62 protein-coding genes and 1 riboswitch (2 of these 63 only partly in view) are annotated in these 57,201 nt (G+C 46.7%); of the genes, 53 read left to right on the top strand and 9 right to left on the bottom strand.

The window, feature by feature from the left end; all coding sequences use genetic code 11:
• From pgsA to AY633_RS01460, 12 genes are all read left to right on the top strand, one after another.
• Positions 1-522, top strand: the 3' portion of a protein-coding gene (gene pgsA, locus AY633_RS01515) for a CDP-diacylglycerol--glycerol-3-phosphate 3-phosphatidyltransferase (RefSeq protein ID WP_068485910.1). 57 nt of this gene lie to the left of the window's left edge; the window shows 522 of its 579 coding nt (coding positions 58-579); the start codon falls outside the window, past its left edge; its stop codon occupies positions 520-522.
• A gap of 24 nt (positions 523-546) precedes the next feature.
• On the top strand, positions 547-1,800 hold the full coding sequence (locus tag AY633_RS01510; protein WP_068485908.1) for a competence/damage-inducible protein A: 1,254 nt from the start codon (positions 547-549) through the stop codon (positions 1,798-1,800).
• A gap of 175 nt (positions 1,801-1,975) precedes the next feature.
• Entirely contained in the window at positions 1,976-3,043 is a 1,068-nt protein-coding gene (gene recA / locus AY633_RS01505) for a recombinase RecA (protein ID WP_068485906.1), read from the top strand.
• Positions 3,044-3,272: 229 nt separating this feature from the next.
• Entirely contained in the window at positions 3,273-4,832 is a 1,560-nt protein-coding gene (gene rny / locus AY633_RS01500) for a ribonuclease Y (protein WP_068485904.1), read from the top strand.
• Positions 4,833-4,899: 67 nt separating this feature from the next.
• On the top strand, positions 4,900-5,697 hold the full coding sequence (locus tag AY633_RS01495) for a TIGR00282 family metallophosphoesterase (RefSeq protein WP_068465719.1): 798 nt from the start codon (positions 4,900-4,902) through the stop codon (positions 5,695-5,697).
• Between the two features lie 233 nt (positions 5,698-5,930).
• Entirely contained in the window at positions 5,931-6,359 is a 429-nt protein-coding gene (locus tag AY633_RS01490) for a RicAFT regulatory complex protein RicA family protein (RefSeq protein ID WP_068485902.1), read from the top strand.
• A gap of 135 nt (positions 6,360-6,494) precedes the next feature.
• Positions 6,495-9,020: a DNA mismatch repair protein MutS gene (gene mutS / locus AY633_RS01485; RefSeq protein WP_068485900.1), complete on the top strand. Its 2,526-nt coding sequence runs from the start codon at positions 6,495-6,497 to the stop codon at positions 9,018-9,020.
• A gap of 4 nt (positions 9,021-9,024) precedes the next feature.
• Positions 9,025-10,863, top strand: coding sequence for a DNA mismatch repair endonuclease MutL (gene mutL, locus AY633_RS01480; protein ID WP_068485898.1), 1,839 nt, complete (start codon positions 9,025-9,027; stop codon positions 10,861-10,863).
• 145 nt (positions 10,864-11,008) lie between these two features.
• Positions 11,009-11,863 (top strand): lysophospholipase, encoded by an 855-nt coding sequence (locus AY633_RS01475; RefSeq protein WP_260804424.1) that lies wholly within the window; start codon positions 11,009-11,011, stop codon positions 11,861-11,863.
• Entirely contained in the window at positions 11,811-12,800 is a 990-nt protein-coding gene (miaA, locus tag AY633_RS01470; protein ID WP_390176109.1) for a tRNA (adenosine(37)-N6)-dimethylallyltransferase MiaA, read from the top strand. Before AY633_RS01475 ends, miaA begins: the two co-directional genes overlap by 53 nt.
• Before the next feature lie 18 nt (positions 12,801-12,818).
• A complete protein-coding gene (gene hfq / locus AY633_RS01465; protein WP_058380502.1) occupies positions 12,819-13,043 on the top strand; it encodes an RNA chaperone Hfq in 225 nt (74 codons plus the stop codon).
• Between the two features lie 29 nt (positions 13,044-13,072).
• Positions 13,073-13,369, top strand: a complete 297-nt coding sequence (locus AY633_RS01460) for a rhodanese-like domain-containing protein (protein WP_068485890.1) — start codon at positions 13,073-13,075, stop codon at positions 13,367-13,369.
• A gap of 37 nt (positions 13,370-13,406) precedes the next feature.
• On the opposite strand, the gene AY633_RS01455 is transcribed toward AY633_RS01460, so the two are convergent.
• Positions 13,407-14,015 (bottom strand): trimeric intracellular cation channel family protein, encoded by a 609-nt coding sequence (locus tag AY633_RS01455; protein WP_058380504.1) that lies wholly within the window; start codon positions 14,013-14,015, stop codon positions 13,407-13,409.
• A gap of 122 nt (positions 14,016-14,137) precedes the next feature.
• Here AY633_RS01455 and AY633_RS01450 point away from each other — a divergent pair, with 122 nt between their 5' ends.
• The 5 genes from AY633_RS01450 to AY633_RS01430 all read left to right on the top strand — a co-directional run bounded on the left by AY633_RS01450 (position 14,138) and on the right by AY633_RS01430 (position 18,216).
• Positions 14,138-15,358: a methionine gamma-lyase family protein gene (locus AY633_RS01450; protein WP_260804421.1), complete on the top strand. Its 1,221-nt coding sequence runs from the start codon at positions 14,138-14,140 to the stop codon at positions 15,356-15,358.
• Between the two features lie 114 nt (positions 15,359-15,472).
• Positions 15,473-15,859, top strand: a complete 387-nt coding sequence (locus AY633_RS01445) for a MerR family transcriptional regulator (RefSeq protein WP_068462762.1) — start codon at positions 15,473-15,475, stop codon at positions 15,857-15,859.
• Between the two features lie 37 nt (positions 15,860-15,896).
• Positions 15,897-17,231: a type I glutamate--ammonia ligase gene (glnA, locus tag AY633_RS01440; protein WP_068485886.1), complete on the top strand. Its 1,335-nt coding sequence runs from the start codon at positions 15,897-15,899 to the stop codon at positions 17,229-17,231.
• A gap of 187 nt (positions 17,232-17,418) precedes the next feature.
• On the top strand, positions 17,419-17,952 hold the full coding sequence (locus AY633_RS01435; RefSeq protein WP_068485884.1) for a hypothetical protein: 534 nt from the start codon (positions 17,419-17,421) through the stop codon (positions 17,950-17,952).
• Positions 17,953-18,012: 60 nt separating this feature from the next.
• Complete coding sequence (locus tag AY633_RS01430) at positions 18,013-18,216, top strand: hypothetical protein (protein ID WP_068485882.1); 204 nt, start codon at positions 18,013-18,015, stop codon at positions 18,214-18,216.
• Between the two features lie 150 nt (positions 18,217-18,366).
• Here AY633_RS01430 and lexA read toward each other — a convergent pair whose 3' ends face one another.
• Positions 18,367-18,987 carry a transcriptional repressor LexA gene (gene lexA, locus AY633_RS01425; RefSeq protein WP_068485880.1) on the bottom strand — a complete coding sequence of 207 codons (621 nt, stop codon included), beginning with the start codon at positions 18,985-18,987 and terminating at the stop codon, positions 18,367-18,369.
• 167 nt (positions 18,988-19,154) lie between these two features.
• Here lexA and yneA point away from each other — a divergent pair, with 167 nt between their 5' ends.
• The 5 genes from yneA to AY633_RS01400 all read left to right on the top strand — a co-directional run bounded on the left by yneA (position 19,155) and on the right by AY633_RS01400 (position 23,041).
• The gene (gene yneA / locus AY633_RS01420; protein WP_068485878.1) at positions 19,155-19,472 is read left to right on the top strand and encodes a cell division suppressor protein YneA; all 318 of its coding nucleotides are present in this window, start codon (positions 19,155-19,157) and stop codon (positions 19,470-19,472) included.
• Positions 19,469-20,122, top strand: a complete 654-nt coding sequence (locus AY633_RS01415; RefSeq protein WP_068485876.1) for a YneB family resolvase-like protein — start codon at positions 19,469-19,471, stop codon at positions 20,120-20,122. The genes yneA and AY633_RS01415 overlap by 4 nt, the downstream gene beginning before the upstream one ends.
• Before the next feature lie 58 nt (positions 20,123-20,180).
• Entirely contained in the window at positions 20,181-20,414 is a 234-nt protein-coding gene (locus AY633_RS01410) for a DUF896 domain-containing protein (protein WP_068462747.1), read from the top strand.
• Positions 20,415-20,499: 85 nt separating this feature from the next.
• Entirely contained in the window at positions 20,500-22,500 is a 2,001-nt protein-coding gene (tkt, locus tag AY633_RS01405; protein WP_068485874.1) for a transketolase, read from the top strand.
• Between the two features lie 307 nt (positions 22,501-22,807).
• A complete protein-coding gene (locus tag AY633_RS01400; protein ID WP_058380516.1) occupies positions 22,808-23,041 on the top strand; it encodes a YneF family protein in 234 nt (77 codons plus the stop codon).
• A 92-nt stretch (positions 23,042-23,133) separates the two neighbouring features.
• Here the strand turns inward: AY633_RS01400 and AY633_RS01395 are convergent, their stop codons facing one another.
• Complete coding sequence (locus tag AY633_RS01395; RefSeq protein ID WP_068485872.1) at positions 23,134-24,093, bottom strand: alpha/beta hydrolase; 960 nt, start codon at positions 24,091-24,093, stop codon at positions 23,134-23,136.
• 12 nt (positions 24,094-24,105) lie between these two features.
• Complete coding sequence (locus AY633_RS01390) at positions 24,106-25,005, bottom strand: hydroxymethylglutaryl-CoA lyase (RefSeq protein ID WP_068485870.1); 900 nt, start codon at positions 25,003-25,005, stop codon at positions 24,106-24,108.
• Positions 25,006-25,079: 74 nt separating this feature from the next.
• On the opposite strand from AY633_RS01390, the gene AY633_RS01385 reads away from it, so the two are divergent.
• Both AY633_RS01385 and AY633_RS01380 read left to right on the top strand, forming a co-directional pair.
• The gene (locus tag AY633_RS01385) at positions 25,080-26,264 is read left to right on the top strand and encodes an acetyl-CoA C-acetyltransferase (protein ID WP_068485868.1); all 1,185 of its coding nucleotides are present in this window, start codon (positions 25,080-25,082) and stop codon (positions 26,262-26,264) included.
• A gap of 12 nt (positions 26,265-26,276) precedes the next feature.
• A complete protein-coding gene (locus tag AY633_RS01380) occupies positions 26,277-26,483 on the top strand; it encodes a DUF3886 domain-containing protein (protein WP_068485866.1) in 207 nt (68 codons plus the stop codon).
• Positions 26,484-26,526: 43 nt separating this feature from the next.
• Here the strand turns inward: AY633_RS01380 and AY633_RS16525 are convergent, their stop codons facing one another.
• Positions 26,527-26,670, bottom strand: a complete 144-nt coding sequence (locus AY633_RS16525) for a hypothetical protein (protein ID WP_171900896.1) — start codon at positions 26,668-26,670, stop codon at positions 26,527-26,529.
• A 228-nt stretch (positions 26,671-26,898) separates the two neighbouring features.
• Between AY633_RS16525 and AY633_RS16445 the strand changes: the two genes are divergently transcribed.
• Positions 26,899-27,078: a hypothetical protein gene (locus tag AY633_RS16445; protein ID WP_141705865.1), complete on the top strand. Its 180-nt coding sequence runs from the start codon at positions 26,899-26,901 to the stop codon at positions 27,076-27,078.
• 107 nt (positions 27,079-27,185) lie between these two features.
• Positions 27,186-28,661, top strand: a complete 1,476-nt coding sequence (locus AY633_RS01375; RefSeq protein ID WP_068485864.1) for a flotillin family protein — start codon at positions 27,186-27,188, stop codon at positions 28,659-28,661.
• A 57-nt stretch (positions 28,662-28,718) separates the two neighbouring features.
• Here the strand turns inward: AY633_RS01375 and AY633_RS01370 are convergent, their stop codons facing one another.
• Both AY633_RS01370 and AY633_RS01365 read right to left on the bottom strand, forming a co-directional pair.
• Positions 28,719-29,135 carry a hypothetical protein gene (locus AY633_RS01370; RefSeq protein ID WP_068485862.1) on the bottom strand — a complete coding sequence of 139 codons (417 nt, stop codon included), beginning with the start codon at positions 29,133-29,135 and terminating at the stop codon, positions 28,719-28,721.
• A 342-nt stretch (positions 29,136-29,477) separates the two neighbouring features.
• On the bottom strand, positions 29,478-30,380 hold the full coding sequence (locus tag AY633_RS01365) for an aldo/keto reductase (RefSeq protein ID WP_068485860.1): 903 nt from the start codon (positions 30,378-30,380) through the stop codon (positions 29,478-29,480).
• Between the two features lie 80 nt (positions 30,381-30,460).
• Here AY633_RS01365 and AY633_RS01360 point away from each other — a divergent pair, with 80 nt between their 5' ends.
• From AY633_RS01360 to AY633_RS01330, 7 genes are all read left to right on the top strand, one after another.
• Positions 30,461-31,012: an NUDIX hydrolase gene (locus tag AY633_RS01360; RefSeq protein ID WP_068485858.1), complete on the top strand. Its 552-nt coding sequence runs from the start codon at positions 30,461-30,463 to the stop codon at positions 31,010-31,012.
• A 103-nt stretch (positions 31,013-31,115) separates the two neighbouring features.
• On the top strand, positions 31,116-31,583 hold the full coding sequence (fur, locus tag AY633_RS01355) for a ferric iron uptake transcriptional regulator (protein WP_068462727.1): 468 nt from the start codon (positions 31,116-31,118) through the stop codon (positions 31,581-31,583).
• Between the two features lie 66 nt (positions 31,584-31,649).
• On the top strand, positions 31,650-32,552 hold the full coding sequence (gene xerD / locus AY633_RS01350; RefSeq protein ID WP_068485856.1) for a site-specific tyrosine recombinase XerD: 903 nt from the start codon (positions 31,650-31,652) through the stop codon (positions 32,550-32,552).
• 68 nt (positions 32,553-32,620) lie between these two features.
• Entirely contained in the window at positions 32,621-33,805 is a 1,185-nt protein-coding gene (gene deoB / locus AY633_RS01345) for a phosphopentomutase (protein ID WP_068485854.1), read from the top strand.
• 17 nt (positions 33,806-33,822) lie between these two features.
• Complete coding sequence (locus AY633_RS01340; RefSeq protein WP_068485852.1) at positions 33,823-35,127, top strand: pyrimidine-nucleoside phosphorylase; 1,305 nt, start codon at positions 33,823-33,825, stop codon at positions 35,125-35,127.
• 65 nt (positions 35,128-35,192) lie between these two features.
• A complete protein-coding gene (gene lysA, locus AY633_RS01335; protein WP_068485850.1) occupies positions 35,193-36,515 on the top strand; it encodes a diaminopimelate decarboxylase in 1,323 nt (440 codons plus the stop codon).
• Between the two features lie 181 nt (positions 36,516-36,696).
• The gene (locus tag AY633_RS01330) at positions 36,697-37,056 is read left to right on the top strand and encodes a GNAT family N-acetyltransferase (RefSeq protein WP_068462717.1); all 360 of its coding nucleotides are present in this window, start codon (positions 36,697-36,699) and stop codon (positions 37,054-37,056) included.
• 3 nt (positions 37,057-37,059) lie between these two features.
• Here the strand turns inward: AY633_RS01330 and AY633_RS01325 are convergent, their stop codons facing one another.
• On the bottom strand, positions 37,060-37,560 hold the full coding sequence (locus AY633_RS01325; protein WP_068485848.1) for a DUF309 domain-containing protein: 501 nt from the start codon (positions 37,558-37,560) through the stop codon (positions 37,060-37,062).
• 60 nt (positions 37,561-37,620) lie between these two features.
• Here AY633_RS01325 and AY633_RS01320 point away from each other — a divergent pair, with 60 nt between their 5' ends.
• The 11 genes from AY633_RS01320 to AY633_RS01270 all read left to right on the top strand — a co-directional run bounded on the left by AY633_RS01320 (position 37,621) and on the right by AY633_RS01270 (position 48,603).
• Complete coding sequence (locus AY633_RS01320; RefSeq protein ID WP_068485846.1) at positions 37,621-38,394, top strand: segregation/condensation protein A; 774 nt, start codon at positions 37,621-37,623, stop codon at positions 38,392-38,394.
• Positions 38,366-38,956: an SMC-Scp complex subunit ScpB gene (gene scpB / locus AY633_RS01315; RefSeq protein WP_068485844.1), complete on the top strand. Its 591-nt coding sequence runs from the start codon at positions 38,366-38,368 to the stop codon at positions 38,954-38,956. The genes AY633_RS01320 and scpB overlap by 29 nt, the downstream gene beginning before the upstream one ends.
• Positions 38,957-39,120: 164 nt before the next feature.
• Positions 39,121-39,852 (top strand): pseudouridine synthase, encoded by a 732-nt coding sequence (locus AY633_RS01310; RefSeq protein ID WP_068462708.1) that lies wholly within the window; start codon positions 39,121-39,123, stop codon positions 39,850-39,852.
• Positions 39,853-39,941: 89 nt separating this feature from the next.
• Entirely contained in the window at positions 39,942-40,493 is a 552-nt protein-coding gene (gene resA / locus AY633_RS01305) for a thiol-disulfide oxidoreductase ResA (protein WP_068462706.1), read from the top strand.
• A 13-nt stretch (positions 40,494-40,506) separates the two neighbouring features.
• Positions 40,507-42,159, top strand: a complete 1,653-nt coding sequence (locus AY633_RS01300; protein WP_068485842.1) for a cytochrome c biogenesis protein ResB — start codon at positions 40,507-40,509, stop codon at positions 42,157-42,159.
• Positions 42,156-43,340 (top strand): c-type cytochrome biogenesis protein CcsB, encoded by a 1,185-nt coding sequence (ccsB, locus tag AY633_RS01295; protein WP_068485840.1) that lies wholly within the window; start codon positions 42,156-42,158, stop codon positions 43,338-43,340. The genes AY633_RS01300 and ccsB overlap by 4 nt, the downstream gene beginning before the upstream one ends.
• 99 nt (positions 43,341-43,439) lie before the next feature.
• Positions 43,440-44,156 (top strand): response regulator transcription factor, encoded by a 717-nt coding sequence (locus AY633_RS01290; protein ID WP_068485838.1) that lies wholly within the window; start codon positions 43,440-43,442, stop codon positions 44,154-44,156.
• Positions 44,149-45,927 (top strand): ATP-binding protein, encoded by a 1,779-nt coding sequence (locus AY633_RS01285; protein ID WP_068485836.1) that lies wholly within the window; start codon positions 44,149-44,151, stop codon positions 45,925-45,927. Before AY633_RS01290 ends, AY633_RS01285 begins: the two co-directional genes overlap by 8 nt.
• 46 nt (positions 45,928-45,973) lie before the next feature.
• Positions 45,974-46,507, top strand: a complete 534-nt coding sequence (gene sigX / locus AY633_RS01280; protein WP_068485834.1) for an RNA polymerase sigma factor SigX — start codon at positions 45,974-45,976, stop codon at positions 46,505-46,507.
• Positions 46,497-47,666, top strand: coding sequence for a hypothetical protein (locus AY633_RS01275; RefSeq protein ID WP_068485832.1), 1,170 nt, complete (start codon positions 46,497-46,499; stop codon positions 47,664-47,666). The genes sigX and AY633_RS01275 overlap by 11 nt, the downstream gene beginning before the upstream one ends.
• 77 nt (positions 47,667-47,743) lie before the next feature.
• A riboswitch (FMN riboswitch) is annotated at positions 47,744-47,879 on the top strand.
• A gap of 142 nt (positions 47,880-48,021) precedes the next feature.
• Entirely contained in the window at positions 48,022-48,603 is a 582-nt protein-coding gene (locus AY633_RS01270) for an ECF transporter S component (RefSeq protein ID WP_068462693.1), read from the top strand.
• Between the two features lie 57 nt (positions 48,604-48,660).
• Here AY633_RS01270 and AY633_RS01265 read toward each other — a convergent pair whose 3' ends face one another.
• Positions 48,661-48,912 (bottom strand): ferredoxin, encoded by a 252-nt coding sequence (locus AY633_RS01265; RefSeq protein ID WP_068462691.1) that lies wholly within the window; start codon positions 48,910-48,912, stop codon positions 48,661-48,663.
• 106 nt (positions 48,913-49,018) lie between these two features.
• Between AY633_RS01265 and AY633_RS01260 the strand changes: the two genes are divergently transcribed.
• From AY633_RS01260 to cmk, 9 genes are all read left to right on the top strand, one after another.
• Positions 49,019-50,044, top strand: a complete 1,026-nt coding sequence (locus AY633_RS01260) for a helix-turn-helix domain-containing protein (protein WP_068485830.1) — start codon at positions 49,019-49,021, stop codon at positions 50,042-50,044.
• A complete protein-coding gene (locus AY633_RS01255) occupies positions 50,041-51,468 on the top strand; it encodes a RecQ family ATP-dependent DNA helicase (protein WP_068485828.1) in 1,428 nt (475 codons plus the stop codon). The genes AY633_RS01260 and AY633_RS01255 overlap by 4 nt, the downstream gene beginning before the upstream one ends.
• Positions 51,469-51,548: 80 nt before the next feature.
• The gene (locus tag AY633_RS01250; RefSeq protein WP_068485826.1) at positions 51,549-52,286 is read left to right on the top strand and encodes a LysM peptidoglycan-binding domain-containing protein; all 738 of its coding nucleotides are present in this window, start codon (positions 51,549-51,551) and stop codon (positions 52,284-52,286) included.
• A 61-nt stretch (positions 52,287-52,347) separates the two neighbouring features.
• Positions 52,348-52,977, top strand: coding sequence for a CBS domain-containing protein (locus AY633_RS01245; protein WP_068485824.1), 630 nt, complete (start codon positions 52,348-52,350; stop codon positions 52,975-52,977).
• Positions 52,978-53,046: 69 nt separating this feature from the next.
• Positions 53,047-53,832 carry a metallophosphoesterase gene (locus AY633_RS01240; protein ID WP_068485820.1) on the top strand — a complete coding sequence of 262 codons (786 nt, stop codon included), beginning with the start codon at positions 53,047-53,049 and terminating at the stop codon, positions 53,830-53,832.
• Positions 53,833-53,866: 34 nt separating this feature from the next.
• Complete coding sequence (locus tag AY633_RS01235) at positions 53,867-54,847, top strand: YpdA family putative bacillithiol disulfide reductase (RefSeq protein ID WP_068485819.1); 981 nt, start codon at positions 53,867-53,869, stop codon at positions 54,845-54,847.
• Positions 54,848-54,867: 20 nt separating this feature from the next.
• The gene (locus AY633_RS01230; protein ID WP_068485817.1) at positions 54,868-55,839 is read left to right on the top strand and encodes an asparaginase; all 972 of its coding nucleotides are present in this window, start codon (positions 54,868-54,870) and stop codon (positions 55,837-55,839) included.
• 30 nt (positions 55,840-55,869) lie between these two features.
• A complete protein-coding gene (gene prsW / locus AY633_RS01225; RefSeq protein ID WP_068485815.1) occupies positions 55,870-56,544 on the top strand; it encodes a glutamic-type intramembrane protease PrsW in 675 nt (224 codons plus the stop codon).
• Between the two features lie 144 nt (positions 56,545-56,688).
• Positions 56,689-57,201 carry the 5' portion of a (d)CMP kinase gene (gene cmk / locus AY633_RS01220; protein WP_068485812.1) on the top strand. Its footprint extends 168 nt past the window's final position, so the window shows 513 of its 681 coding nt (coding positions 1-513); the start codon lies at positions 56,689-56,691; its stop codon lies beyond the right edge, outside the window.

Genomic DNA, 57,201 nt, shown 5'->3' with positions numbered 1-57,201 from the left:
GCACTCATGCTCATCGATTTCGGCTGGGGAGAAATCTCGCTTCTCGGAACGACGTTGCCCGTTGCCCATCTAATCGGGGCATTAATCTTTATTTTTGCATCCGCCACGGATTGGGTTGACGGCTATTATGCACGTAAATACAATTTAGTGACCACTTTCGGCAAGTTTTTGGACCCGCTAGCGGATAAACTTCTTGTTTCTGCAGCTTTGATCATACTGGTCGAGCTCGGATTCGCGCCGACATGGGTCGTTATTGTCATCATCAGCCGCGAATTCGCGGTTACCGGATTGCGCTTAGTGCTAGCGGGTGAAGGAGAAGTCGTGGCAGCCGGAAATTTAGGCAAAATCAAAACAGTGACACAATTGATCGCGATTATTTCGCTCTTGCTTTACAATATGGTTTTCGCGATAGTTGGCATTCCATTCGGCGAAATTATGCTCTATATCGCGCTGCTATTTACCGTTTGGTCCGGCTGGGATTATTTCTATGCCAACCGAAAAGGACTTATGACATCCAAATAAGCGCCACATGAAAGGGAGATCGTTATGAACGCTGAAATTATCGCGGTTGGCTCAGAGCTTCTGCTCGGCCAAATCACCAATACGAATGCCCGGTTCATATCCGGGCACCTTGCTGAAATTGGCATCAATGTTTATTACCATACCGTGGTGGGCGACAACCCTGAACGGTTGAAAGATTCAATTGCCATCGCCGAGTCTCGGGCAGATGTAATCATTTTTTCTGGCGGACTCGGACCAACAAAAGATGATTTAACGAAACAGACCATCGCCAATCACCTCGGGACGACGCTTTCCATGGACGATGCAGCGATGACATCGATTGCGGCATATTTCGATCGTGTCGGCCGCCCGATGACTGAAAACAACAAAAAGCAAGCGCTCGTGCTTGAAGGCAGTGATGTGCTCGTCAACGACAACGGCATGGCGCCGGGAATGATGTACCAAAACGGCGATCATCTCTATCTGCTGCTGCCCGGACCGCCGCATGAGCTCGAGCCGATGTTCCAATTCGAAGCGAAACCGAAATTGGTGCGCATGCTCAATCAAGAAAATATCATTCTTTCGCACGTACTGCGTTTTTACGGTATCGGGGAAGCGGAACTTGAAGACCGCCTGCAAGACATTTTAGATCAGCAAACCAACCCGACGATTGCCCCATTGGCTTCAGCAGGGGAAGTAACGCTGCGCATTACGGCGAAAACCGAGACCACAGATGAGGCATGGAAATTGATCGAGGGCGCAAAAGAACAAATCTTAGAGCGTGTTGGCGACTATCTATACGGCTATGACGACGATTCTCTCGCGTCGAAAGCGATCGACTTATTGAAACAGCAGGGTAAAACGATTTCAGCAGCAGAGAGCTTGACTGCCGGGCTGTTTCAGTCGGAGCTTGCTTCTGTCTCTGGGGCAAGCGCTGTACTTAGTGGCGGGGTCGTTACTTATAATGAACAAATGAAAGTTCAGCAGCTCGACATAGCGCCTGAGTTTTTTGACGAACATTCTGTTGTGAGTAAAGAAACGGCCGTAGCAATGGCAACGGCTGCTTTGGAAAAATTCGGTACAGATATTGCCGTGAGCCTTACCGGTGCAGCTGGACCCGACGCCCATGGTGAAGAACCGGTCGGCACTGTATGGATCGGCATTGCAAGCGATCAAGGCGCCGATACTTACCGGCTTGAACTATCGGGCCTAAGAAACACCAACCGTATTCGCGCTGTAAAACTGGCGCTGCATTACTTGATACGAACACTAACAGATGAAGATGCACGCAAAATTTAATTTTGCGTGTTTTTATATGCCCATTTCAGGGGAATGATAAAATAGCGAGGGTTAAATTCGGTAAACATTTATACGAACACGAATAAACGTTCGCTTTTTTCTTGTAAATTTCTCAATAAACTAGTATACTGAAATCAGTTAGAAAATTGGTTTTCACATAAAAGGAGGATTTCTTTTGAGCGATCGTAAAGCAGCGTTGGATATGGCGCTAAAACAAATAGAAAAGCAATTCGGTAAAGGTTCTGTCATGAAATTGGGTGAAAGTACGGGCCACAATGTCTCAACTGTTTCAAGTGGGTCATTGTCACTCGACATCGCACTCGGTATAGGCGGATATCCGCGCGGACGGGTCATCGAGATCTACGGACCTGAAAGTTCTGGTAAAACGACCGTCTCACTTCATGCTATTGCTGAAGTACAAGCTTCTGGCGGAACGGCTGCATTTATCGATGCAGAGCATGCACTTGACCCCGTCTATGCAAAAGCACTAGGCGTTAACTTGGATGAACTATTGTTGTCTCAGCCAGATACAGGCGAGCAGGCACTTGAAATCGCAGAAGCGCTTGTGCGCAGTGGTGCAGTAGACATCGTTGTTATTGACTCGGTAGCGGCACTTGTGCCAAAAGCTGAAATCGAAGGTGAAATGGGCGACTCTCATGTCGGTTTGCAAGCTCGTCTCATGTCACAGGCTCTCCGCAAACTGTCGGGCGCCATCAACAAATCGAACACCATCGCTGTATTTATCAACCAAATCCGAGAAAAAGTCGGCGTTATGTTCGGGAATCCTGAAGTCACGCCGGGCGGCCGCGCGTTGAAGTTCTATTCATCCGTACGTCTTGAAGTCCGCCGTGCAGAAGCTTTGAAGTCTGGCAACGACATCATCGGTAACCGCACGAAGATCAAAGTCGTTAAAAACAAAGTAGCTCCGCCATTCCGTACAGCGGAAGTAGACATCATGTACGGGCAAGGGATCTCGCGTGAAGGTGAAATCGTTGACCTTGCGGCAGATCTCGACATCGTCCAAAAAAGCGGCTCGTGGTATTCCTATAACAGCGAACGCGTTGGGCAAGGGCGTGAAAACGCCAAGCAGTTCATGCGTGAGCATGAAGATATCCGTAATGAAATCGCAGGCAAAGTCCGTGAACATTACGGCATGACAGCCGCTTCCTATTCAGTATCCGTTCCTAAAGATGACAAGAAAGAAGCAGAAGACTTTAACTTGCTCGTTGACGAAGAGGAATAGGTTCTTCCTGGAACTTTATAATGACTTTCGGTAAAGACTGCGAAGCGAATGCTTCGCAGTCTTTTTACAAGCAAGGGGCGCCGGCTTGGCAGGGTTGACAGCGCATAGGTCCATCTATACAATTAAAATTGTATTATTTACTAATTTTTAAACGAATGATGAAAGACAAAGAATGTATCGATTCATCCTTTGAAAATGTAAAAAATCAATAGCAAGAGGAGGTGTCCGAATGGGTATTACTGAGTTCATCTTCGCTTTGCTTGGTATCATCGTCGGTGTAGTTGTTGGGTATTTTGCATTGAAAAAGGCAAACGATTCCAAAATGGCAGGAGCCAAACATTCCGCAGAGCAAGTGGTCGAAGATGCAAAACGGGAAGCAGAGGCGCTGAAAAAAGAAGCCTTGCTGGAAGCGAAAGACGAAAATCATAAATTGCGTACTGAAGCTGAATCTGAAATTCGCGAACGCCGATCGGAAATGCAAAAACATGAAAATCGGTTATTGCAAAGAGAAGAAAATTTGGATCGCAAGGATGATGCATTAAACAAACGCGAGGCCGGCCTTGAACGTAAGGATCAGGCACTTGCCGAAAAACAACAGCATATTGAACAGATGGGAAGCAAAGCTGAGGAATTGGTTCAGCAGCAACAGACCGAAATGGAACGGATTTCCTCTTTGACACGCGAAGAAGCGAAAAGCATCATCCTCGAGCAAGTGGAGAATGAGCTGTCGACAGATATCGCAGTCATGGTCAAAGAATCAGAAGCCCGCGCCAAAGAAGAATCGGACAAAAAAGCGAAGAACATCTTGTCATTGGCAATGCAGCGTTTTGCTGCAGACCATGTAGCGGAAACGACCGTGTCAGTAGTCAATTTACCGAATGATGAGATGAAAGGCCGCATCATCGGGCGCGAAGGACGAAACATCCGCACGCTCGAAACCTTGACAGGCATCGATTTAATTATTGATGATACGCCTGAAGCGGTCATTCTTTCCGGATTTGATCCGATCCGCCGTGAAACAGCGCGTCTGGCACTTGAGAAATTGGTGTCTGACGGGCGCATCCATCCAGCGAGAATCGAGGAAATGGTCGAGAAGTCCAGACGTGAAGTCGATGAGCAAATTCGTGAAATTGGGGAACAAACCACATTTGACGTAGGTGTACATAACTTGCATCCAGACTTGATCAAAATACTCGGTCGACTCCGCTACCGTACAAGTTACGGGCAGAACGTCCTGAAACACTCTGTTGAAGTGGCGTTCCTGTCAGGCCTTATGGCAGCAGAGCTTGGGGAAGATGTAACCCTGGCAAGACGCGCAGGGCTTCTCCATGATATTGGTAAAGCTATCGACCATGAAGTCGAAGGCAGCCACGTGGAGATCGGTGTTGAACTTGGAACGAAATACAAAGAACACCCAGTTGTCATTAACAGCATCGCCTCTCACCATGGGGATACGGAAGCGACTTCGGTCATTTCGGTCATCGTCGCCGCAGCAGATGCACTTTCCGCTGCCCGTCCAGGTGCCAGAAGCGAAACGCTCGAGAACTACATCCGCCGGCTTGAAAAGCTGGAAGAGATTTCAGAGTCTTACGAAGGCGTCGAGAAGTCATTCGCCATCCAAGCAGGACGTGAGATCCGGATCATGGTTCGCCCGGAACAGATCGATGATATGACAGCTCATCGCCTCGCGCGCGATATTCGCAAGCGCATCGAAGAAGAGCTGGATTATCCAGGACATATCAAAGTGACGGTCATCCGCGAAACGCGAGCCGTTGAATACGCAAAATAAAAAACGAAAAAGGCTTCGTTGAATATCCATTCAAAGAAGCCTTTTTCTTATGGAGAAAGGTGATTGCATGAAAATTTTATTTATCGGGGACATTGTTGGGTCCATGGGAAGAGAAGCGCTGGAATCGTATTTGCCGAGATTGAAACGTAAATATGCGCCGGATGTCGTCATTGCGAACGGCGAAAATGCAGCGGCAGGGAGAGGGATTACCAAATCGATCTACCAAGACTTGCTGTTCATGGGGGTCGACATGGTAACGATGGGCAACCACACATGGGACCAAAAAGAGATTTTCGACTTTATCGACGACGTGGATTACCTGATTCGCCCGGCGAACTTTTCTGAGGAAGCTCCCGGTCGGGGCATGGCAACCGTGACGAAAAACGGCAAAACCTTATCGGTCATCAATTTGCATGGCCGTGTCTTCTTGCCGGCACATGACGACCCATTTAAGATGGCAGATGAATTGATCGCAGAAGCCAAGCAAGTATCGCCGCTCGTCTTTGTCGACTTCCATGCCGAAGCGACAAGTGAGAAAATTGCGATGGGTTGGCATTTGGATGGCCGTGCATCTGCTGTTGTCGGGACGCACACCCACGTTCAGACGGCGGATGCGAGAGTGCTGCCAGGCGGGACAGCGTATATCTCAGATGTTGGTATGACAGGACCGTACGATGAAATCTTAGGTATGAAGCGTGACTCTGTGTTGTATCGTTTCAAGACCAATATGCCGACGCGCTTTGAAGTGCCGAAATCAGGCCGTTCAGTCGTCAGCGGGTTTTTCACGGAAATCGATGACAATACAGGCAAAGCCCTAAGCTGTGAGAGAATTTACATCAACGAAGATTATCCTTTCCAAGCGTGAGCCAGACCTTGTCGAATTAGCGACAATTGCCCAGACAGCTTGTATCGAGCCCTATCCGTTCAGTATAATGAGTAAAGATGAACAAACTCCCGGCTTTGAGACAAAATGGTTGTCGGGTTTATCGAGTTCACTGTACAATCGTAAGCGAACAGGTTCTGACAGATAAAGAAAATCAAAATACAGCGTCTGATGCCGGATTATGGCACTGGACCAGGAAATGGGTGTCTAAGGAAATGACTTATACAAAACAGCAAATCGTCGATAAAGCGCGAGAAGTAGCGAACATGATCGCGGAAACAGAAGAAGTCGATTTCTTCAAGCGCGCAGAAGCGCAAATCAATGAAAACCAGCAAATCCGCGAAAAAATTGCCAGCTTGAAAAGCCTTCAAAAACAAGCGGTCAACTTCCAGCATTACGGGAAAGAACGCGCACTTGACTTGATCGAGAAGAAAATCCAGAAAATCGAAGAAGAAATCGATGCTGTGCCGATCGTACAGGAATTCAAGCAATCGCAAAGCGACGTCAATTCGCTCTTGCAGATGGTATCAACGGCGATTGCCAACCAAGTGACGAACAATATCATCACCGATACCGGTGGCGACTTATTGCGTGGCGAAACCGGATCCAAAGTAAGAAACGATGGCGGCGGAGGCTGCTCATAACCCACCACGCAAAATGAATTGCGCAGTGACATGATAAAAACTGAAAGAGCCCAGCTCTTTCAGTTTTTTCGTTTCTGCCTGCGAGTTTGTTATAATGGGGGAACGTACAATTGATTGAATGAGAGAGGGTAAACAATGGCACCGACACCAATGATTCAACAATATTTGCAAGTGAAATCCGAATACCAAGACGCATTCTTATTTTTCCGGTTAGGCGATTTTTACGAGATGTTCTACGATGACGCCATCAAAGCCTCCCAACTTTTAGAAATCACTTTGACAAGTCGTGGCGGCAACGGAGAAGACCGCATTCCGATGTGCGGGGTCCCGCATCATTCCGCGAAAAACTATATCGATCAATTAATTCAAAAAGGTCATAAAGTGGCGGTGTGCGAACAAGTGGAAGACCCGAAAACGACCAAGGGCGTCGTGAAGCGTGAAGTCGTTCGTCTCATCACTCCCGGCACGCATACGGAAGGCAAAAGTGTCGACGCCAAAGCGAATAATTTCATCGCCGCGGCGGATGAAGTGAAAGGTGGTTTCGGCCTGGCCTATTTAGATATCTCAACCGGCGAATCAACCGCGACTTACATAGCTGGCAATGAAAAAGCATTGCTAAATGAACTGCAAGCCTTACACATTCGCGAACTGGTCGTTTCAGAACAATTGCGCTTATTGCTGGCAGAAGAAGACCAGCAATTGATCTTATCGGTCGAGCATATGGAAGCTCCTTTTGAAGCGCAAGCTGAGTTGTTTGTCCATTGCCCAAGCGAATTGGAGATGTGCGGCAAGCGATTGCTGGCCTATATCGCAGCGACCCAAAAGCAATCACTTGGCCATATCCAGCCGTTTGCATTTCGTGAAAATACACGGATCCTCGGCATTGATTATTATTCGAAACGCAATTTGGAATTGATCGAATCGATTCGTGGCGGAGACAATAAAGGTACCTTATTATGGCTGTTGGACGAAACGGTCACGGCGATGGGCAGCCGGAAACTCAAGCAATGGTTGCATCAGCCTTTGGCGGACCGCTTTGCAATTGAAGCGCGCCAGCAAATGGTCGAAGCGTTGATGGACCGTTATTTCGTGCGGGTAGAATTGCAGCAATTATTGAAAGAAGTCTATGATCTGGAGCGTTTGTCCGGTCGCGTCGCATTCGGCAGCGCGAGCGGGCGGGATTTGGCGCAGTTGCGCAATTCTTTAGCCAAAATACCACTACTCGTGCGCGAGCTGGAGGGGGCGGGGCATGCTTCGCTCGAGCAATTCAGCACCGGGTTGGATCCTTGCCCGGAAGTATGCGACTTGCTGTCGGCAATCAGCGACAACCCGCCTTTATCCGCAAAAGAAGGCGGCATCATCCGCGATGGATTTAACGCACAATTGGATGAATACCGGGACGCTTCAAGAAACGGGAAAGACTGGATTGCGGAACTCGAGCAAAAAGAACGCGCAAAAACCGGGATCCGTTCCTTGAAGATCGGCTATAACCGAATTTTCGGCTATTATATTGAAATTTCTAAAGCCAATATGCACTTGGCGGACCTTGAACGATATGAAAGAAAACAAACATTGGCCAATGCGGAACGTTATATTACACCAGAATTGAAAGAAAAAGAGACCTTGATTTTAACGGCTGAAGAGAAAAGTTTGACGCTGGAATATGAATTATTCGTCAGTGTCCGCGAGCAAGTCAAAGAGTACATTACACGCATTCAGCAATTGGCATCAGAGGTCAGTGCACTCGATGTCTATATCAGTTTTTCGGAAGTTGCCGAAAAATACCGATTCACTAAACCTGCTTTTAATGACAGCCGGAAGATCTCCATTCGTGAGGGTCGTCATCCGGTCGTTGAGAAAATGCTCAATAAACAGCATTACGTACCGAACGATTGTGAACTTGGCGACGATGGCAATATGTTATTGATCACAGGCCCGAACATGTCCGGGAAAAGCACTTATATGCGCCAAGTGGCCTTGACGATTGTTTTGGCGCAAATCGGCAGTTATGTTCCGGCAGCTTCTGCAGACCTGCCAATTGTTGACCAGATTTTTACGCGCATCGGAGCGGCGGACGATCTCGTTTCCGGGCAAAGTACATTTATGGTAGAAATGATGGAGTCGCAATACGCCATCACCCACGCGACCGAACGCAGTTTGCTGTTGTTCGACGAAATTGGGCGCGGCACCTCGACGTATGACGGCATGGCGCTAGCGCAGTCGATGATTGAATACATTCACGAACATATCGGGGCTAATACCCTATTCTCCACGCATTATCATGAATTGACGGCATTGGAAGATACGCTTTCGAATCTGAGCAACGTCCACGTTTCCGCCATGGAACAGTCTGGAAAAGTAGTGTTTTTGCACAAAGTGAAGCGAGGGCCAGCGGATAAAAGCTACGGTGTGCACGTAGCGGAACTGGCCAATTTGCCGGAAGAGATCTTGCGCCGTGCGCGCGAGCTATTGCTGAGTTTCGAGGCGGATAACCGCAAAACGCAGCAGCAGGCAGAACAATTATCATTTTTCGATGAACGCGACACAGTAAATGAAGAAGTGCTGCAATCGATTAAAGACGCATCCGTTTCACGCATGACGCCGCTCGAGGCGCTACAAATGATTAACGATCTACAGGAGAAAATAAGCGGGGGAGGCTGATGTTATGGGCAAAATCCGATTGATGGACGAACCGCTGTCCAATAAAATTGCAGCAGGGGAAGTTGTCGAACGGCCAACTTCTGTCGTTAAGGAATTGGTGGAAAACGCCATCGATGCCGGCAGTACAGCCATTGAAGTACTGCTCGAAGAAGCCGGGCTGACCTCTATTCACATTATCGATAACGGCGCTGGAATGGATGAAGAAGATGCATTATTGTCTTTTTCGAGACATGCCACGAGCAAAATCGAAAACGAACACGATTTGTTTCGCATCCGTACGCTCGGCTTTCGCGGAGAGGCGCTTGCGAGTATCGCTTCCGTGTCGAAAGTTGTGCTGGACACTTCCGATGGAACCTCAGGAACGCATTTGGAAATGGAAGGCGGCCGGCTTACTGAACGACGGGCAGGAGCATTGCGCCAAGGAACAGATGTCCGCATTAATCAATTGTTTTTTAATACACCAGCGAGGTTAAAATATATGAAAACCTTGCAGACGGAACTCGGTCATACGATCGACTTGATGAACCGCTTTGCGCTCAGTTATCCAGGGATTTCATTTCGTCTTGTCCATGACGGCAAGCAGCTTCTTCAGACGGCTGGAAGCGGGGAAATCCGCCGCGTGCTGGCGGATATTTATGGAGTGGCTATCGCTAAAAAGATGATTGCGTTTGAAGGAGAATCCGCCGATTATCAAATTGAAGGATTTGCCTCGCTGCCTGAAATCACGCGTGCCAACAAAAACTATATTTCGTTATTTGTTAATGGTCGGTGGGTTAAGCACTACGCCATCGTCAATACGGTGCACAAGGCCTATCATACTTTCTTGCCGCTTGAGCGTCAGCCGATTGTCGTCTTGAATATTAAAGGGGACCCGTATTTGACAGATGTCAATGTGCATCCAGCTAAACAACAAATTCGATTAAGTAAAGAAAAAGAATTGCTCGAATTGGTCCACGAAACGATTCGTCGAGCGATTCAAACCGCTGTTCGCGCACCTGTCATCGAAAAGCCAAAGCCCATTAAGCAAGCCCCTAGTCGTCAATTGGATTTGTGGAAACGCCCGGAAGAGATGCCGCGGGAGCCGGAGAACAAGCCTACGATGGATTGGAAGCACGATCAGTTACAGGAACGACTAGAAGATTTCCATGTGGAAAAGCAAGTTGAACCGGTTATTGAACCAGCGCGCGAACCAGTAGAAGAAGTTCGGGGACCTTACGATGAACCGGTAAGCCTGCAAGACCGAGATGACAGCCCGCAATTTCCGGAGCTCGAAGTGGTCGGCCAAATTCATGGAACGTATATCGTAGCTCAAAGCTCAGACGGATTTTATTTGATCGACCAGCACGCAGCGCAAGAGCGCATCAAATATGAATTTTTCCGCGACAAGGTTGGCGACATCGATTCCAATGAACGCCAATCGCTGCTATTGCCTTTGACCTTTCATTACAGCCGGGACGAAGCGCTGCATTTAAAAGAGCATTTGGCTGCATTAGAAGAAAGCGGCGTGTTTCTCGAAGAGTTTGGCGATACCACATTCATTGTCCGGGAATACCCGACCTGGTTTCCAAAAGGTGTGGAGCAAGAAGTCATTGAAGATTTGATTGAACAAGTATTATCTGAGCGTAAAGTCGACATTAAAAAATTGCGCGAAGATGCGGCCATTATGATGAGTTGCAAACGGTCGATCAAAGCGAATCATTTTTTGCAAAAACACGATATGGAGCGTTTGTTGGCCGACTTAAAGCTGGCAGAACAGCCATTTACTTGCCCTCACGGCCGTCCGGTTATTATCCATTTCAAAACTTACGATATCGAAAAAATGTTCAAGCGCGTGATGAATTGAGTACAGTGGTTATCTAAGGGGTACGCGGGGAATAGGAAAAGACGCTTCATTATTAGACTAATAGAAGGGATGTGAACCGATGAACAGGACCAGTTCCTATAAAAAAACTTCGGATGGACACGAACTGTACTGCAGTCTGTACACAGTGGACAAGCCGAAAGGCCATGTGCACATCATCCACGGAATGGCTGAGCACAGCGGCCGCTACGAAGATCTTATCGGATTGCTGAACGGGCAAGGGTTCACCGTCTCTACCCATGATCAAAGAGGGCATGGGAAAACGGCAGAGCGCAACGGGGAGACAGGGTATTTCGCAGAAACGGATGGCTTCTCGAGGGTAGTCGAAGATGCGCGTGAAATCATTCAGTCTATGCAAACGGAAATCGGTGAACTGCCGTTTACATTGCTGGGGCATTCCATGGGGTCATTTGTCGCTAGGCGTTATTTGCAACTTTATGGGCAAGATGTGGACTGCGCCGTTTTATCTGGCACTGGCGGACACCCGGGAGTTTCGCTGTCTGCAGGCATCGCAGCTGCAAAGAGCTTTAGCAGGCTAAAAGGAAAGGCGTCCATCAACCCGATTCTCGGGAAATTGATATTTGGCAGTTACAATAAGGATTTCCTGGATGAGCCGTCCAAGTTTTCCTGGTTAAGCCGCAAAGCCGAAACAGTCGCACAATACGAAGCAGATCCTTGGTGCGGATTTGAAATGGCCAATCAATTTTATGTCGACTTATTCCAAGGGTTGGGTATCATTCACCAAATGGATGAAGTTGCCCGAATCCCTAAAAACCTCCCTGTGTTATTCATCAGCGGATCAATGGACCCCGTCGGTGCGAAAGGAAGCGGCGTATTTCAAGCGGCTGCCCAATTCGATAAAGCAGGCCTCGAGAACGTGAAGGTCTATTTAGCAGAAGAAGGCCGACACGAAGTGCTGCACGAAGTGAATGCTGAAACCTATCAGCAAGTCATTATGGATTGGATTAATGAATATGGTTGAAGTGATTGCGATTGTTGGCCCGACAGCTTCTGGCAAGACTGCACTTAGCATCGAATTGGCCAAACAGTTTAACGGGGAAATCATCAATGGGGATTCAATGCAGGTTTATCGGGGAATGGATATTGGAACGGCTAAAATCCGTTCGGATGAAATGGATGGCATTGCACATCATTTGCTAGACATTCTAGACCCGGACGAATCGTTTTCTGTGGCTGATTATCAACGGCTGGTCCGTGACAAAATCAAAGAAATCCAGCAGCGCGGCAAGTTGCCGATCATCGTCGGCGGAACTGGGCTTTATGTTCAATCGGTACTATTTGATTATCGCTTCCCAAAGCAGCAAGTCGACGAGCAATTGAGACAGGCGCTGCAAGAGGAGCTTGAGCGATTCGGGCCAGACGCGATGCATCGTAAATTGACGGCGTTGGATCCGACGATTGATATTCACCCGAACAATACACGCCGCGTGTTGCGTGCGCTGGAAATCTTGATGAGTGGTGAAGAAAAAGAAGACGGTAGTTTAGCGCAGTCGCCGATGTACGATGAGCTGATTATCGGCCTCGATGTGCCGAGGGACATACTGTACGAACGCATCGACAAACGTGTCGACAAGATGATGGACAGCGGTTTGCTCGATGAAGTTAAGGGCCTATATGACAGCGGGCTGCGGGATGTTCAATCCATTAAAGCAATCGGCTATAAAGAGTTGTATGGCTATTTTGACGGCGCTTATTCACTTGAAGATGCCATTGTTCAATTGAAACGCAATTCGAGAAAGTACGCGAAGCGCCAATTTACATATTTCCGCAACAAAATGCCGATTCTTTGGTTGGGCTCAGGGGCTGGCCAGGAAAACAATCTGGAAGAAATTAAGCGTATCTGGCAGGAAACTGACCGAAATCGTCGAATTGAACAAATGGCCAAAACTATACGCTAGAGAAACAGGGGGAGTTCCATGAAACCGGTTAATATCCAAGATGTTTATTTAAACCAGCTACGCAAAAATAATATTTTCGTCACAGTGTTTTTGTTAAATGGCTTCCAATTAAAAGGAACCATCAAATCCTATGATAACTTTACGGTATTGGTGGAAACAGAAGGCAAGCAACAATTGATTTACAAGCATGCGATTTCCACCTTTTCACCAGCAAAACCAGTATCGATCGAACACCAAGAATAAACAGTTTAAAACAGCAGGAGGAATAATAGATGAAATCAATCAGTACAGATGAACTGAACGAGAAAGTCGTCGCAGGAGATGAGCTCCATATCATCGATGTGAGAGAAGATGACGAAGTCGCAACAGGCATGATTCCTGGTGCCAAGCATATGCCACTCGGTGAATTGCCGGAGCGTACAGCAGAACTCGATCCCGAAAAACAGTATTACCTTGTTTGCCAGGCTGGTGGCCGTAGTGCAAAAGCGGCAGAGCATTTAGAGTCCAATGGCTTTCAATCTGTCAATGTCGACGGCGGCATGTCGTCATGGCGCGGCGAAAAAGTGTAAGAATAGGAAAAGCCGATCGGCATTTGCCGATCGGCTTTTATGATGTCGTGAGAATTTTGCGTGTTGGCAATTTCCACTTATACGTATAGGATAAGATTCTCAATGAGGTAATGGCCAAAAACAATGCATAAAGCATGAAATCGGTCCGGATTACATCAATGCTGATTAATAATCCAGCAATCGCTGCCCAAACAGCGTATATTTCTGCTTTCAACACCAGAGGTTTTCTCCCGGCGAGAAGATCTCGCACCATGCCGCCGCCGGATCCCGTCAATACGGCAGCTACGACTGCTGCATAGACCGGCAAGCCTAGCTCTACTGCAAACAAAGCCCCTTGCACTGCGAAAGCAGACAAGCCGATAGCATCAAAAAAATGGCCCCAGCGATTCCAGTGGCCAAGTGTCTTGTGGGGAAACAAAAACACGATGGTGATGGAGATGAGCGCCAGTTGGAACATGAATTCCTGTTCCCATAAAGCGGATACTGGGACCCCAATCAATAGGTTGCGGATAGCCCCTCCGCCGAATGCGGTCACAACGCCGAGCAAGTAGACGCCGAAAATATCGTATTCTTCTTCCATGGCGATGATCGCCCCGGATACCGCAAATGCAATGGTCCCGATGGCGCTTAGTACTTCCCAAGCCATTATTCGACGCCCTCCTTAACTTAAACAACTCTATGAATTGTAGCAGAATTGGAGTCATTTTCAAATAGCTAAATGAGCAATCAAACACCACAGAGAAATGGAGATTCCGAATGTTAAATTTGATGAAAAAAACAGAAGATATGATTCGCCCTCAGCTACAAGCTGCCGATGATATCGCCTTAGTTAACCAACAAAAAGTACTCGAAGCATTCCACCGCCAAAAAGTCAGTGATAACCACTTCCACCCGTCGACAGGCTATGGCTATGATGACGAAGGGAGAGACACATTGGAGCGGGTCTATGCCGACGTTTTTAAAGCGGAAGCGGCGCTTGTCCGCCCCCAAATTATTTCTGGAACGCACGCCATCACAATTTCCTTGTTCGGCATCTTGCGGCCAGGAGATGAACTTCTATATATCACGGGACAGCCTTATGACACGCTTGCTTCAATTGTTTCAGGAGGAGATGAAGATACAGGCTCGCTAAAGGATTTCAATATTTCCTATCGGCACGTGGATTTAAACAAAGAAGACAAAGTGGATTGGCCAGCTGTTGAACAAGCCGTTGCAGACAACACCAAAATGATAGCGATACAGCGCTCGAGAGGGTATGATAACCGGCCTTCTTTCACCATTAATGAAATCAAAAGCATGGTTGAAAAAATACGAAAACTCAAGCCGGACGCTGTCATATTTGTCGACAATTGCTACGGCGAATTTGTAGAAACCGAAGAACCCATCGAAGCGGGAGCAGATCTCATCGCTGGCTCGCTGATCAAGAATCCTGGAGGCGGCCTCGCTAAAATCGGAGGTTACATTGCAGGTAAACAAGCTTTTGTCGAAAAATGTGCTTACCGAATGACCTCTCCGGGTATAGGAGGGGAGGCTGGGGCTTCGCTTAATGCGCTCGCTGATATGTATCAAGGGTTTTTTATGGCCCCGCACATCGTCTCGCAAGCGTTGAAAGGGGCAGTTTTTACCGCAGCCTTACTAGAGAATGCGGGTATGAAAACCAGTCCTCATTACAATGCAGCCCGGACAGACCTCATCCAATCGGTGTCTTTCCAAACTGCTGAACAAATGGTGGCATTTTGCCGAGCAATCCAAGCGAACTCTCCTGTCAATGCACAATTTTTGCCGGAACCGGCTTATATGCCTGGATATGAAGACGACGTCATCATGGCAGCCGGCACATTTGTACAAGGGGCGAGCATAGAGTTGACGGCTGACGGCCCGATTCGCGCGCCGTTTACAGCCTTTGTGCAAGGCGGGTTAACCTATGAACATGTAAAACTAGCAGTGGTCCATGCCTTAAAAACTTTGGAAAAAGAAAAATTGCTGTAAAACCGTTCGAATAGCTATTCAAAATTTAATGTTAGAAAATCTAACATCTGTTTGACAAATAATCTAACGTGTAATAAACTGAAAATGTAGTAATTAGTGAAATGGGTGAAACTTATGACAAATCGGGTTCGCCGCACTATGCCCATTCTCCCGATCAGCATCGTAATGCAATTGACGGATTTGACAGCACGGCAAATTCGTTATTACGAAGAGCAACAGCTGATCAGTCCGGCCAGGACAGAAGGCAATAAGCGCATGTTTTCATTGAATGATGTCGACGCGCTGCTCGAGATCAAAGATTATCTGGAGCAGGGACTCAATGTCGCGGGCATCAGAAAATTGTATGAAACAAAAGTAATGCCGCTTAACGATCAAGCCGAGCCGAAAACACTGAGCGACGCAGAGCTTCGCAGCTTGCTGCGCGAAGAGATGAAGCATCAGGCGCGGCCGTTCAGCCAAGCATCTCAACGACATGGTGATTTATCCCGTTTCTTTAAATAGGCGGGCTACATAATATAAATAGGAGAGTGAACAGTTCATGAGCAAGTATTCAAAAGAAGACATTATTCGTTTGGTTAAAGAAGAAGACGTCAATTTTATCCGCCTGCAATTCACCGACATTCTCGGCGTTATCAAAAACGTGGAAATTCCGACATCCCAGCTTGAAAAAGCACTCGACAACAAAATGATGTTCGATGGTTCGTCTATCGATGGTTTTGTGCGCATCGAAGAATCGGATATGTATCTATTCCCAGATCTTGATACATGGGTTGTATTCCCTTGGATTACAGGTAAAGGAAAAGTTGCCCGTCTAATCTGTGACATCTACAATGCAGATGGAACGCCGTTTGCAGGAGATCCACGCACAAACTTGAAACGAGTCTTGAAAGAGATGGAAGAACTTGGATTCACTCACTTTAACCTAGGACCTGAACCGGAATTCTTCTTGTTCAAATTGGATGAGCGTGGTGAACCATCGCTTGAGCTGAATGACCACGGCGGCTATTTTGACTTGGCACCGATGGACCTTGGCGAAAACTGCCGACGCGATATCGTTCTTGAACTGGAAGAAATGGGCTTTGAAATCGAAGCTTCCCACCATGAAGTAGCGCCAGGCCAACACGAGATCGATTTTAAATACGCAGATGCTATCAAAGCATGTGACGATATTCAAACCTTTAAATTGGTAGTTAAAACCATCGCCCGCAAACACGGTCTTCACGCGACATTCATGCCGAAACCATTGTTCGGTGTCAACGGATCAGGTATGCACATGAACGTTTCCTTGTTTAAAGGCAACGAGAACGCATTTCTTGATGAAGATGGCGACTTGAAGTTGAGCAAAACTGCTTACCAGTTCATGGCAGGCATCATCGAGCATGCTAAAGCCTTTACTGCTGTCACTAACCCAACAGTCAACTCTTACAAGCGTTTGGTGCCAGGTTATGAAGCACCTTGCTATATCGCTTGGTCAGGTAAAAACCGTAGCCCGTTGATCCGTATCCCGGCTTCACGTGGCTTGTCAACACGTGTTGAAGTTCGTTCTGTAGACCCTGCAGCGAATCCATACTTGGCTATGGCTGTATTGCTCGGCGCGGGCCTTGACGGCATCAAGCGCGACTTGACCCCACCGAAAGCAGTAGACCGCAACATTTACGCGATGAACCGCAAAGAACGCAAAGAAGTCGGCATCGAGGACTTGCCAGGCACATTGTATGCAGCACTAGAAGAGTTGCAAGGCGATGAAGTCATGACAAAAGCACTTGGTTCGCATATCTTGAACAACTTCGTGGAAGCGAAGGAGATTGAATGGGATATGTTCAGAACTAGTGTCCACCCTTGGGAGCGCGAGCAATACTTGAAAATGTATTAATATCAAAAACCGGAGCCGAGTGCTCCGGTTTTTTTATGGTGAGCCTTCTAGGACTTCTGATGACAGTCATTAGGCAAGCTTGTGACGATCAGTGTGAAGATTGCGCCCTTTCACATATACGCTGCTCTGCCAAAACGTGGTAAGATTTTACTTATATGAAAGAACTTTTAATTAGTGGAGGGATAAAATGCGGTTTTTAAACATCATCATTGTATTTCTCATTGCTTTTTCGTTTGGCGGAATAGCCTTATACGCCATAGGGCCGAATTTATCATCGGAGGCAGTGGCGCAAAAGGCATTTACGGAACTCGAGCGGAGCGGCAAGATGGAAGACATGATTAGGCAGATAGAGAGCGATCCCGCTGTTTCACGTTACATGGAGGAACTAGAAGGACAAAGCGAATTTTCAGATGATGCAGAAGAAAGCGGCATGGATGTACAGCTTGAAGAAGAGCTTACTGATGATACAGCAGACATAGAAGCCGACACCGCTGCGCCTGAGGCCGATAAGGAAGAACTGGCTTTTGAAACCAAAGAAGACGCAGCCAGCGTAATGATGGAAAAAGTCGGGTTCCGTAATTTGTTGAAAATGAAGAACGCAGTTGAAAACGATACGATGACAGCCGAACAAGTCATGAACGAACTGGATGACGATTTAAATGAGGAAGAAATGCTGGCCCTGAAAGTGATGATTTTCAAGGAATGGCAAAACCGAAATTAAGGCTGTATTTATGCTACACTGATAAATGCATATCCATTCATGCTGAAGGGAGGAATCTTGGTGAAAACGTTTCAAGTAGAATTCTTCTTTGATCAAGGAAACACCATCGTGCATACAGTCAAAGCAATCGATAAGGAATCCGCCATAAGCCAAGTGCCATCAAACGGCACTTACGAATTGACGGACGAAGCAAAAGGCAAGATTTATCGCATTACGATTAATCTGGTTAAATACATTGTCGTATCGGAAATGCCATCGAATTAACGCATTGAAAAGCCGGAGAGAACATCTCCGGCTTTTTTGTTTTTAGTAAGATTACATAAGATGATTATAAAATATGAAAAACGATAGAAAAAAGGAGGAAGTCATGCTTTCCTCCTTTTTTCTATCGTTTTTTGAATTAAAGCTGAGTGTTTAGTGAATTTGACGGTAGACGCCGACGACTTTCCCAAGAATGCTTACCTGGTCAACGATAATCGGGTCCATCGATGAATTTTCAGGCTGCAACCGGAAGTAGTTGTCTTCGCGGAAGAACCGTTTAACTGTCGCTTCATTTTCTTCCGTCATAGCAACAACGATATCGCCATTGTTTGCCGTTTGCTGTTGTTTGACGACAACGTAATCGCCGTTTAAGATGCCGGCTTCAATCATACTTTCGCCCATGATTTCAAGCATGAAAATATGGTCTTCTTCCGAGCCGTATGTTTGCGGCAGCGGGAAATATTCTTCAACGTTTTCGATTGCAGTGATCGGCATTCCGGCCGTAACTTTCCCGATGAGCGGTACATGAAGGACCGGGCTCTTATCAATCAGCGCTTCTTCGGAGCCGATAATTTCGATGGCTCTTGGTTTAGTTGGGTCACGGCGGATCAAGCCTTTACTTTCGAGTCTAGCTAGATGGCCGTGAACTGTCGAACTGGATGCAAGACCGACCGCTTCGCCGATTTCACGAACGGATGGCGGATAGCCTTTTGCACGGACTTCATCTTTTATGAAATTCAGGATGTCTTCCTGACGCTTAGATACTTTTTTCACCAGTTTCACCTCTTTATAGGATTTATTCAAGATTAACTATCTATAGTATAGCAACTCGGGCATTGAAATGCAAACATAGGTTCGAATTTAATCTTGACAAGAAACGCCTGTTCGCTTTAATATGAGAACATACATTCCGAACGAATATTCTATAGGAGGCGGTTTTGATGACATTCTTTCGACAGAACTCATATTTGGTTTTCTTTTTCTCACTCATAGTGGTGTTTACGTTTTACGCGGTGATTAGCCATAATGTACAAAAACAGCAATTGGGCGAGCTTCAAGTCGAAAAAGGTGATACGCTATGGGAACTGGCTGAATCGTTCAGCGGTGAAACTCCCCATCATGAATGGATAGAAGATATAATGGAAGTGAACAATATGAAGACAACGAAAATTGTGGCAGGACAATCATTAAAGATTCCTGCTGATCAGCTGAACTTTTCTCCAGATGAAACGAAATACTATGCAGGTGATGCAGAATGAAGAAAAGGGCTTTAGTTTACTGCCGCGTTAGTACCACTAAAGATGAGCAAGAAACTTCACTGGAACGGCAGGAAGAAGAATTATTGTCATTCGCATTCGAGCAAGGTTATCTAGTCGAAGAGGTTTACAGCGACCAATATAGCGGCTACGAGATGGACCGGGAAGGGCTGCTTGAAATGCTCAACCAAGTCAAAAATGAAAAGGTCGATGCTGTTTTCATTCAGGATGAGACGCGTCTAGGCAGGGGCCATGCCCGCATTGCTTTATTGCATGTCATGAAAAAGTATGAAGTCGATGTTTACACTTTGTCTGACCACGGTCCTATTGCCTTGAACGACATGGACGATATGGTACTTGAGATCCTAGCTGTCGTCGAGGAATACCAGCGCAAAATCCATAATGCTAAAATTAAGCGTGGCATGAAAAGAGCGGTGGAAAATGGCTACAAGCCGGAGCGCAACTTAAAAGGGAAAGGAAACCCAGACGGTCGTGAACGCCTTGAATTGCCGGTAGACCAGATTGTCAGCTTGAAAGCGAGCGGTTTGACCTTCCAAGAGATTGCCGTAACCCTGCAAGGCTTTGGCTATCAGGCAAGCAAAGCGACGGTGCATCGCCGATTCCGCGAGTACCAGCAAATGAAAGAAAGCTGAAACCTTGCACAGTTCCGCCTTTTTTTGTACCATGAAGCAGTAGAAAGGGGGACTTTATATGCTATCTCCAGACAAGATCGGACGTATCAATGAACTATCCAAAAAGTCTAAGCGTGACGGGCTGACTCAAGAAGAGGCAAAAGAACAATCGGCATTGCGTCAAGAATATCTGCAAAGTTTCCGCAAGTCGATGCGTGGCACAATCGAAAATGTTACCGTCATCGATCCGGAAGGAAAAGACGTAACACCAGATAAAATCAAAAATAAACGGGAGAATAAGTATTTGAATTAATGCTTATTCTCTTTTTCATTGTATTCTGTCCTATTGTTGACTAAACTAGAATAGGATTAAATTTAGTTTCAGAGAGGATGTCACTATGTCAAACCATGCAGATCAACTTGCAGTGAATACCATTCGTACACTTTCTATCGATGCTATTGAAAAAGCAAACTCCGGTCATCCGGGACTTCCAATGGGCGCCGCTCCAATGGCGTATACACTCTGGACAAAACATATGAACCATAACCCAAGCAATCCGAACTGGTTCAACCGTGACCGTTTCGTGCTATCAGCAGGTCATGGATCGATGTTACTTTACAGCCTGCTTCACTTGAGCGGCTACGGATTGCCGATGGAGGAAATTAAGAACTTCCGCCAATGGGATTCAAAAACACCGGGGCATCCTGAATACAAGCACACAGTTGGCGTTGAAGCGACTACTGGCCCGCTTGGCCAAGGGATCGGCATGGCAGTCGGCATGGCAATGGCAGAACGCCATTTAGCAGCTACATACAATAAAGAAGGGCTCGACATCATCGACCACCACACATTCGCACTTTGCGGAGACGGTGATTTGATGGAAGGCGTAGCTGGTGAAGCGATTTCGCTTGCTGGTCACCTTCAATTGGATAAATTGGTCGTCTTGTACGACAGCAACGATATTTCATTAGATGGCGATCTGTCGATGAGTTTCTCAGAGAATATCCAAAAACGTTTCGAGTCGTATGGCTGGAACTACCTCCGCGTAGACGACGGCAACGACATGGACGACTTGTCTGCAAAAATCGCACAAGCAAAACAATCGACGGACAAGCCGACATTGGTGGAAGTCAAGACTGTTATCGGTTACGGTTCACCGAATAAATCCGGTAAAGCGGACTCTCACGGTGCCCCGCTAGGCGAAGATGAAATGAAATTGACGAAAGAATATTATCAATGGACATTCGAAGAAGATTTTCATGTACCCGAAGAAGTCTATGAGACTTTCAAAGAAGCGACAGAGACACTGGGCGCGAAAGCGGAAACGGCTTGGAATGAGTTGTACAAGCAGTACGAAGAGCAGCACCCAGAACTTGCTTCACAGCTACAATCTGCGATCCGTGGTGACTTGCCGGAAGATTTCGATTCACAGTTCCCGCAATACGAAGTCGGCAAAAAACAAGCGACGCGTGCTTCTTCTGGCGATATGGTTAATGCCATTGCCAAAACGGTGCCTTCGTTCTTCGGCGGAAGCGCTGACCTTGCAGGATCTAATAAAACGAATATCAAAGATGGCGGCGACTTCGATGCAGAACATCCGGAAGCGCGCAATATCTGGTTCGGTGTCCGTGAATTCGCAATGGGTGCTGCACTTAACGGCATGGCGCTTCACGGCGGCTTGCATGTCTTCGGCGGTACGTTCTTTGTGTTCAGCGACTACGTCCGCCCAGCGATCCGCCTAGGCGCTTTGATGGGGCTACCGGTCACCTATGTGTTCACACATGACAGCGTAGCGGTCGGAGAAGACGGCCCGACGCATGAACCGATCGAACAGCTTGCTTCACTACGCGCTATGCCGAACCTGGGAATCATCCGCCCGGCTGATGCGAACGAAACAAAAGCAGCGTGGCGCTTGGCGCTTACATCTAAAGACAAGCCGACCTTGCTCGTATTGTCCCGCCAAAACTTGCCGGTCCTTGAAACGACAGGTGAAAAAGCGGAACAAGGCGTTGAGAAAGGTGCTTACGTTGTATCTCCTGCAGATGACGCACAAGCTTTGCTTCTTGCGACTGGATCCGAAGTTAGCCTAGCAGTAGAAGCACAAAAGCAATTGAAAGAACAAGGCATCTCGGTGTCTGTTGTATCGATGCCATCATGGGATCGCTTCGAACAACAAGACAAGGCGTACAAAGAATCCGTCTTGCCAAAACACATCACGAAACGTCTTGCCATCGAAATGGGCTCATCATTCGGTTGGGACCGCTATACAGGATTTGAAGGCGACATTCTTGCAATCGATCACTTTGGCGCAAGTGCCCCTGGTGAGAAGATCATGGAAGAATTCGGTTTTACCCCTGAAAATGTAGCATCCAAAGTGAAACAATTGATCAACGGGTAATCACCTGCTTGATTCGATTCATGACCATTGAATGCTAGTCACGAAAGAGTGAAAGCCGACAGAATCATATTCTGTCGGCTTTTTTGTGTAAGAATTTCCATGTGCTCTTGTTACCGTATCTGGTTTTTTGCCAATTGAGCTGGCAATGTCCCCATCAAGGGCAATGCCGTCGCCACTTATGATGGGATAAAGAATAGTCTTTGTTTCTCTGTAAATTTCATGCCGTTCATATGGTCACGTCTTGAAATTTATAGTATAATCCTTTTTGGTGCATGATTTAATTGGCAACACGAAGGAGGTAATTTGTATGGATACATGGATCTGGATTGTTATCGTTATTGTGGCTTTACTCGCAGGTGTTGCACTTGGATTCTTTATCGCTCGCCGATATATGATGAAATATTTGCAAGACAACCCGCCGATCAACGAAGAGATGCTGCGGATTATGATGATGCAAATGGGACAAAAACCATCTCAAAAGAAAATCAATCAAATGATGGCTCAAATGAACAAAGCCTCGACAAAACCGGGCAAAAAATAAACGCTTATGCAATTATTCGCCCATAGGTGATGAATACAAAAAGAACTGCCGATTCGCATTGTGCGAATCGGCAGTTCTTTTTTGCGTTTGAATCAACCAGAGATTTGAGGAATGCCGGAAGCAAGCTTAGGCAACATTAAATCGTGCGCCCTCAAAAACTCTGCAATGGTACTTTCGTATTCTTCAGGGTTTTTATTAAATGATTGGGCATGTTCGCCCTGTGCGAATAATTTCAGCTCTTTGGGACCTTGTTTCAATTCGGATAATTCCTTTGTCATTTCTGGCAAGACGAACTCATCCGGTAGGCTGTGAATGAACAGCACAGGCTTTACGATGTTCTTCACGACTTCCCGGGGCGACACGGTCGTAATGGAATAGCCGTCCCGCAGCTTCAGGAACACATTCGCAAGGCGCAAAGCCAATGATGTACGAATCGGCGTTGTTGTGCGCATGACGTGTAAGATCTGTTCGCTGCTATCGGAATAGGCACAGTCGGAAATATAGAAGTCCGCTGAGTCTTCCATTCCAGCATACAGAAGCGTCGTCGCGGCGCCCATCGATTCCCCGTGTATACCAAAGAACAAAGAAGGCCCGGCATGGACTTTCAGTGCTTTCACGACTGCTTGCAAATCCAGCTTCTCGTAATGGCCGAAGCTCGTGGTCTTGCCACCGGATTCTCCGTGCCGGCGGTGATCATAGACGACCGAGTTGAACCCGAGGCGTTCGAACATGCGCGCGTATTTAAACGAATTCATTTTGCTTTCGGTAACGCCATGGCAAATGATGACGTAACGGTTTGTGGTGTGTGGCTCCAGGAAAATCGCTTTGATCGGATAGCCATTGGCAGATTCAATCCATTGTTCACTTTTCTTTACCTTGGCATACCAAGTTTCATCGTAGCGTTTGGCGTTTATTTCCCTTTCCAAAACCAAGGCTGCGTCTTTATTCTTTACATACATCAGACGGTTGCTGGTGGCAAAACCCAATGCGGCAAAAGAAGCGGTCAATGTGCTAGAAACAATGGCGGTCGCCACTAAGAATCGTTTTTTCATGGCCCACATACCTCATTTTCTGTTTTTATACAAAGTATACATACCTGTTTGCAGCTCGTTGGATACATGGGGCTCGATTAGCGCAATCGCTTTACAAAGCTCGTCAAGATCGACGCCCGTATCGATACCCATACGTTGGAACATATGGATAAGATCTTCACTTGCGACATTACCGGTCGCACCCGGTGCAAACGGACAGCCGCCAAGGCCGCCTGCTGAGGCGTCGAACCGATCGATGCCAGCAAGCAAAGCAGCATATGCATTAGCAAGTGCCATGCGTCTCGTATCATGGAAATGCGCGGCTATCAGGACCTGCGGAAATTGCCGTTTTAATTGGCTGAATAACTCATGGCTTTCCTGAGGGTTCGCGAGGCCAATCGTATCGGCAACGCTCAATTCATCGACTCCCCAATCGACGAATTTTTGGCATAAATCGATTGTCTTCTGTGGGTCGATTTTTCCTTCGAACGGACAGTGAAATGCCGTTGAAATACAGGCACGGACGAATACGCCGTCTTGTTTCGCTTTTATAATCAATGGTTTTAAAGTTTCCATTGATTGGTCTGTCGTCTTGTTGATGTTTTTTTTATTGAATGAATTGGACACGCCGACAAAGACAGCGATTGACTCAGCACCAGCTTCCATCGCGGAGTTGATGCCTCGTTCGTTTGGCGTCAAGACAAATTGCCGCCCGACCTTTTTCGCGCCAGCAACGATATCCCGTGCATCAGCCATTTGCGGCACCCATTTTGGTGATACGAATGAGGTCAGCTCCATTTCCTGAATACCTGATTGCTGTAAGGCTTTGATAAAGTCAAGTTTGTCCTCGGTATTGACGATTCGAGCTTCATTTTGCAGGCCATCACGCGGCCCGACCTCGATAATTGTAGCGGTTTTTGGTAAACTAAACATACTATCCCCCCTTAGCTTTATTGTAGCGATAGAGGGGATAAAAGAGCAAGAAGCAGACAAGGGGGACATAAGAAATGTCACAGGAAATTGTAATTGCAAGCGCTGTCAGAACGGCAGTTGGATCGTTCCAGGGGGCGCTAAAAGATGTGCCGGCAACTGACCTCGGAGCTATCGTTATTAAAGAAGCCTTATCGCGCGCAGGGGTAACGGGCGATCAAGTATCGGAAGTCATCATGGGCAATGTCTTGCAAGCGGGACTAGGCCAGAATCCGGCGCGTCAAGCTTCCATCCAAGCAGGCCTTCCGGAAACGGTGCCGGCGATGACCATTAATAAAGTATGCGGGTCCGGATTGAAATCGATCCACTTGGCGTATCAAGCGATTTTTGCGGGAGATGCGGAAATCGTCGTAGCTGGCGGCATGGAAAACATGAGCCGCGCACCATACTTACTAGAAGGTGCAAGAGGTGGCTACCGCATGGGCGACCAGAAAGTGGTCGATAGCATGGTCCATGACGGTCTGACGTGTGCTTTCAATGATTATCATATGGGCGTGACAGCTGAGAACCTTTGCGACCGTTATGACATTTCGCGTGAAGATCAAGACCGCTTTGCGGCACGTTCACAAGCCCGGGCTTCAGCGGCTATCGAGAGCGGTCGTTTTAACGAGGAAATCGTGCCAGTGGAAATTCCACAGCGCAAAGGCGATCCCGTTATCTTCAAAACGGATGAATACGTCAAGGCTTCTTCAACTGAAGAAAAACTTGCGAAGTTGCGTCCTGCATTCAAAAAAGACGGTTCAGTTACTGCTGGCAACGCATCGGGCATCAATGACGGTGCCGCAGCCGTGATCGTCATGACGAAAGAGAAGGCCGAGCAGCTTGGCATCGAGCCGCTCGCTGTCATCTCTGCGAATGGCAATGCGGGTGTCGATCCTGCTGTCATGGGCATCGGTCCTGTGCAAGCAGTAAAAAATGCATTGAAAAAAGCCGGCATGACACTTGATGAGATCGATTTGATCGAAGCGAACGAAGCATTTGCCGCACAATCGATTGCGGTCGACCGTGAATTGAAATTTGATCATGATAAGCTTAATGTCAATGGTGGGGCTATTGCCATCGGGCATCCGATCGGCGCGAGTGGCACCCGTATTTTCGTGACACTGCTTCATGAAATGAAAAAACGCGATGCCAAGACAGGCCTTGCGACATTGTGCATCGGTGGTGGCCAAGGTGTTGCCACAATCGTCAAACGGCCATAAGGAGAGATAGCAATGGCGAAAGAGAAAATCAATGAAAATGGCTTGTTTTCAGCAGACCAGTTAGCGAAGCTGCAATCCACAAAAAAAGAGCTATTGAAAGACCAGCAAAAAATTGAAGAGGAAAAAGAAGCGCAACGCCAGTTTGAACGCAAAGAACGCGAAAAGAACATGTCTTTTGCGGAACTGCTGGAGCGCCACGAATCAGGAAAAAAATACTGAAGGCAAAACCCCCTGTCACATGACGTGACAGGGGGTTCGTCGTTCAATATAGCCATTCAAACAAAAAAGAGACGAGATACAATGGGCCACCCACAAGAATAGTCCCGGCAGCAAAATAACTAAATCCCCATAACATCAAATTCAAGACATCGTAAATTGCCCCTGCCAAATCATCAATCAGTTTCATGGCCTTTCTTCTCCTCTCGCAGCACATCAACCATTGCCAATAATTATCCATTTGTTCTATCTTATCAAAAAACACGAGAAAGGCCAGTCGCTGTTTACAAGTAAAGATAATATTTTCCAATAAATTTTTATATTCCATTTACCGACAATTGATATAATAGATAAAGATCAATAAACTAACACGAACCATCAGCGAATGTGACTAAAAATTTAACTGCAGGAGGAGTAGATGATGAAAGCTGAAAAAGTGCCCGCAAGCCCAGAACTTGAACTAGAGCCACATCCATCACCAATTGAACAAAAGCCAGTCGCCCCACACACAAGAACGCTTATTCATTTCGGTTATTTTGTGCTCGTATTAACGATATTGTCAGTCATTTTTTCATTAATTAAAGTCATAGCAGATTAAAATATGAATAGAATGGATATAGTTTCCCTTTTTTTGAAACATCTGGCTGATCCATCCGTATATAATAGAGAAGGGAACATACAATTTAGTGAAAAGGATGGGATAAGATGGAGTCGATTGGAATTATTTCAATATTGATTGTCGTACTGATTTTGGCGGCTATTGCAGGAGCCGGTTATTTCTTCTGGATGAAGATCCGCTACCGTACCGCCAAATCGAACGAAGCCTTAATCATTACAGGCCCGAAACTTGGAGATCCGAAGAAAGATACAAATATTTTCACCGATGACGAAGGGCGGTCCATGAAGATCATCCGCGGGGGCGGTTATTTGCTAAGACGCTTCCAGACTTCGACGCCGGTCAATTTGACCTCGTTCCAGTTAAAGCTATCGACACCGCGCGTCTACACGAACGCCGGGGTGCCAATTGTTGCTGATGCTGTTGCGATGGTCAAAGTGGCAGACACCTTAAACGGCATCGCTAATTATGCCGAGCAATTCCTTGGAAAAAAGCAAGACGAAATAGAACGCGAGATCATCGAGGTACTTGGCAGTAATTTGCGTGCTATCCTGTCGAAGATGACCGTTGAGGACATCAATAGCGATCGAGAGAAATTCAATACGGATGTTCAGGAAATCGCGCAAAAGCAACTTGATTTGATGGGCTTTAAAATTACTTCACTCGGGCTCACGGATCTCCGGGATGCCGATGAAGACAACGGCTACCTCGAAAACCTGGGACGGCCACGCATCGCAGAAGTCCGCAAACAAGCGGAAATCGCAGAGGCGAATACGGAACGGGAAACCCGCATTCACCGTGCGCAAACCGATCAGGAAGCGAAAGAAGAAGAGTATATGCGTCAAATTGCGATCGCCGAGTCGCGCAAACAAAAAGACTTGAAAGATGCGGCCTTTAAGGAAGAAACCGAACGCGCACGTGCCAAGTCCGAGCAATCGTATGAACTGGAAAAGGCAAAACTCGCGATGGAAATCCAAGAAGAAGAGTTGAATATGCAGTTCATGGAACGTGAACGGGCCGTGCGCCTCGAAGAAGAGGAAAGCAAAGTCCGCAAAACGAAAGCCGATGCGAGCTATTACGAAACGACACGAACGGCTGAAGCGGAAGCGAGACGTTCTGTCATCGATGGGGAAGCAAAAGCGAAGATCAAACGCGATGAAGGGGCTGCTGAAGCGGAAGTCATCCGTGAACGCGGTAAGGCGGAAGCGGAATCCCGCAAACTGCTCGCGGAAGCTATGGAAGAACATGGCGACGTCATCATTGCAGAAAAACTGATTGACATGTTGCCGGTATTTGCGGAAAAAGTGGCACAGCCGCTTAATAATATCGACTCTGTGAAAATCATCGATTCAGGCAACGGCCAAGGCGTCCCATCGTTTGGCAGAAGCGTTACCCAGACAATGGTTGATATGCAGGAGCCATTGAAGGAAATGACGGGCATCGATATTGCCGAAATGCTAAAATCCTATACATCCAAAAAACAGCAAGCTATTGAACCGCTCAGCCCGCAAGTGAGCAATCAAGCTGCAGACGATGTGCCAAAAGAAGACCCGGAACAACTATAACAGCCATATAAAAAAGACGGAGAACCCAAAAGGTTCTCCGTCTTTTTATGGACAAGTTTAGACCGTCATGATATCTTTGACAATCTGTTTGAGGCTTTTAGCAACATCGTTGAAGTGAAATTCTTTTGTCGCTTGCGGATGCTGTTTGTTAAAAGTTTCACACGTCCGATTTGTAGAAAAAGGCGTCAAGGTATGAAGTTCCTTGGGCTGAGTTTCCGCCAATAAGCGTAAAGAAGCGAACACAGGCTCTGAAATTTCGAAACGTTGATAGCCATCTGGCATGCGTGTGATTTTTTCCGGGGCGTCTGCAAGCAGCCAGCTGTCTTCCGTTTCCCATGCCAGCTTATGATTTTTAAACTCCTGTCCAAGGGATCTTGTCACAGTTTCAACAACCAGGTACGAATGCATCGATACGGCATTTCCGTCTGCTGACTGATAAGATTTTTTGGATTGGGTCAAGTAAAAATTCATCATTTTGCACGCCCCCATTTTTCTTGAAAGTAAGGTTTGAAAATTTCAGTCGTAATCAGTATATTCACTTCTAGGTATTCTTTCAAACCTGCAAAAGTCCTTTTCGAGAAATTAAATCGACTAGGTAGAAAATCGGTCTTTTTTGGAAGCTGAAGAAGAAAAGATGTGAAAACCCGCTACCTAAAGGAAAAGCGATACTATTTATTTTAGCTATTATGAGGGGAAGTCATGGCAACTCATAAAAAAGATTCAAAAGGCCTAAATGGATTGAATAAGGCTTGCCTAAAACAAGAGGGAAAAAAACAGCGCCCTTAATGTAATAGGGGCGCTGATGGTGAAAGGCAGTCAATCGCGATGCTGTTCGTAGCGATCAAGACGCGTCGCTGCTTTTGCCGCATCGATCTGTTGTGGGCTAACCGTCTGATGATACGCCTGCAAAGTGTCACGCAGTTGTTCAGTGCTGCTCGCACCCGTAACGGCCGAAGAGACCGTGCGATCCGCTAAGATGGAATGTAAAGCGAGCGAATGCACATTGGCGTGGATAGCAGACAGTTTATTTAACACGCTACCCAGTTGATCTGGACCGTACTGAAGGTAATCGCCCATTTTCTCAGCACGCTTTGGCCCTTCAGCTGTCAATAGGCCTTTCGCTAAGCTGCCGCGTGCCACGACAGAGCGGCCGGATTGGCCAATTTCTGGCAAGAATTCTTCCGGACGGCGGTCGAGCAAGCTGTACTGCATCATGATCGAAGCGATCTCGCTGTTGTCCATAAAGCGGCGGATGACATTCGGGCGGATGGACGAAATTCCATAAGCACGGATTAAGCCCTCTTTTTTCAATTCTTCGAAAGCGTCAATCGTTTCTTCCGAGTCGTCGGTGATCATGCCACCGTGAAGCTGATACAAATCCAAGTAATCGGTGTTAAGGCGGCGGAGCGAGTGGTGGATCTGTTCTTTGATATACGCTTTGGTCGGATTCCACTTCACTTCATCCGATTCTTCTGACCATTCATTTCCCACTTTGCTCGCGAGGATGATGTCTTGCCGGCGATCGCCAAGTGCGCCGCCAACGATTGCCTCATTCTTTCCTTTGCCGTAAAAATCGGCTGTGTCGAAATAGGTAACGCCATTATCTAATGCTTCGTCGATAATGGCTCTTGCTTGTTTCGGGTCTTCCGGCAATGACATGCAGCCGAGTGCAATTTCACTGATTTCAAGCCCGCTGGTGCCCAGTGTATTGTATTTCATTTTTTCACCCCGTTGTAAAAGTTTATTTCCTCTATGGTATACTTTGCGGTATTGAAACTACAAATGAAATGAGGCCGAGCATGAAGAAATTTGAAGAAAAAACAATTCATAGTGAACGATTATACGAAGGCAAAGTCATTAATTTGAAAGTGGACGATGTGACCTTGCCGAATGGCAAACAGTCAAAGCGCGAATTAATCGAACATCCAGGAGCGGTAGCGGTCATCGCCTTGACGGCTGAAGGGAAAATCATCATGGTCGAACAATACCGTAAAGCGCTAGAGCGTTCACTAGTCGAAATACCAGCCGGAAAACTGGAACCTGGCGAAGCTCCGGAATATACGGCGATGCGAGAGCTGGAAGAAGAGACAGGCTATTCAGCGGACAAGCTTGAAAAAGTAATCAGCTTCTCGACATCTCCTGGATTTGCTGATGAAGTGGTGCATGTTTTCTTTGCCACCGGTTTGCACCGCGCAGAAAATGGCGCAGTAACAGACGAAGATGAGTTTGTGGAATTGCTCGAGGTGACGGTTGAAGAAGCACAAGGATTGATCGACAACGAGCGTATATACGATGCCAAAACCGCTTACGCTGTTCAATGGGTTAAAAACTACTTATCAGATAAGAATTAATCCAATTACCAGTTGAGAATGATTCTAAATAATAAACGCATCCATTGTTGTAATCGAGAACGCCCTTTTGATATAATGAATACAGTTTGAGGGAGGGCGTCGCATGGAAACAAGGATAGATCGCATAAAGAAACAATTACACGCTGCGAGTTATAAGCTGACGCCACAGCGTGAAGCAACGGTACGGATTTTATTGGACCATGAAGAAGATCATCTAAGTGCTGAAGATGTCTATCTTTTGGTCAAAGACATTGCGCCGGAAATCGGCTTGGCGACAGTATACCGTACATTGGAACTTCTGACCGAATTAAAAATTGTTGATAAAATAAACTTTGGGGATGGCGTTTCCCGTTATGATTTGCGTCAGGAAGGCGCAGCACACTTTCATCATCATTTGGTTTGCTTGGAATGTGGGGCAGTGGATGAAATACAAGAAGATTTACTTGAAGATGTTGAGACGGTCGTGGAAAAGCGCTGGAATTTCCAGATCAAAGATCACCGTCTGACTTTTCATGGCATTTGCTGGCGCTGCAACGACTTGGGTGCCGATAAGCCGGAAAAAGACGCTTAAAAGGCGGCCTGTTGAAGGCCGTCTTTTTTCATCCTCAAGAAAAGAGCGTGTAAAGGAGGAATTCCGATGAACGATGCGAAAGATGCATTGGATGATTATTTGCATTTTTTACGGGTGGAAAGGCAGCTTGCCGATAACACCTTGACCTCATACGAACGTGATTTGAAAGTCTATATACAGTATATGAATGAAGTGGAACAATTGGAGTCGCTCGGAAAAATCGAACGTGTCCATATTCTCAATCACTTGCGCCATCTTCAGGAACTGGCGAAAACTTCGAGGACGGTGGCAAGGCATATTTCCTCAATCCGCAGCTTCCACCAGTTTTTGATTAGGGAAAAACGCAGCGATTCGGATCCAACGGTACATTTGGAAATGCCTCAAATGGATAAGAAGTTGCCGAATATCCTCTCTATAGAAGAAATTGATGCTTTATTGAATTCGCCGGATACGTCAAAAGCCAGTGGGCTGCGGGACCGAGCCATGCTGGAATTACTTTATGCAAGTGGCATGCGAGTCAGTGAATGCATCAATTTGGACATTGAGGATGTCCATCTGACAATGGGATTCGTCCGGTGCGTAGGCAAAGGGGGAAAAGAGCGCATCATTCCGCTTGGCAGAGCAGCGCTTGAGGCGAACCGTCAATACCTTGAATCGGGTCGTCTTGCATTGCGAAATCCAGTGGAAAAAACGGATGCTTTGTTCATTAATCAAAGAGGAAAACGACTGACCAGGCAGGGATTCTGGAAATTATTGAAACAGCACGCCAAAAAAGCAGGGATTCAAAAAGAATTGACGCCGCATACTTTGCGTCATTCATTCGCGACCCATTTGATTGAAAATGGCGCAGATTTGCGTGCGGTACAAGAAATGTTGGGACACGCGGATATTTCAACCACACAAATTTATACTCACGTCAGCAAGACGCGTTTAAAAGATGTCTACTCGCAATTTCATCCTCGCGCATAACAGAGGTCTGACTTCCGACATGGACCATTCCTGTGATAGAATGAAAGGGCAAATAAGGAGGAACTAATATGACAATGAAACCGTTTACTCGCATACATTTAATCGTTTTGGATTCTGTAGGCATTGGCGAAGCGCCAGATGCCAAAGCTTTTGGAGACACAGGCGCTGATACGCTTGGCCATATCGCTCAATCTGTTGGCGGCCTCAACATGCCAAACATGGAAAAATTGGGACTTGCCAATATCGTTCCGGTAAAAGGCCTTGACGCACAAGAAACACCAGCTGCCCACTTTGGCCGCCTTGAAGAGGCATCCGTCGGGAAAGATACAATGACGGGACACTGGGAAATCATGGGACTCAATATCGATACACCATTTAAAGTGTATCCAGATGGCTTCCCTAAAGAACTGATCGACAAGCTTGAACAGGCGACAGGGCGGAAAGTCATCGGCAATAAACCGGCAAGCGGCACTGAAATCCTGGACGAACTTGGCCAGGAACATATGGAAACAGGAGCATTAATTGTCTACACCTCAGCTGATCCGGTCCTTCAAATTGCTGCGCATGAAGAAGTGATCCCGTTGGAGGAACTGTATCAAATCTGTGAAACGGCTCGCGAATTGACCTTGGATCCGGAATTTTTAGTTGGACGAGTCATCGCACGCCCGTTCCTCGGCGAGCCTGGTGCTTTTAAACGCACCTCTAATCGACACGATTATGCGTTGACGCCATTTGACCGCACTGTCATGAACGAACTTCAGGATGCTGGCAAAGACGTTATCGCTATCGGCAAGATTAACGATATTTACAATGGCGCCGGTGTAACCGATGCAGTAAGAACCACAGATAATTCTGATGGCATGGATAAGCTCGTGCAAATTGTTGGCAAAGATTTCAATGGATTGAGCTTTTTGAACCTGGTTGACTTTGATGCACTTTATGGACACCGCAGAGACCCGAAAGGCTACGCGCAGGCATTAGAAGAATTTGATGTGCGCCTTCCGGAAGTGTTAGAGGGCTTGAAAGAAGATGATTTGCTGCTCATTACAGCAGACCACGGAAACGATCCGACCTTCCCAGGCACAGACCATACGCGTGAATATGTGCCACTTCTTGCTTTCTCTCCTCGTTTTAATGGCGGGGGAGCGCTTGGAACTGGATCAACATTTGCGGATATCGGTGCGACGATTGCCGAGAACTTCGCATGTGAATTGCCGAAATTCGGCACAAGCTTTCTCTCGAAACTAAAATGAAAAGGCGGTAATGACTAATGAGAATGGTAGACTTGATCGAAAAGAAACGTGATGGCCACGAGCTGTCCACAGAAGAAATCCGTTTTATTATTTCAGGCTATACAAATGGTGAAATCGCCGATTATCAATTAAGCTCATTTTTAATGGCGGTATTTTTCCAAGACATGAGTGAACGCGAGCGTGCTGATTTGACGATGGCGATGGCAGAATCAGGCGACCAGATCGTTCTGTCGGCCATTGAGGGCATTAAAGTAGATAAACACTCGACAGGAGGCGTCGGCGATACGACAACGCTTGTGCTCGGGCCGCTCGTTGCAGCTTGTGGCGTGCCGGTTGCAAAAATGAGCGGGCGAGGACTTGGCCATACCGGCGGGACCATCGACAAACTAGAAGCAATTGACGGATTCCACGTAGAACTGTCAACACAAGACTTTATCCACCAGGTAAATGAACACAAACTGGCAGTTATTGGCCAAAGCGGCAACTTGACGCCTGCCGATAAAAAAATGTATGCCTTGCGTGATGTGACAGCGACTGTCAATAGCATTCCGCTCATCGCGAGCTCCATTATGAGCAAGAAAATCGCAGCAGGGGCCGATGCCATCGTCCTCGATGTGAAAACTGGCGAAGGCGCATTCATGAAAACCGAGGAAGATGCTAAGAAGTTGGCACATGCCATGGTGGGCATCGGTAACGCGACGGGGCGTAAAACGATGGCGATTATTTCTGATATGAGCCAGCCGCTCGGATTTGCGATCGGCAATGCTTTGGAAGTAAAAGAGGCGATTGAAACGCTGCAAGGCAAAGGCCCAGCAGACCTTACGGAACTGTGTCTCGTGCTCGGCAGTCAAATGGTCGTTGTCGGCGGCAAAGCAGACACATTGGAAGAGGCGCGTGTCATGCTCGAAGGCGTTATTAAAGACGGCTCTGCACTTGAAGCGTTCCGCCAATTGATCAAAGACCAAGGCGGCAATCCGGCTGTTGTGGACGATCTTAGTTTGTTGCCGCAAGCAAAATTCGTCACGGAACTGCCAGCAAAACAAGACGGTTATGTTTCCTACATGGAAGCCGACGAAATCGGAACAGCGGCGATGGTTCTCGGCGCAGGACGTGCGACGAAAGATTCGGTCATCGATCTATCGGTCGGCTTAGTGCTCAATAAGAAAGTCGGCGATTTTGTCAAACAAGGCGAGTCACTGGTTACCATTTATTCCAACACACAAGACCTCGCGGAATGCCAGGAAATGTTATACAATAGTATCGAGTATTCAAACGAGCCGGTTGAAGCAATTCAGCTTGTCTCCGCTTTGATCACCGATTAAAGGAATCTTGCTGGGTTTAGGCCCAGCAGGATTTTTATTTACATAGCCATACAGGAGGAGTCGACATGCATTTATACGGGACACAAGCAATCAACGCACAAGGCCATTTGACAATTGGGGGAGTAGATGCGGTTGACCTCGCCGCACAATACAGCACACCGCTTTTTGTTTACGACATCCAACTATTCCGCGAACGCGCACAAGCGTTCCAACAAACCTTTGAAAGCGAGCAGGTCGGGTATCAGGTGGCTTATGCCAGCAAAGCATTTTCCGGCATCGCCATCTACCAAGTCGCTGCACAAGAAGGCTTGTCGCTTGATGTCGTCTCCGGTGGAGAACTTTACACCGCGATTCAAAGTGGATTTCCAAAAGACAAAATCCATTTCCATGGCAACAATAAGAGCCAAGCGGAAATCGACATGGCATTTGTTGAAGAGATTGGCTGCATTGTTGTCGATAATTTCCATGAAATCGAACTGCTGAAAAAAACTGCCGAACAGCGCAAACAAAAGATGAACATCTTGCTGCGGGTCACGCCAGGCATCGAAGCCCATACACATGACTATATTACGACCGGCCAGGAAGACTCGAAGTTCGGGTTTGATTTGAACAACGGCCAGGCAGACCGCGCTTTTGAACAAACTTATAGCCACGATTATCTCGAGTTGATTGGCCTGCATTGCCATATTGGCTCACAAATTTTCGATACGGCGGCTTTTCAAATGGCTTCTGAAAAATTACTGCTGAAAATGGCATCGTGGAACAAGGATTATGCCTATACTTGCAGCGTACTGAATTTAGGCGGTGGTTTTGGCATCCGCTATACGGAAGAAGATGCACCGCTTGAACCTGCCGTTTACGTGAAAGACATGATTCGCACGGTTAAATCGGCATCAGAGCAAGCTGGATTTCCATTGCCGGAAATCTGGATCGAGCCGGGTCGTTCATTAATCGGGGATGCGGGTACAACGCTTTACACAATCGGTTCGACAAAAGAAGTGCCAGACACGCGTCGCTATGCTGCGGTTGATGGCGGCATGTCTGATAATATCCGTCCTGCCCTTTATGGGGCGAAGTACAGTTCCTTACTGGCCAACCGAGCACAGGATGAAGCTGGACAAGTTTACACGATCGCAGGAAAATGCTGCGAATCCGGTGATAAGCTAATAGAGGAAGCCCAGTTGCCGCGTGTATCTGCTGGTGACATTCTGGCTATCTTTTGTACCGGGGCATATGGCTATTCCATGGCGAGCAATTACAACCGAATCACACGTCCGGCAGTCGTCTTTGCAGAAGGCGGCAAGCACCAGCTCGTCATCCGGCGCGAAAGCTTCGAAGACTTGATCAAGAATGAAGTGGGGTATTCGCAAGAGGAGGCACAACAGTGAGGAAGCAAAACATCATGCTGTTCCTGTTTGTCTTATTGATGGCGGTTGCCTGGGGCGTTGCCTACTGGCTGTTCTTTGCGGACAAGGTCACCGGTGGCTGATCCTATGTAAACTTGAGTTATCGGGAAGTTTATAGTAGTATGGGGAAAGCTGCTTTTAAGATGAAAATGAGGGATCAATTATGTTATACAGATACAAAAAATCATTTGAAAAGATCGCCATGGGCTTATTGTCATTTATGCCTAGAGAGCGCGAACTGAAAAAGCTGCAGCAGACCATGCACATTTACGAAGAAAATCCGGAATGGCAATTATTCCTTTGGAAAAAAGAGGACGACTTTGTCGGATTATTAGGTGTGGAAGTCTCGGAAGATCATTACACTATTCATCATGTATCGGTGAATCCATCCCATCGGGGCGACGGGATCGGCCATCAAATGATCGATAAGATTCAAGACATGATGCAGCACCGGGAAATGCGGGCTACTGACGAAACCGAAGCTTTCCTGAATAAATGCCCAGTAAAAAAAGGCGGCCTTTAATTCTTAAAGGTTCCGCCTTTTTTTCTGTTGTCTGAGCGCGATGATCTCTGTCCGGTCACGCAGCCGGTGTTTGTGCATCAAAAAGTGCTCATCTAGCTCTGGGGCCAAATAATGTTGCTTTTGTTCTTCGACGGCTTGAACCAGTTCGCCTGGTACAAGCGGGAGGTCACGATGTTCGAATGGCTCGCGATTGGTCACTCCTTGTATCGATTCGGTAAGGAGTTGCATCAATTGCGGGTGGTCGAAGCCCTCGGTCCAAATGCCAGGCTCGGCAAGTTTCGGTTTAGCCCGGATGAGTGAACGAAGCGCGCCCGGATAATTGCTGCGGCGCCAATGGTACATGCCGACCGCCAATTGGATCCAACCAGTTAAGGGGTGCATTTTGTCTTTTGGAGCGATTTGTTTCCAGTACTCTTCTCCGACCTCATGACATTCGAAATAATCTTTTTCATCATTGAAGTGGATAATGTACTGAAGGAATAAGGGATGGCTAAGCGGATGCATTTCGATCTCCTTTCTTTTATAATCAATTAATAATAGTATGAACAGTCAGGTGGTAATTGCATGTCTTACGAAGTGAAAGTGGATGCCTTTGAAGGCCCGCTAGATTTATTATTGCATTTAATCCATCGTTTGGAAATCGATATTTACGATATTCCCGTTTCTCAAATCACTACACAGTATATGGAGCATATCCGTGCAATGCAAGTGCTCGAACTCAATGAGGCGAGCGAGTACTTGGTAATGGCGGCGACGTTGCTTGCGATTAAAAGCAAAACCTTGCTCCCGGTGCATGAAGGGGAAGTAGATGAAATCGATTATGAATTCGATGAAGAAGACCCTCGCGATGAATTGGTATCGAGGCTGATTGAATACAAGAAATACAAGGAAGCGGCGGAGGAACTGAAGAAACTGGAGAATGACAGGTCGATACTTTATTCTAAAGCTCCTGCAGATTTATCGGAACTGAATCCGCCGTTAGAACTCGCTGTTGATGATGCCAATGCTTATGATATGCTCGGCGCATTTCAGAAGATGCTGCGGCGGAAGCAGTTAAGAGCGCCTTTATCAACGCGTGTCGCTCGCCAAGAAGTTTCCATCAAAGAGCAGATGGGCTCCATGGTCGAACGGTTAAAATCGTTTAAAGGTCGAGCTAATTTTTCTGAGCTTTTCCCGTCACATGACCAGGCCGTTCTCGTTGTGTCGTTTTTATCTTTACTCGAATTGATGAAGCGACAAGTGATTGCGGTCGAACAGCAAAAGAATTTCACCGAATTGTCGGTGGAACTGAGAAAGGAAACGTGGCAAGATGAAGAAGAACCTTTTGGGCCAAATTGAAGCATTGCTATTCGTTACTGGAGACGATGGCTTAAGTTTTAGCCAATTGCAGTTTTTGACAGAGGCCGACGCAGATCAAGTGGAAGAGGCGCTCAATGAGTTGAAGAGCCGCTATAGCGAAGGTGTTTTTGGCATCATGCTAAAAGAGCTGGCGGGTGTTTACCAGTTGGTGACGAAGCCGGAAATGGCAGACACCATTCAAAAGCTAGTCGAGAATCCGACGCCGCAATCGCTGTCACAAGCGTCGCTTGAAGTGCTCGCGATTGTGGCTTATAAACAGCCCATTACGCGGGTGGAATTGGAAGATTTGCGCGGTGTGAAAAGTGAGAAAGCACTGGCAACACTTGCTGCAAAAGGCTTAATCCAAGAATGCGGCCGCGCTGAAGGCACAGGGCGTGCCATTTTGTACGGCACAACTGACGAATTTCTCAATTACTTTGGGCTGAAAAACTTGAAGGAATTGCCTCCTCTGCCTGAAGAGATGTCAGAGGAGCCAGAAGAAGACACGGATCTCTTTATGACAAAATTTCAAGAAGCATTCAAAGAAGAAGTAAATGCATAGGAGCTTACTGGGAAGACTGGGACGCATGGACAGTCTTCTTTTCATTTAAGCGATGCGCTTTCTCTTTGGCCGGAATTATGCCATAATTCCGGTTAGAAAGACTGTGGAAAACGTGAATCGGCTGCCTACGCGGCCGGTATTTAATTAGATGGGGTGAACAGGAAATGGAAAGATTGCAAAAAGTAATGGCGCATGCAGGAATTGCATCTAGGCGCAAAGCAGAACAAATGATTTTGGATGGAAAAGTGAAAGTGAACGGCAAAACGGTTAAGGAATTGGGAATCAAAGTGACCCCTTCCGATAAAATTGAAGTAGAAGGCGTGCAAATGGAGAAAGAACGCAAAGTCTATTTTCTACTCTATAAGCCGCGCGGCGTTATTTCAGCAGTGTCCGATGACAAAAACCGCAAAGTAGTAACGGATTTCTTCCCGAACGTCGAAGAACGCATTTATCCTGTCGGGCGTCTTGATTACGACACTTCAGGGCTATTGCTGTTGACGAATGATGGCGAATTCGCCAATAGCCTGACTCACCCGAAGTTTGAAATCGACAAGACGTATGTAGCGCGGCTAAAGGGTATTCCAGCCAGAGAAGATCTTCAAAAACTAGAGCGCGGCATTAAGTTGGAAGACGGCATGACGGCGCCGGCGAAAGTGAAATTATTGTCAGCGGATGCGAAAGCTTCCAAAGCGATTGTCCAAATCACGATTCACGAAGGACGCAACCGTCAAGTCCGCCGCATGTTCGAAGCAATCGGCTTCCCGGTGCAGAAACTCAGTCGTGAACAATTTGCCTTTTTAACGCTGCATAGCCTAAACGCGGGCGAATCGAGAGAGTTAAGCCCTCACGAAGTGAAGCAATTGCGTGTGCTAGCGGATACTGGCAAACGGCGCTAACGTTCACAAACCCTTCAAAACTGGGGACAGGCGGCTGATGAAACTTTGCTATAATTGATGTGCATCCAATCCCTCGAAGGAGGATCTATATGAGTACGGAGAAAAAAAGCAATAAGAAGAAAAACAGGACGATCATGCGCTCCGTTATTTTGCTGTTACTAGTTGCGGCCATTGGCTACACGATTTATAACAGTGTCACGGCCGACGAAGTGGAAGTGCTGAAAGTGGGAGATGCGGCACCGGATTTCACGCTGACGGATCTTGACGGGGAAACCCATAAGCTGTCCGATTATGAGGGCCAAGGTGTATTCCTCAATTTCTGGGGCACATGGTGTGAGCCATGCATCAAAGAAATGCCCGCAATGGCCAGCCAGTTTGAAGTGTATGAAGATCAAGGCGTCCAAGTCCTCGCGGTGAATATTGCACAATCGAATTTTGAAGTCGAGACGTTCGCGCGTCAATACGGCCTCAATTTTCCAATTGTCATCGACCGCGATAAAAGCGTCATGACGGCATATAATATCCGCCCGCTTCCAACGACCATGCTGGTAAACCCACAAGGCGAAATCCAGCGCATCGTGACCGGTGAAATGACAGAGCAGGATATCGCAGGTTTTATGGAAGAAATCAAACCTGAATAAGGAGATTTTTCGGATGGACAAATTGATTTGCAAATGCGGCCATGAAAATCCGCCGGGCACTATTCTTTGTGAATCGTGCGGTCGGCCGCTCAATGAACAGGAACAAGACAAAAAGTTAGCGGATATGCGCTATGAAGGAACGGCCAGACGTTCCCAGACCTATAATAAGTCAATTATTGATAAAATCTGGAACTTCTTTTCGAGCGTGAAAGTGGGCGTCGGAATCATCATCATCTTATTGATTGCCGCGGCCCTCGGCACCATTTTGCCTCAGAAACAATACGTCCCAGCAACGACGGAAGCAGATATCGAGGCTTATTACACCGATATTTACGGCAGTGTCGGGACGGTGTATCACGCACTCGGCTTCCATGATTTATACAATTCCTTCTGGTTTATCAGCCTGGTTGGGATGCTTGCGATTTCACTGATCATCGCGAGCCTTGACCGGTTCGTGCCGCTCTATAAATCCTTGAAAAACCAGCGAGTGCTGCGCCATTCCAGCTTTATGCATAAGCAGCGTATTGTGGCAGAAGGACCGGGAGATGCGGACACGCTTAAAAAAGCCGAAGAGAAATTAACCGGTTTGAAATACAAAGTGTCGACTGATAAAAATGGCTTACTTGCCGAGAAAGGCCGTTTTTCGCGCTGGGGCCCTTATGTTAATCACATAGGCTTGATCATCTTCTTGTTCGGTGTCATGTTGCGCATGATGCCTGGTTTTTATGTAGATGAAACTTTGTGGATCCGTGAAGGTGAAACACGTGCGATCCCAGATGCGCCAGGCTATGTATTAGAAAGCAAAGGGTTCACTTTAGAAACATATACAGGTGAAGGTGAAGAAGAAAAATTCGGTGAAGCGATCGACCGTGTTGGAACGGTAGCGAAAAACTACCAAACCGACGTCGTTCTCTACAAAATTCCGGAAGGCGCATTGCCTGGTGATACAGCCGATATGGAAGTAGTGGAAGAGCACGCCATTCGCGTCAACCAGCCGTTTAAATTTGACGGCTATGCTTTGTATCAGATGGATTTCCAGCAAGATGAGCTGAAAACCATGAGCTTCGAGTTGCAGAACAAGGAAACAAGCGAAAGCCGTGGAGAGTTGACAATCGATTTGGTCAATCCAGAAACCACTTATGAGCTTGAAGACGGCTCGGTTGTCGAGTTGCTCGGCTATTATCCTGATTTCTCCGGTTTCGAAAATGGTGAACCGCAAACTGCAACGCCGCTGCCGAAAAACCCGGGATTCCTCGTGAAAATGACAACTCCTGATACACCAGATGGCGAAACAAGTTTCATCACGATTCAGAACACGGTGGAGCCGCTTGGAGATAACGATTACAAACTTGCCTTCCAGGGCGTCGAGACGCGTGATGCATCCGGCTTAACGGTACGTAAAGACCGCACGTTGCCGATTCTTGGGCTTGGCGGTTTGATCTTCATGATCGGCGTAGCCCAAGGCATGTACTTTAATCACCGCCGCTTCTGGATTCAACAGCAAGCGGATGGCAGCATATTGCTTGCGGGCCATACGAACAAAAACTGGTTCGGGTTGAAAAAAGACTTGGATCAAGTGACGGAACACGCTTCTCTTCCAACATATCGCGACCAACAGGAAGACATGGAAGCACAGGAGAAAAGGGAAGGTGAACAATTAACATGACATTAGCCGATATCAGTTCCAATCTATTATACGTAGCCTTTATCGCTTACCTAATCGCAACGTTTGTCTTTGGCGGTGCCGTAAAAGGCAATAAAAAAGGCACATTCAGGTCTGAACAGCGCTGGGGCAAAGTCGCCATCACCATCACCGTGATCGGCTTTCTTGCCCAAGTAGGCTATTTCATCACGCGATGGGTGGTCACGGGCCACGCGCCGATCAGCAATATGTTCGAATTCACGACTGCATTCGGGATGACACTAGTCGGCGGGTTCATCATACTCTTCGCTTTGTATAAAACAGCAGTACTAGGAATGATCGTTTTGCCGATCGCTTTATTGATTATCGCTTACGCTAGCATGTTCCCGAGCGAAGTGAGCCCGTTGATTCCGGCTCTTCAGACAAACTGGTTGGCGATACACGTCATCACTGTAGTTGTTGCAGAAGGAATCTTGGCGATCAGTGCGGCAGCTGGCTTGATTTATTTGCTAAAAGTCGTCGATCAAAAGAAAAAGTCGAAGCAGCGCTTTTGGCTTGAAGCCATCATGTATTCACTCGTCTTGGTACTTGGTTTTGTTGTGACGAGCACATTCTTCACATTGACGAATTACGAAGCGGACTTCGCTTATGTCAACAAAGACGGACAACCATCGGAAATCACATATAATATGCCGGCAATTTTTGGCATGAACGAATTTGAGCCGATGACAGATGGCGCATTGACGCCGTTGGTAGAAATGCCCCCCATCGTCCATGCTGGAAAATTGACTACGGTATTTTGGTCGCTCGTGGTCGGTACGGTGTTATATGCATTGATTCGACTGGTCTTCCGGAAACGGATTTCCGCTATGCTTCAGCCGTTTACAAAAAACGTTAACTTGCAATTGATGGACGAGATCAATTATCGGTCGGTTATCATCGGCTTCCCGATCTTTTCACTCGGTGCATTGATTTTCGCCATGATCTGGGCTCAAATCGCCTGGTCGCGCTTCTGGGGCTGGGATCCGAAAGAAGTTTGGGCGCTTGTGACATTTTTATTCTATGCAGCATATCTGCACTTGCGGCTCGGACGAGGCTGGGCAGGCGAAAAGTCTGCATGGCTCGCAGTCATCGGGTTTGTCATCATCATGTTCAACTTGGTGGCAGTTAACTTGATCATTGCCGGACTGCATTCATACGCTTGACGAAAAAGCCTTTTCCATTGTGGAAAAGGCTTTTCGTTTATTTTTGCACCCCTTATCGGTACAATGAAAGGTATAGAGATGAAAGTTGGAGGGATTAGGATGTCTGAAGAAATTACAATTCTTGTAGTAGATGACGAAGAGAGGATCCGCCGCTTGTTGAAGATGTATCTCGAGCGTGAAGGATATATGGTTGAAGAAGCTGAAAACGGCGTGGAAGCATTGGAAAAAGCGATGGAGACGGATTACCATTGCATCTTGCTCGATCTCATGATGCCAGAAAAAGACGGCATTGAAGTGGCGACAGAACTACGTGAAACGAAAATGACGCCAATCATCATGCTAACAGCTAAAGGCGAGGAAGCAAACCGCGTAGAAGGCTTTGAATCCGGCGCAGACGATTACATAGTCAAACCGTTCAGCCCGCGTGAAGTGGTGCTGCGTGTTAAAGCGATTTTGCGCCGTTCTTCCGCCTATTCGCCATCTACAAGTTCGACCGTTTCAAAAGACCTGGTCGTTTTTCCGCATTTGACGATTGACCACGATGCACACCGAGTAACAGCAGACGGCGTGGAAGTAAATTTGACGCCGAAAGAATATGAGCTATTGTATTTCCTAGCCAAATCGCCGGATAAAGTATTTGACCGGGAGCATTTGCTCAAAGAAGTATGGCATTATGACTTTTTCGGTGATTTGCGTACAGTGGACACACATGTTAAGCGCTTGCGCGAAAAGCTTAACCGTGTGTCGGAATCCGCCGCTAAAATGATCGTCACTGTATGGGGTGTCGGATACAAATTCGAGGTCGGCAATGAATAGAATATGGAATAGCATCGTCGGGAAGCTGTGGGTAACCATTTTGCTTCTCGTTTCCTTTGTCCTTTTTATTGTGACGGTGCTGCTATTGGAGTTTCTCGGGAACTTCCACAGCGAGACGGTAGAAGAAGCGCTTCATAATGAGGCCAATATGATCGCCAGGATTTTTAATGACCACGATGAGGAAGGCAATTTGTCGATCGTAGATGAAGTGCTAGGCCCAGAAACGAATGCCGTCATCGCTTCACAGCCGGGTGATATTGCCTATTATTTGCACGATGGCTTGAATGGTGATGAAATCAGGGAAAAGATCGTCAGCGAACAAGAATTCCAAAAAGTATTTGAAAGCGACGAAACGGTCACAAAAGAAATGCTGCTGCCGTCGTTATCGGAAGCGGACCGAATGGAGTCGTATATCGTCATGGCATCCCCTCTGCAAACTGGGGACGGTCTTCACGGAACCGTGTTCATTTACCAATCATTGGAAGTTATGGACCGGACCGCTGAACGGACGACCAATATCGTGTTTTTATCCGCATTTATCGCGCTATTGCTGACGACGTTTTTTGCCTTTTTCTTATCGACACGAATTACTTCTCCGCTGCGCAATATGCGCGAAGGAGCATTTGAGTTGGCGAAAGGGAATTTCGATACGAAAATGAAAGTTTCTTCGGGTGATGAAATCGGTCAATTGGCGATTGCCTTTAACCAAATGGGCCGTCAGTTAAAACATCATCTCGAAGTAATCAATCAAGAAAAAGAACAGCTATCGAGCATTTTGACTTCGATGGCGGATGCGGTCATTACGTTCAATCAGGATAAGACCATCTTATTAAGCAACCCGCCAGCAGAGAAGTTGCTCCGCCAATGGCTTTCTAAAGACGGCTCGACAAATGCCCAAGCGCTGCCATCGGAAATGCTTCATATGCTCGACCATGTCTTGATGTTCCAAGAAGAAATTGAAGAAGAATTGGAAATTGAAGGTGCTTATTATGCAGTGAACTTCAGCCCGCTTTACAGTGGCGAGAGCATACGGGGAGCGGTAGCTGTCCTTCATAACATGACTGAGCAGCACCGGCTCGAGAAGCTGCGGGAAGATTTTATCGCCAATGTATCTCATGAACTCCGTACGCCGATCGCCATGCTTCAGGGCTATAGTGAAGCCTTGCTTGATGATGTCGGCGCAAGTGAAGAAGAGCGCAATGAAATGACGAAAATTATTTACGAGGAATCCCAGCGTATGGGGCGCCTGGTGACCGATCTATTGAACTTGGCCAGACTGGAATCCGGCCATATGCGCCTCTACAAAGAATTGGTGCAGTTCAATAATGCGATCGAGCGGATGACCTTGAAGTTTAGCCAAGCTGCAAAAGAAAAAGGTATCGAATTAAGCTTTACTACTGATCTCGATGACTGGTCGGCGGCTGAGTTGGACGAAGACCGCATCGAACAGGTCATGACGAATCTGATCGACAATGCACTTCGCCACACGCCACAAGGAGGGCAAGTACAAGTACTTGTCGAAAATATGGGAGACTACGCAAAAGTGTCTATCAATGATACCGGAGCCGGAATCTCTGACGAGGATCTGGAGTTCGTCTTCGAGCGTTTCTACAAAGCGGACAAAGCCAGAACTCTCGGAAAAGGCGGCACAGGGCTCGGCCTTGCGATTGCCAGCAATATCATCAAAGCACATTCAGGAGAAATCCGCGCCGAAAGTAAATTTGGCGAAGGCACTTCGTTTATCTTTACCTTGCCATTGAAGGCAATGTAACTTTTCTGTTGTCGAAACGACTAATCCAAGGAACGGGGGGAGTTGCGTGAACGACTCCGTGTTTCATCGGCTGTACGATCAATATCATCAGGATGTCTTTCAGTTTTTGGTATATTTAGTGAAAGATCGGCATGTAGCGGAAGATTTAATGCATGAAGTTTACGTGAAGGTGCTGCGCGCTTATGACCGGTTCCAAGGAAAAAGTTCAGAAAAGACCTGGCTTTTTTCGATTGCTAAAAACGTCGCCATCGACCATTTTCGAAAAAATGCGGTAAGAAAAAAGCATTCGATGGATTTTTTCGACTGGGAAACTCAACAATTGGTTTCAACTGAACGAATACCGGAAGAAGTTTCTTTGCTCAACGAAGACAAAATCCGTTTGTACCGAATGCTCGACCTGTGTACAGGCGACCAGAAGCTCGTTATCATCATGCGCTTTTTCCAAGATCTCTCCATTGCAGAAACAGCTGAAGTCCTGGAGTGGTCGGAAGGAAAAGTCAAAACGACACAGCACCGGGCTATCCGGTCCCTCCGCCAAAAATTACAAGAAGCAGAAGGGGGAGCAGAATATGCCGAATGACAAATGGGACGATGAAGAAATCGAAAATTTGTTGCGGGATTTCCCCAAAATACAAGATAATCGGCCAAAAGCCGAAGTGTATAAACATGTATCGCAGACACAATATGTCCCGAAACAGCCTAAGCGCTGGCTGCCATTACTCGTCGCTGTTATTGCATTTTTGAGCATCTCGGTGCTGGCGGTTTCCTTGCTGCAGCAAAATGGAAACGACTCTAGCAGCAGCGAAACCGAAAGTAGCGATGCAGAATCGATGATGACAGCAGATGATGCTCAGACAGAACGAACGGAACAATCCGCTGATGAGCCTGAAGAGGCAGCCAGTATGGCTATGGAAGAACCGGAAGCCTTGCGTACAGCAGTGTATGAACAAGACCTAGCAGACGCTCATATCCTCCGTATCGGCCTGGCTCAACAAGGTTACGTAGTGCCGGTGAGTTTTGTCATTCCAAAACAATCAGTTGATGAGACAGAACCGACTTCGCTCGAATTGTATGAAGCATTTGCGGAACAAATCGATGAATCGAAATTGGGCTTTGATGAGTATCATCCATATGAGGGAATTTTGCAGCAAGACGGTGCGGTTATTAGCCATCTCCTCCCAGAGGATCATAACTATGACCAAGGATCGGCTGCTACCTTGCTGTATCTCCACAGTTTAGAAGAAACCTTCTTCGGCGAGGAGGAAATTCGCGTATTGGACGACTCGGGTGAGCCTGCGCAATTGGCACACGTGGGAATGGTTGAACCAATTCTTCCAGGAGTTCAAGGCCAAAGTTATTATTTGATGGCTTCGTCAACGGAAGATTGGTACATGGCGCCGTCTTACGGCATGTCTGAAGCAAGCGTTGACGATGCGCTTTTAGCGCTTCGGCAATCGCCAAACGACGCTTTTCGTTCGCCAGTGCCGGATGGTGTCGATTATGAGATTGAAATGGATGGAACAAATGTTAGTTTGATATTCAAAGAGACTTTGGATTTCGAGGGGCTGGATGGGGTAGAGGCGATGCGCATGATTGAAAGTATGGCGCTCACTGCGCAGTCATACGGTTCAGCTTTAACGATCTTCAATACCGTGCAGGCCGAATGGTCCGGCTTCGATTTTACCAAGCAATTGGAATTGCCGATTGCGCCCAACCGCATCGATTGGCCAGAAAAATAAAAAAGACAGCAATGTAAGCACTATGGTTTACATTGTTGTCTTTTTTTTATAAGATTAACTTGTATAAAAAAATATCGATTCATCTTCGGGGCAGGGTGCAATTCCCTACCGGCGGTAATTGGACGTTTCGGTCCATCAGCCCGCGAGCCGTAAAAAGCAGGATTTGGTGAAATTCCAAAGCCGACAGTATAGTCTGGATGGGAGAAGGTGAAGGTACGGACGCATGTCGTTTTTACGGCGGACCGTTTATTTCAGTGTGCCTAACTCTCCCTTAAGTTTTTTGCTTAAGGGATTTTTTGTGGCAGCATGCGTTTCGAACCTTTCTTCTGGTGAATCACGACAAGGAGAGAGGAACATGAAGAACAAAAAATTGCAATCGATGATTGTCATCGGTATGCTGAGCAGCATCTCATTTGTGTTGATGCTATTCAATTTTCCATTGCCGGCCTTGCCTGCATTCTTGAAAGTGGATTTCAGTGATGTGCCTGCGCTGATCGCAGCGATCACGATGGGACCAGTTGCTGGTGTTTTAGTAGCATTCTTTAAAAACGTATTGGACTGGATCTTTTCAGGGAGTCCGACTGGTGTGCCTGTAGGGCATATGGCGAACTTTGCGACGAGCCTATTGTTCATTCTGCCGGTCTATGCGATCTATCGCAAAGTATCTACTAAAAAAGGAATCGCATTCGGCTTGGTGATCGGTACATTTTCTATGGCCATCGGCATGAGTTTGTTGAATTACTTCGTTTTCCTGCCGATGTATACGTATTTCCTCAACATGCCTGAACAAACAGGCAATGCCTTGTATACAACGATTGTGCTCGGCATCTTGCCGTTTAACTTAATCAAAGGTCTTGCGCTTACGACGGTTATTTTATTGATCTTCGGCAGCATGCACACCTGGATAGAAAAACAACGTTCCTATTATTTATCATAAAAAAAGCGGTTGGAAGATTCATCTTCCAACCGCTTTTTCTATTGATTCATACGCTAATCAGTCTTCGTATTTAAGTGGATCTCCTTCAAATGCCTCGTCTGCCACCTTGATGGAATCGGTCGGGCATCCTTCAAATGCATCTTCCATATCTTCCATTAGCTCATCTGGCACTTGTTCAGTCCCCGTGTTATCATCAAGAATAACGAAGGCGATGCCCTCATCATCATAATCGTAAATGTCTGGTGCTGCTGCTCCGCAAGCTCCGCATGCGATACACGTATCTTTATCAACAATGGTATATTTAGCCATTCTAGTTCCTCTCCTTTATCTCCGAACAAGTTCAGTTATACTATCGTGTTTATTCTATAGATGTTTTATATTTTTTTCAACCCAAAACCGCCGGGAGGTTTATTCAGTGCGATTCGATGAAGTCGTTTTAGCGATCATGAAAGCGGTAGACGGTCAACGGACCGTTTCTTCCCCTTATCATTTAATTAAAGGAAAGAAATCAGGTCAAACGATTCAAGACATCGGCTATTTCGGCCTGCATCCTTATTTTGCCGTGCTTCCGAAACTGGACAAAAAAGACTACCTGGACTCTATTGAGAGGCTGCGGGCGCAAGGGCTATTGGTGCCGGATGACAATAGCATTCAGCTTCATCAATCTGCCATCGAACTGCAATTGCCTACTACACCATTAAATGGCTGGAAATACAGGGGCAATGAGAGGCGTTTTTTTTCGCGTTTATCTTTGATAGTGCAAACAATGTCCAATTTTATGCAAGACCATAAACGTTTTGATCCGGTGGTGACAGATGAAGCGGTACAGTCCTGGACCAAGTCTTATTTACACCGAATCGATTTTCGTTCACCGGAGGTCCAAGCCGTTTTCAAGCTCCAAATTGAAAGCAGCCTGGCGTTAGCAAAGACTGCTGAAATGCATAAAGATATTTTGATGGCGCGACTGTCTGGGTATGGGATCGGTGGGCTTACTTGGGACCAACTGGCAGCAAAACATCAGCTATTGCCAATTGATGTGAAGATTGCAGCGGTCGAAGCTTTGCATGCTTGGCTGGATGTCCTAGAAGGCATGGAATACCCATTGCTAACGGGACTACTCGAAGGCATCATCCAGCAGTCCGCTTTGACAGAATCGGCCAAGCGAACGCAAAACTTATACGAACGTGGATTCTCACTGAGTCAAATAGCAGAACTCAGGCAATTGAAGACCAGTACGATTGAAGATCATTTCGTCGAGTTGGCGATGAATGACCCGGCCTTTAGCCCAGCTTCATTTATGGAAGATGAGTTATTTGAATCAATCCGTCGAATCAGCAAAGAAATGAAGACAAAGCGCCTGCGGGATATTAAAGAGCGCTTGCCGGACGCGAGTTATTTCCAAATCCGCCTTGCACTGGCAGTGAGAGGAGAAGCTATATGAATCTTGAAAAATTACTGTACGACGCATATGGCTATACGGAGTTCCGCCCTGGCCAAAAACAAGTGATTGAACAAGTATTGTCTGGACGCGATGTTTTGGCGTTGTTGCCGACTGGAATGGGCAAATCCCTCTGTTATCAATTGCCCGGAAAAGTGCTGCCAGGCGCTATTGTTATCGTTTCGCCGCTGTTATCGCTTATGCAAGACCAAGTAGCCCAATTAAAGAAAATGGGGGAAAAGTCGGTTGTCGCTATCAATTCCTTTATGAAAGCGGAGGATCGTGAAAAGGTTTGGAATACACTCAGCCATTACAAATTTATCTTCGTCGCGCCTGAAATGCTTGTGCAGCCTTTTGTACTTGATAAATTGAAAGCACTTGGCATCTCTTTGCTCGTTGCGGATGAAGCGCATTGCATCTCTCAATGGGGGTTTGATTTCCGTCCAGACTACCTGCGCATTGCCGAAGTATTGCCCAAACTTGGCAATCCTCAAACTCTGGCACTAACCGCTACAGCGACCGACAAAGTGACCCATGAAATCAAGCAATACTTGAAATTAAGCAACCCATTCATCTATGCGCATCCGATGGACCGTCAAAACATTAGCTACGATATCCGCAAATTTGAAAATGACAGTGACAAGCTAAAAGCATTCCTTGAAATAGTGGCTGAATACGGGGGACCGGGAATTATCTATGCTGGTACAAGGAGGAAATCCCAGGAACTGGCGGAGAAACTGCTGGCGCTTGGAATCAGGGCAGCATTTTATCACGGAGGCATGGAACAACAAGACCGTATTTTCGTGCAGCAGCAGTTTGCAAATAAGGAATTGGAATGGGTATGCGCGACCAATGCTTTTGGCATGGGTGTCCATATTCCTGATATTCGCCACGTTATCCATTTTCAACTGCCTTCATCTATAGAAGGCTATGTACAGGAAGTTGGTCGAGCAGGTCGGGACAATTTGCCTTCACTTGCGACTTTACTATACGCTGCAGGTGATGAACGACTGGTAGAAAGTTTAATCATGGACGAGTTGCCGGAACGACATGAAATCGAATTGATATATCAACGCAAAGAAGAAGCAAAACAGCTGGTCGACCAGGGAATGATAAGAGAAACAGCGTATCGTATCATCTCTTATTGGCGCGAGCGCCTGCCGCTTGAAGGCACTTTGAACCAGATTGAGCAATTGAAAAAAGAAAAGCAACGGCAGGCAGCTTCTGTCCGTGGGCTAGTTCATTCGAGCGGTTGCATTCGCCGATATCTAAGTGCGAGCTTTGACCAAGAAAATCCCATTGTGCCGCCAAACTGCTGTAGTTTTCATGGGATTGATCATCGGCTTTTTAAAGACAGGCAACGTCTTTCGGAAGCACCGTCGCAAGGTGGATGGAAAGAACGCTTGGAGGTCCTTTTGCCTATATGAAAATCTCTATTTCTATTATTTACAAATAAGCCTTTTTTCGTCATAATAGATATATTAGTACAGATAGGGGTAGTCGTGAAATGGGAAACGATAATTATCATGAATCAATGGAAAAGAATCGCCAGGAATTGTCACAGGAACGAATGGCAGAATTGACGAGGCGCGCACGCCAGATGCCTAAGCCGAAAAGCAGGGGCTTATTATTGCCTTCCTTATTTTTCATCTTTATCTTGATTCCGGTTACTTTGTTGATCTATGTTGCGTTTTACTATGAGCCGGATGACACGCTAACTGCCAAAACAAACGAAAATGAAGTCAGCTTTGAATTGAATTCCCAACCGCCTTCTGACAGCACCGTACTTGCGGCTGCAGATGACGAGCAGGAAGATGAAAAACAACAAGAGACAAAAAGTGCTAAAGCCAAAGAAGCAGAAGAACAAAAAGCGCTGAAAGAAAAAGCTCGAGAGCGAGAAGAACAAGCGGCTGCAGACGCGAAAGAGAAAGAGCAAGCAGCAGCGAAAGAACAAGCTGAGAAAAAAGCGCAAGAAACAGCAGCAGCTGAACAAAAAGCACGGGAAGAAGCAGATGCGAAAGCGAAAGCTGAAGCTGAGCAGCGTGCACAAGAGTCAGAAGAAAAAGAAGAAACACCTACTGCCGGCGGCAAGACGGTGACTGTCCAATCGAGTGAAACACTTTACCGAATTGCAGTGAACAATTACGGCGCGAGCGGTGCAGCCGCGGCAGTTGAAAAGATTAAACAGGCGAACGGATTAGCCTCTAACGCCATCAGCCCGGGACAAACATTAATTTTGCCTTAAAGCAAGATTAGATTTCTCCTACAGGGGAACAGATAGATAGAAACTAGAAAGAGGTGAGCTGATGTTTGTCAAAAGTGCATTAGTTAAAAAGGAAAGATGTTTTACAGTACATCCGGAAGATGCGATGGAAAAAGGGCTCGAGCTATTGGAGCGTCATTCCATAGATGCATTGCCAGTCGTCGATGGCGACCAATTTAAAGGAATCTTCACTTGGTATCATGCATATCGCGCTTTCTTTTACTCCGATAGCCCGAAAGACGAATTTATTCGTTCGACAAAAGTAAAAGATATTATGGTCAACCAAGATGTGTTTTTGAATATTGATGATGTGTATGAAAAAGCTTTAGTCGAATTGCGTGATTTCCCAATCATCTCAGTCGTCGACGAAGGGAAATTCCTTGGAATCGTCACCCGATTCGATGTCGTCAACCAACTGCAAAGCGCATTTGGGATGCAAAAATCAGGAGTTCGCATCACTGTCACATCGGTTGAATCAGAAGGCCGCATCGGTCGACTTGGTGAAATCATTGAAAAACATAAAGAATCTGTTGTTTCATTGGTTACTTTCGACGAAACTGATAAAATGGTGCGCCGCATTGTTCTCAAAGTTAAGAAAAAGAACAACATAGACAAATTTACGAAGGATTTGGAAAAATCCGGTTTCCGTATTCTAGATATTACAGAAGATTGAATAGCGGCTTGAACAGGAAAACATAAGCGCAGCTTATGTTTTTTTGTTGCTTTGGAAAGGATGTACACAATGAAATGGATATTACGGATCGGTTTAGCTGGCTTGTCATTATTAGCGTGGATGTTCCGCTCTGCCCATAGTCAAAAACGAGAAACTGCGGTCATTCAATTGTCTGGGAATGCTGTGTTTTCACCTTTTAAGCTGATGTTTATCTCTGACGTCCACCGGCGCAAACTACGCTCTGGCATGTTCAATGATAAAGTCGATATAGTCGTCATCGGTGGAGATTTTGTCGAGCGTGGAGTTCCGGCACAACGACTTCGCGAAAATTTGCAAGTTCTGAGAGAGCTCGCCCCGGTGTATTATGTATTTGGAAACAATGACCGGGAAATTGGTGAAAAGCGATTAAGGGAGTTGTTCGAAGAACAAGGTGCCGTGATTCTAGATGATGAATCTGTTGAACTATTCGGGAATGCTAAATTAAAATTAACAGGAATCGACTATTTTGCTTTTCGAGAGCACAGTGTAGAAGATGCTTTTTGCAATGTTTCAAAAGACGATTCCGTTATCTTCGTTTCTCATACGCCTTTTGTCTTCAAGCATGTAAAACAACATTATCCTGTCAGCTTGTTGATGGCGGGGCATACCCATGGCGGGCAAATCAGGTTTGGGCCATTTGGGGTTTTCGGCCACGGTTCGTTGACGAGTACAAGCGGCATCACAGAACTCGTCAGCAACGGGTTCGGCACGACGTCTATACCGCTGAGACTCGGTGCCAAAGCGCAATACCATATACTTGAAATACACCCCTCACCGGGCGCCCGGCATTTGGCACAAAGCTCTTCAATCAGATAAGATAAGGATGGACATTATTACAGGAGTGGATGAAATGGAACATGCAGATGTCATTATCGTAGGAGGCGGGCCATGTGGATTATCGGCCGCCATTGAAATACAGAGAATGGGCCTGCACCCCGTCATTCTCGAAAAAGGCAATATCGTTAACGCCATTTATCGTTACCCGACGCATCAAACATTTTTTAGCAGCAGTGAGAAATTGTCGATTGGCGATGTGCCGTTCATTACAGAAGACCGCAAACCAAAGCGCAACCAAGCGCTGGTTTATTACCGAGAAGTGGTGAAACGCCATAAGTTGGATGTGCGAGCCTTCGAAACTGCGCTATCGATCGAGCAAAAGGACGGTTTTTTCGTAAAAACGACAAAAAACCATTACCAGGCAAAATACGTAATCGTGGCCACTGGTTATTATGACCACCCGAATAAGCTGTTGGTGCCAGGAGCGGGCTTGCCGAAAGTCATGCATTATTTTAAGGAAGGACATCCCTATTTCGATCGCGACGTGTTAGTGATCGGAGGGAAGAATTCCGCGATTGATGCCGCGCTCGAGTTGCATAAAGCTGGCAGTCGGGTAACGGTGTCTTATCACGGGACAAGTTATTCGAAAAGTATCAAGCCGTGGATTTTGCCGGAATTTGACGGGCTCGTGCGCCAAGGCGAAATTACCATGCTGTTCGATTCCATCGTCGACGAAATTCGAGAAGGCGAAGTGGAATTGACGGTAAACGATACGAAGGAAACCTATGCGAATGATTTTGTCTTCGCGATGATTGGGTATCATCCGGATCACAGCTTCCTCGAGCAGATGGGGATCGATATCGATGCAGCGAGCGGCAGACCGGCGTTCGATGAAGAAACGATGGAGACCAATGTCGAAAATTTGTTTATCGCAGGGGTCATCGCGGCAGGCAATAATGCGAACGAGATTTTTATCGAAAACGGCCGTTTTCACGGCGGTCAAATTGCGGCGGCAATCGCCGAAAAAGAAGCGCTGAAAAATTCAATAGATTAGACTACCAAAAGAGGTGCATTATGAAAAAGAAAGTATCGTTAATTACGACCGGTGGCACGATCGCCAGCAAAGCGATATCTGACGACGGCTTGCTAAAATCAGGCGCCATTTCAGGAAAAGATCTGGCAGAACTTTGCCAATTGCCGCCAGAGATCGAAGTGAAAGTCATCGATGTCTTTCAATTGCCAAGCATGCATATCGGCTTAACTGAAATGAATATCGTCAAAGAAGCGATTTTGACTGAGTTAGAAGACCCTGAAGTGGAAGGAGTAGTCGTTACGCACGGTACCGATACCTTAGAAGAAACGGCTTATTTTCTGGATCTGACCGTAGGGGATGAACGCACAGTCGTGGTCACAGGCAGCCAGCGTGCGCCAGAAGCAGTTGGAACGGATGTTTATTCCAATTTGCGCAACTCCATTTATGTTGCCGTCGATCCTGTCATTAAAGGTGTCGGAACGGTTGTTGTCTTCAATGAACGAATTTACAGCGCGAAATACGTAAAAAAAGTACACGCCAGTAATTTGCAAGGCTTTGATTCATTTGGCCACGGTTATTTAGGAATCATCGATAATGATAAAGTCCGCATCTATCAAAGACCGGTCATGCGTGAAGTGCACCACGTGCCGGGCGGCATGCCGCGCGTGGATATCATCAAGTGTTACTCCGGCCAGGAAGGTTCGATTATCGATATGCTTTCTGATAATGGCACAAGAGGCATCATCTTGGAAGCAGCTGGACGCGGGCAAATTTCCCCGCATATGGTGAGCTCAGTCCAGCGTGCCGTAGATTCTGGCATTCCTGTCGTCGTCACGACGAGCGCCGAGGAAGGCAATGCCTATCCTGCATACAGCTATCCAGGGAGCGCACACGATTTGCTGACGCGCGGTGTCATCTTAGGCAGTGATTACGATAGCAAAAAAGCGCGCATCAAATTGGCGATCTTGTTGTCGGGAGATAAAGCCATCGACAAGGGAGCCTTTGAAATTTAACTACCGCGGGTAATGGAGGGAGGCGCGTCTATGTTAGAGCTGTTGACGGTAGCTATTGCACCTGGGCTCGCATTGTTTAGTTATTTTTATTTGCGGGATCAGTTTGCCGGGGAACCGTCAAGGCTAATTTTTCACTGCTTTTTATACGGCGCGCTTCTGACATTCCCGATTCTTTTTGTCCAGTATGTATTCGAAGCCGAGCATGTGTTTCAAAACACTTTTGTGAAATCCGTCTTATTTTCGAGTTTACTGGAAGAATTTTTCAAATGGATCGTTCTGCTAGCAGCGGTGTTTCGCCATATTGATTTTGAGGACCCTTATGATGGGATTTTGTACGGTGCGAGTTTATCGCTTGGTTTTGCTACCGTGGAAAATATTTTATATTTGCTTGAGTTCGGGCTTGGAACCGCTTTTGTGCGAGCATTCTTGCCGGTGTCGAGCCATGCATTGTTCGGCGTTGTCATGGGTTTTTATTTCGGCAGAGCCAAGTTTACTGGGAAAAGAGAAAGTAAATGGCGGTTGGCGTCGGCGTTATTTGCCGCAACGCTTTTGCATATGGCTTACAACGCATCGCTTTACGCCTACGATAATTTGCTATATGGGGCTGTGCCTTTCATGTTGTTTTTATGGTGGTTCGGTTTACGGAAAGTCCGTCAAGCCCACCAATTATCAGTCAGCCATTACCATAACAACCCACCGGATTGATCCAACCGAAAGCCCGCTGCCATAGGGCTTTTTCTTTTTGCGTCCAGGTCGTTTTGGAACTATTCCCCATGCGCTTTGATTTTGCCCGAAACATCAAGCGGATTGTGATAAAATGAAATTATTACTTAAGATGAGGTGACAGTTTTGACGAAAGCTATCCAAATTGCGATCGACGGGCCAGCTGCTGCTGGCAAAAGCACGATCGCTAAAATAGTGGCAGAAAAATTAGGGTATATTTATATCGATACGGGGGCAATGTACCGTGCAATTACGTTAAAAGCATTGAACGTAGGGATCAATTTGGGAAGCAATGAAGAAGCGGGGGCTTTACTTGTTGAGACTGAAATCGATTTAATCCCTGTCGCAGGCGGCCAGAAAGTCCTGCTCGATGGGAAAGATGTTTCAGAGGAGATTCGTTCCCAAAATGTTACAAAGGCGGTATCAGAAATGGCTGCCCACGAATTGGTTAGAAAGCGTATGGTCGAACTTCAGCAAAAACTGGCAGAAGACCGTGGCGTCGTCATGGATGGACGCGATATCGGCACGCATGTTTTACCTGGCGCAGCGCTTAAAGTCTTTATGTCAGCAACCGTTGAAGAACGGGCGAGACGTAGATTTGAAGAAAATAAAAAACGCGACATCCTGACGCCTTTAGTT

It is taken from the genome of Planococcus maritimus (genome assembly GCF_001592825.1).
Taxonomy (GTDB): Bacteria; Bacillota; Bacilli; order Bacillales_A; family Planococcaceae; genus Planococcus; species Planococcus maritimus_C.
Note: the sequence above shows the minus strand (reverse complement) of the source record. Positions and strands in the feature narration are given on the sequence as shown.

Bases quoted from the DNA above. Each gene is read 5' to 3' on its own strand.
- AY633_RS01235 (WP_068485819.1), top strand. From the start codon at position 53,867: ATGGAACATGCAGATGTCATTATCGTAGGAGGCGGGCCATGTGGATTA.
- AY633_RS01495 (WP_068465719.1), top strand. From the start codon at position 4,900: ATGAAAATTTTATTTATCGGGGACATTGTTGGGTCCATGGGAAGAGAA.
- AY633_RS01455 (WP_058380504.1), bottom strand. From the start codon at position 14,015: ATGGCTTGGGAAGTACTAAGCGCCATCGGGACCATTGCATTTGCGGTA.
- AY633_RS16445 (WP_141705865.1), top strand. From the start codon at position 26,899: ATGATGAAAGCTGAAAAAGTGCCCGCAAGCCCAGAACTTGAACTAGAG.
- yneA (WP_068485878.1), top strand. From the start codon at position 19,155: ATGACATTCTTTCGACAGAACTCATATTTGGTTTTCTTTTTCTCACTC.
- AY633_RS01365 (WP_068485860.1), bottom strand. From the start codon at position 30,380: ATGAAATACAATACACTGGGCACCAGCGGGCTTGAAATCAGTGAAATT.
- mutS (WP_068485900.1), top strand. From the start codon at position 6,495: ATGGCACCGACACCAATGATTCAACAATATTTGCAAGTGAAATCCGAA.
- tkt (WP_068485874.1), top strand. From the start codon at position 20,500: ATGTCAAACCATGCAGATCAACTTGCAGTGAATACCATTCGTACACTT.
- AY633_RS01325 (WP_068485848.1), bottom strand. From the start codon at position 37,560: ATGCATCCGCTTAGCCATCCCTTATTCCTTCAGTACATTATCCACTTC.
- AY633_RS01340 (WP_068485852.1), top strand. From the start codon at position 33,823: ATGAGAATGGTAGACTTGATCGAAAAGAAACGTGATGGCCACGAGCTG.
- AY633_RS01330 (WP_068462717.1), top strand. From the start codon at position 36,697: ATGTTATACAGATACAAAAAATCATTTGAAAAGATCGCCATGGGCTTA.
- scpB (WP_068485844.1), top strand. From the start codon at position 38,366: ATGAAGAAGAACCTTTTGGGCCAAATTGAAGCATTGCTATTCGTTACT.
- AY633_RS01320 (WP_068485846.1), top strand. From the start codon at position 37,621: ATGTCTTACGAAGTGAAAGTGGATGCCTTTGAAGGCCCGCTAGATTTA.
- fur (WP_068462727.1), top strand. From the start codon at position 31,116: ATGGAAACAAGGATAGATCGCATAAAGAAACAATTACACGCTGCGAGT.
- resA (WP_068462706.1), top strand. From the start codon at position 39,942: ATGAGTACGGAGAAAAAAAGCAATAAGAAGAAAAACAGGACGATCATG.
- mutL (WP_068485898.1), top strand. From the start codon at position 9,025: ATGGGCAAAATCCGATTGATGGACGAACCGCTGTCCAATAAAATTGCA.
- AY633_RS01410 (WP_068462747.1), top strand. From the start codon at position 20,181: ATGCTATCTCCAGACAAGATCGGACGTATCAATGAACTATCCAAAAAG.
- AY633_RS01255 (WP_068485828.1), top strand. From the start codon at position 50,041: ATGAATCTTGAAAAATTACTGTACGACGCATATGGCTATACGGAGTTC.
- AY633_RS01445 (WP_068462762.1), top strand. From the start codon at position 15,473: ATGACAAATCGGGTTCGCCGCACTATGCCCATTCTCCCGATCAGCATC.
- AY633_RS01390 (WP_068485870.1), bottom strand. From the start codon at position 25,005: ATGTTTAGTTTACCAAAAACCGCTACAATTATCGAGGTCGGGCCGCGT.
- AY633_RS01230 (WP_068485817.1), top strand. From the start codon at position 54,868: ATGAAAAAGAAAGTATCGTTAATTACGACCGGTGGCACGATCGCCAGC.
- AY633_RS01360 (WP_068485858.1), top strand. From the start codon at position 30,461: ATGAAGAAATTTGAAGAAAAAACAATTCATAGTGAACGATTATACGAA.
- AY633_RS01370 (WP_068485862.1), bottom strand. From the start codon at position 29,135: ATGATGAATTTTTACTTGACCCAATCCAAAAAATCTTATCAGTCAGCA.
- glnA (WP_068485886.1), top strand. From the start codon at position 15,897: ATGAGCAAGTATTCAAAAGAAGACATTATTCGTTTGGTTAAAGAAGAA.
- AY633_RS01375 (WP_068485864.1), top strand. From the start codon at position 27,186: ATGGAGTCGATTGGAATTATTTCAATATTGATTGTCGTACTGATTTTG.
- prsW (WP_068485815.1), top strand. From the start codon at position 55,870: ATGTTAGAGCTGTTGACGGTAGCTATTGCACCTGGGCTCGCATTGTTT.
- AY633_RS01245 (WP_068485824.1), top strand. From the start codon at position 52,348: ATGTTTGTCAAAAGTGCATTAGTTAAAAAGGAAAGATGTTTTACAGTA.
- AY633_RS01435 (WP_068485884.1), top strand. From the start codon at position 17,419: ATGCGGTTTTTAAACATCATCATTGTATTTCTCATTGCTTTTTCGTTT.
- xerD (WP_068485856.1), top strand. From the start codon at position 31,650: ATGAACGATGCGAAAGATGCATTGGATGATTATTTGCATTTTTTACGG.
- rny (WP_068485904.1), top strand. From the start codon at position 3,273: ATGGGTATTACTGAGTTCATCTTCGCTTTGCTTGGTATCATCGTCGGT.
- AY633_RS01265 (WP_068462691.1), bottom strand. From the start codon at position 48,912: ATGGCTAAATATACCATTGTTGATAAAGATACGTGTATCGCATGCGGA.
- AY633_RS01385 (WP_068485868.1), top strand. From the start codon at position 25,080: ATGTCACAGGAAATTGTAATTGCAAGCGCTGTCAGAACGGCAGTTGGA.
- miaA (WP_390176109.1), top strand. From the start codon at position 11,811: ATGCTGAAACCTATCAGCAAGTCATTATGGATTGGATTAATGAATATG.
- AY633_RS01510 (WP_068485908.1), top strand. From the start codon at position 547: ATGAACGCTGAAATTATCGCGGTTGGCTCAGAGCTTCTGCTCGGCCAA.
- AY633_RS01400 (WP_058380516.1), top strand. From the start codon at position 22,808: ATGGATACATGGATCTGGATTGTTATCGTTATTGTGGCTTTACTCGCA.
- hfq (WP_058380502.1), top strand. From the start codon at position 12,819: ATGAAACCGGTTAATATCCAAGATGTTTATTTAAACCAGCTACGCAAA.
- AY633_RS01380 (WP_068485866.1), top strand. From the start codon at position 26,277: ATGGCGAAAGAGAAAATCAATGAAAATGGCTTGTTTTCAGCAGACCAG.
- AY633_RS01285 (WP_068485836.1), top strand. From the start codon at position 44,149: ATGAATAGAATATGGAATAGCATCGTCGGGAAGCTGTGGGTAACCATT.
- AY633_RS01310 (WP_068462708.1), top strand. From the start codon at position 39,121: ATGGAAAGATTGCAAAAAGTAATGGCGCATGCAGGAATTGCATCTAGG.
- AY633_RS01275 (WP_068485832.1), top strand. From the start codon at position 46,497: ATGCCGAATGACAAATGGGACGATGAAGAAATCGAAAATTTGTTGCGG.
- AY633_RS01395 (WP_068485872.1), bottom strand. From the start codon at position 24,093: ATGAAAAAACGATTCTTAGTGGCGACCGCCATTGTTTCTAGCACATTG.
- AY633_RS01240 (WP_068485820.1), top strand. From the start codon at position 53,047: ATGAAATGGATATTACGGATCGGTTTAGCTGGCTTGTCATTATTAGCG.
- AY633_RS01450 (WP_260804421.1), top strand. From the start codon at position 14,138: ATGAAAAAAACAGAAGATATGATTCGCCCTCAGCTACAAGCTGCCGAT.
- AY633_RS01460 (WP_068485890.1), top strand. From the start codon at position 13,073: ATGAAATCAATCAGTACAGATGAACTGAACGAGAAAGTCGTCGCAGGA.
- AY633_RS16525 (WP_171900896.1), bottom strand. From the start codon at position 26,670: ATGAAACTGATTGATGATTTGGCAGGGGCAATTTACGATGTCTTGAAT.
- AY633_RS01490 (WP_068485902.1), top strand. From the start codon at position 5,931: ATGACTTATACAAAACAGCAAATCGTCGATAAAGCGCGAGAAGTAGCG.
- AY633_RS01290 (WP_068485838.1), top strand. From the start codon at position 43,440: ATGTCTGAAGAAATTACAATTCTTGTAGTAGATGACGAAGAGAGGATC.
- AY633_RS01300 (WP_068485842.1), top strand. From the start codon at position 40,507: ATGGACAAATTGATTTGCAAATGCGGCCATGAAAATCCGCCGGGCACT.
- AY633_RS01415 (WP_068485876.1), top strand. From the start codon at position 19,469: ATGAAGAAAAGGGCTTTAGTTTACTGCCGCGTTAGTACCACTAAAGAT.
- deoB (WP_068485854.1), top strand. From the start codon at position 32,621: ATGACAATGAAACCGTTTACTCGCATACATTTAATCGTTTTGGATTCT.
- AY633_RS01270 (WP_068462693.1), top strand. From the start codon at position 48,022: ATGAAGAACAAAAAATTGCAATCGATGATTGTCATCGGTATGCTGAGC.
- lysA (WP_068485850.1), top strand. From the start codon at position 35,193: ATGCATTTATACGGGACACAAGCAATCAACGCACAAGGCCATTTGACA.
- AY633_RS01250 (WP_068485826.1), top strand. From the start codon at position 51,549: ATGGGAAACGATAATTATCATGAATCAATGGAAAAGAATCGCCAGGAA.
- ccsB (WP_068485840.1), top strand. From the start codon at position 42,156: ATGACATTAGCCGATATCAGTTCCAATCTATTATACGTAGCCTTTATC.